Source organism: Nostoc sp. (assembly GCF_036916655.1).
Classification (GTDB): Bacteria; Cyanobacteriota; Cyanobacteriia; order Cyanobacteriales; family Nostocaceae; genus Nostoc.
The window spans coordinates 57,672-115,342 of record NZ_JBALFY010000010.1 but is presented as its reverse complement, the minus strand read 5'-3'; the positions used below and the strand labels follow the sequence as shown (position 1 = coordinate 115,342).

53 protein-coding genes and 1 pseudogene (1 of these 54 only partly in view) are annotated in these 57,671 nt (G+C 41.5%); 27 read left to right on the top strand and 27 right to left on the bottom strand.

The genetic code is table 11. The annotated features are described in order from the left end of the window. Nucleotides 1–206, bottom strand: the start of a protein-coding gene (locus V7L31_RS02345) for a prephenate/arogenate dehydrogenase (protein ID WP_334694809.1). 634 nt of this gene lie to the left of the window's left edge; the window shows 206 of its 840 coding nt (coding positions 1–206); the start codon lies at nt 204–206; its stop codon lies beyond the left edge, outside the window. A gap of 69 nt (nt 207–275) precedes the next feature. Between V7L31_RS02345 and V7L31_RS02340 the strand changes: the two genes are divergently transcribed. The 3 genes from V7L31_RS02340 (at nt 276) to V7L31_RS02330 (ending at nt 3,591) form a co-directional block, all read left to right on the top strand. After that, nucleotides 276–1,841 carry a pentapeptide repeat-containing protein gene (locus V7L31_RS02340; RefSeq protein WP_334694808.1) on the top strand — a complete coding sequence of 522 codons (1,566 nt, stop codon included), beginning with the start codon at nt 276–278 and terminating at the stop codon, nt 1,839–1,841. Nucleotides 1,842–2,042: 201 nt separating this feature from the next. Next, the gene (locus tag V7L31_RS02335) at nt 2,043–2,636 is read left to right on the top strand and encodes a DUF1517 domain-containing protein (RefSeq protein ID WP_334694762.1); all 594 of its coding nucleotides are present in this window, start codon (nt 2,043–2,045) and stop codon (nt 2,634–2,636) included. 70 nt (nt 2,637–2,706) lie between these two features. Continuing rightward, entirely contained in the window at nt 2,707–3,591 is an 885-nt protein-coding gene (locus V7L31_RS02330) for a hypothetical protein (RefSeq protein ID WP_334694761.1), read from the top strand. A gap of 1,094 nt (nt 3,592–4,685) precedes the next feature. Here V7L31_RS02330 and pyrE read toward each other — a convergent pair. From pyrE to V7L31_RS02315, 3 genes are all read right to left on the bottom strand, one after another. Then, nucleotides 4,686–5,219: an orotate phosphoribosyltransferase gene (pyrE, locus tag V7L31_RS02325; protein WP_334694760.1), complete on the bottom strand. Its 534-nt coding sequence runs from the start codon at nt 5,217–5,219 to the stop codon at nt 4,686–4,688. 82 nt (nt 5,220–5,301) lie between these two features. After that, a complete protein-coding gene (locus V7L31_RS02320; protein ID WP_334694759.1) occupies nt 5,302–6,189 on the bottom strand; it encodes a DUF3153 domain-containing protein in 888 nt (295 codons plus the stop codon). Nucleotides 6,190–6,397: 208 nt separating this feature from the next. Next, nucleotides 6,398–6,940, bottom strand: coding sequence for a tetratricopeptide repeat protein (locus tag V7L31_RS02315; protein ID WP_334694758.1), 543 nt, complete (start codon nt 6,938–6,940; stop codon nt 6,398–6,400). A gap of 171 nt (nt 6,941–7,111) precedes the next feature. Between V7L31_RS02315 and V7L31_RS02310 the strand changes: the two genes are divergently transcribed. Further along, entirely contained in the window at nt 7,112–7,522 is a 411-nt protein-coding gene (locus V7L31_RS02310; RefSeq protein ID WP_334694757.1) for a hypothetical protein, read from the top strand. A gap of 137 nt (nt 7,523–7,659) precedes the next feature. On the opposite strand, the gene argB is transcribed toward V7L31_RS02310, so the two are convergent. Further along, the gene (gene argB / locus V7L31_RS02305; RefSeq protein WP_334694756.1) at nt 7,660–8,556 is read right to left on the bottom strand and encodes an acetylglutamate kinase; all 897 of its coding nucleotides are present in this window, start codon (nt 8,554–8,556) and stop codon (nt 7,660–7,662) included. 254 nt (nt 8,557–8,810) lie between these two features. Between argB and V7L31_RS02300 the strand changes: the two genes are divergently transcribed. Then, nucleotides 8,811–9,425 (top strand): hypothetical protein, encoded by a 615-nt coding sequence (locus V7L31_RS02300; RefSeq protein ID WP_334694755.1) that lies wholly within the window; start codon nt 8,811–8,813, stop codon nt 9,423–9,425. Between the two features lie 65 nt (nt 9,426–9,490). After that, the gene (locus V7L31_RS02295; protein ID WP_334694754.1) at nt 9,491–10,093 is read left to right on the top strand and encodes a Uma2 family endonuclease; all 603 of its coding nucleotides are present in this window, start codon (nt 9,491–9,493) and stop codon (nt 10,091–10,093) included. Between the two features lie 124 nt (nt 10,094–10,217). On the opposite strand, the gene V7L31_RS02290 is transcribed toward V7L31_RS02295, so the two are convergent. From V7L31_RS02290 to V7L31_RS02280, 3 genes are read right to left on the bottom strand one after another with little or no spacing between them, the layout of a single operon-like run. Further along, on the bottom strand, nt 10,218–10,553 hold the full coding sequence (locus V7L31_RS02290; RefSeq protein ID WP_334694753.1) for a XisI protein: 336 nt from the start codon (nt 10,551–10,553) through the stop codon (nt 10,218–10,220). After that, on the bottom strand, nt 10,541–10,957 hold the full coding sequence (locus V7L31_RS02285; RefSeq protein WP_334694752.1) for a XisH family protein: 417 nt from the start codon (nt 10,955–10,957) through the stop codon (nt 10,541–10,543). The genes V7L31_RS02290 and V7L31_RS02285 overlap by 13 nt, the downstream gene beginning before the upstream one ends. Nucleotides 10,958–10,977: 20 nt before the next feature. Next, nucleotides 10,978–11,523, bottom strand: coding sequence for a shikimate kinase (locus tag V7L31_RS02280; protein ID WP_334694751.1), 546 nt, complete (start codon nt 11,521–11,523; stop codon nt 10,978–10,980). 172 nt (nt 11,524–11,695) lie between these two features. Here V7L31_RS02280 and V7L31_RS02275 point away from each other — a divergent pair, with 172 nt between their 5' ends. The 3 genes from V7L31_RS02275 (at nt 11,696) to V7L31_RS02265 (ending at nt 13,374) form a co-directional block, all read left to right on the top strand. After that, entirely contained in the window at nt 11,696–12,037 is a 342-nt protein-coding gene (locus V7L31_RS02275; protein ID WP_334694750.1) for a DUF433 domain-containing protein, read from the top strand. Beyond that, nucleotides 12,006–12,344: a DUF5615 family PIN-like protein gene (locus V7L31_RS02270; RefSeq protein ID WP_334694749.1), complete on the top strand. Its 339-nt coding sequence runs from the start codon at nt 12,006–12,008 to the stop codon at nt 12,342–12,344. The genes V7L31_RS02275 and V7L31_RS02270 overlap by 32 nt, the downstream gene beginning before the upstream one ends. 835 nt (nt 12,345–13,179) lie before the next feature. Then, nucleotides 13,180–13,374: a hypothetical protein gene (locus V7L31_RS02265; protein ID WP_289797223.1), complete on the top strand. Its 195-nt coding sequence runs from the start codon at nt 13,180–13,182 to the stop codon at nt 13,372–13,374. A gap of 19 nt (nt 13,375–13,393) precedes the next feature. On the opposite strand, the gene V7L31_RS02260 is transcribed toward V7L31_RS02265, so the two are convergent. The 3 genes from V7L31_RS02260 to V7L31_RS02250 form a co-directional block, all read right to left on the bottom strand. After that, nucleotides 13,394–14,092 (bottom strand): LapA family protein, encoded by a 699-nt coding sequence (locus V7L31_RS02260; protein ID WP_334694748.1) that lies wholly within the window; start codon nt 14,090–14,092, stop codon nt 13,394–13,396. Between the two features lie 173 nt (nt 14,093–14,265). After that, nucleotides 14,266–14,886, bottom strand: coding sequence for a flavin prenyltransferase UbiX (locus tag V7L31_RS02255; RefSeq protein ID WP_334694747.1), 621 nt, complete (start codon nt 14,884–14,886; stop codon nt 14,266–14,268). 17 nt (nt 14,887–14,903) lie between these two features. Then, complete coding sequence (locus V7L31_RS02250; protein WP_334694746.1) at nt 14,904–17,261, bottom strand: ribonuclease R family protein; 2,358 nt, start codon at nt 17,259–17,261, stop codon at nt 14,904–14,906. Between the two features lie 1,115 nt (nt 17,262–18,376). Here V7L31_RS02250 and V7L31_RS02245 point away from each other — a divergent pair. From V7L31_RS02245 to V7L31_RS32520, 3 genes and pseudogenes are all read left to right on the top strand, one after another. Then, nucleotides 18,377–19,264: a hypothetical protein gene (locus tag V7L31_RS02245; protein ID WP_334694745.1), complete on the top strand. Its 888-nt coding sequence runs from the start codon at nt 18,377–18,379 to the stop codon at nt 19,262–19,264. Between the two features lie 80 nt (nt 19,265–19,344). Continuing rightward, nucleotides 19,345–19,473, top strand: a complete 129-nt coding sequence (locus tag V7L31_RS02240) for a hypothetical protein (RefSeq protein ID WP_334694744.1) — start codon at nt 19,345–19,347, stop codon at nt 19,471–19,473. 59 nt (nt 19,474–19,532) lie between these two features. Then, nucleotides 19,533–19,892 (top strand): annotated as a pseudogene (locus tag V7L31_RS32520) (hypothetical protein); the annotation flags it as partial. Nucleotides 19,893–20,226: 334 nt separating this feature from the next. Here V7L31_RS32520 and clpP read toward each other — a convergent pair. Beyond that, nucleotides 20,227–20,838 carry an ATP-dependent Clp endopeptidase proteolytic subunit ClpP gene (clpP, locus tag V7L31_RS02230; RefSeq protein ID WP_179065021.1) on the bottom strand — a complete coding sequence of 204 codons (612 nt, stop codon included), beginning with the start codon at nt 20,836–20,838 and terminating at the stop codon, nt 20,227–20,229. Between the two features lie 611 nt (nt 20,839–21,449). Here clpP and V7L31_RS02225 point away from each other — a divergent pair. From V7L31_RS02225 to V7L31_RS02210, 4 genes are all read left to right on the top strand, one after another. After that, entirely contained in the window at nt 21,450–21,605 is a 156-nt protein-coding gene (locus V7L31_RS02225) for a hypothetical protein (RefSeq protein WP_292843019.1), read from the top strand. 257 nt (nt 21,606–21,862) lie between these two features. Next, nucleotides 21,863–23,926: a thioredoxin domain-containing protein gene (locus V7L31_RS02220; RefSeq protein ID WP_334694743.1), complete on the top strand. Its 2,064-nt coding sequence runs from the start codon at nt 21,863–21,865 to the stop codon at nt 23,924–23,926. A 92-nt stretch (nt 23,927–24,018) separates the two neighbouring features. Beyond that, nucleotides 24,019–24,615 carry a molybdenum cofactor guanylyltransferase gene (locus V7L31_RS02215; protein ID WP_334694742.1) on the top strand — a complete coding sequence of 199 codons (597 nt, stop codon included), beginning with the start codon at nt 24,019–24,021 and terminating at the stop codon, nt 24,613–24,615. A gap of 68 nt (nt 24,616–24,683) precedes the next feature. Then, complete coding sequence (locus V7L31_RS02210) at nt 24,684–25,304, top strand: chloramphenicol phosphotransferase CPT family protein (protein WP_334694741.1); 621 nt, start codon at nt 24,684–24,686, stop codon at nt 25,302–25,304. Between the two features lie 143 nt (nt 25,305–25,447). Here V7L31_RS02210 and V7L31_RS02205 read toward each other — a convergent pair whose 3' ends face one another. The 3 genes from V7L31_RS02205 to V7L31_RS02195 all read right to left on the bottom strand — a co-directional run bounded on the left by V7L31_RS02205 (nt 25,448) and on the right by V7L31_RS02195 (nt 28,983). Next, complete coding sequence (locus V7L31_RS02205; protein ID WP_334694740.1) at nt 25,448–26,947, bottom strand: family 10 glycosylhydrolase; 1,500 nt, start codon at nt 26,945–26,947, stop codon at nt 25,448–25,450. A 700-nt stretch (nt 26,948–27,647) separates the two neighbouring features. Beyond that, on the bottom strand, nt 27,648–28,052 hold the full coding sequence (gene psb27, locus V7L31_RS02200; protein ID WP_334694739.1) for a photosystem II protein Psb27: 405 nt from the start codon (nt 28,050–28,052) through the stop codon (nt 27,648–27,650). A gap of 250 nt (nt 28,053–28,302) precedes the next feature. Beyond that, nucleotides 28,303–28,983: a phosphatase PAP2 family protein gene (locus V7L31_RS02195; protein WP_334694738.1), complete on the bottom strand. Its 681-nt coding sequence runs from the start codon at nt 28,981–28,983 to the stop codon at nt 28,303–28,305. A gap of 216 nt (nt 28,984–29,199) precedes the next feature. On the opposite strand from V7L31_RS02195, the gene V7L31_RS02190 reads away from it, so the two are divergent. After that, nucleotides 29,200–29,511: a hypothetical protein gene (locus tag V7L31_RS02190; RefSeq protein WP_334694737.1), complete on the top strand. Its 312-nt coding sequence runs from the start codon at nt 29,200–29,202 to the stop codon at nt 29,509–29,511. Here V7L31_RS02190 and cofH read toward each other — a convergent pair. The 4 genes from cofH to V7L31_RS02170 form a co-directional block, all read right to left on the bottom strand. Continuing rightward, on the bottom strand, nt 29,499–30,635 hold the full coding sequence (gene cofH, locus V7L31_RS02185) for a 7,8-didemethyl-8-hydroxy-5-deazariboflavin synthase subunit CofH (RefSeq protein WP_334694736.1): 1,137 nt from the start codon (nt 30,633–30,635) through the stop codon (nt 29,499–29,501). The two genes, V7L31_RS02190 and cofH, sit on opposite strands and share 13 nt — an antisense overlap. A gap of 55 nt (nt 30,636–30,690) precedes the next feature. Beyond that, nucleotides 30,691–32,292, bottom strand: coding sequence for a glycosyltransferase family 39 protein (locus V7L31_RS02180; protein ID WP_334694735.1), 1,602 nt, complete (start codon nt 32,290–32,292; stop codon nt 30,691–30,693). A 147-nt stretch (nt 32,293–32,439) separates the two neighbouring features. Next, complete coding sequence (locus tag V7L31_RS02175) at nt 32,440–33,609, bottom strand: hypothetical protein (protein WP_334694734.1); 1,170 nt, start codon at nt 33,607–33,609, stop codon at nt 32,440–32,442. A gap of 283 nt (nt 33,610–33,892) precedes the next feature. Further along, a complete protein-coding gene (locus V7L31_RS02170; protein ID WP_179064069.1) occupies nt 33,893–34,084 on the bottom strand; it encodes a CbtB domain-containing protein in 192 nt (63 codons plus the stop codon). A gap of 711 nt (nt 34,085–34,795) precedes the next feature. On the opposite strand from V7L31_RS02170, the gene V7L31_RS02165 reads away from it, so the two are divergent. The 6 genes from V7L31_RS02165 (at nt 34,796) to V7L31_RS02140 (ending at nt 40,438) form a co-directional block, all read left to right on the top strand. After that, nucleotides 34,796–35,821 (top strand): multicopper oxidase domain-containing protein, encoded by a 1,026-nt coding sequence (locus tag V7L31_RS02165; protein WP_334694733.1) that lies wholly within the window; start codon nt 34,796–34,798, stop codon nt 35,819–35,821. A gap of 172 nt (nt 35,822–35,993) precedes the next feature. Then, nucleotides 35,994–37,034, top strand: coding sequence for a helix-hairpin-helix domain-containing protein (locus V7L31_RS02160; RefSeq protein WP_334694732.1), 1,041 nt, complete (start codon nt 35,994–35,996; stop codon nt 37,032–37,034). A gap of 339 nt (nt 37,035–37,373) precedes the next feature. Beyond that, complete coding sequence (locus V7L31_RS02155) at nt 37,374–37,808, top strand: ferritin-like domain-containing protein (protein WP_179064066.1); 435 nt, start codon at nt 37,374–37,376, stop codon at nt 37,806–37,808. Nucleotides 37,809–37,894: 86 nt separating this feature from the next. Further along, on the top strand, nt 37,895–38,863 hold the full coding sequence (locus V7L31_RS02150) for an FTR1 family iron permease (protein ID WP_334694731.1): 969 nt from the start codon (nt 37,895–37,897) through the stop codon (nt 38,861–38,863). A 165-nt stretch (nt 38,864–39,028) separates the two neighbouring features. After that, nucleotides 39,029–39,811 carry an amidase family protein gene (locus V7L31_RS02145; RefSeq protein WP_334694730.1) on the top strand — a complete coding sequence of 261 codons (783 nt, stop codon included), beginning with the start codon at nt 39,029–39,031 and terminating at the stop codon, nt 39,809–39,811. Between the two features lie 189 nt (nt 39,812–40,000). Further along, nucleotides 40,001–40,438, top strand: coding sequence for a hypothetical protein (locus tag V7L31_RS02140; protein ID WP_334694729.1), 438 nt, complete (start codon nt 40,001–40,003; stop codon nt 40,436–40,438). Nucleotides 40,439–40,609: 171 nt separating this feature from the next. On the opposite strand, the gene V7L31_RS02135 is transcribed toward V7L31_RS02140, so the two are convergent. Further along, nucleotides 40,610–41,533, bottom strand: a complete 924-nt coding sequence (locus V7L31_RS02135) for an ABC transporter substrate-binding protein (RefSeq protein WP_334694728.1) — start codon at nt 41,531–41,533, stop codon at nt 40,610–40,612. A 367-nt stretch (nt 41,534–41,900) separates the two neighbouring features. Further along, on the bottom strand, nt 41,901–44,843 hold the full coding sequence (gene polA, locus V7L31_RS02130; RefSeq protein WP_334694727.1) for a DNA polymerase I: 2,943 nt from the start codon (nt 44,841–44,843) through the stop codon (nt 41,901–41,903). Between the two features lie 539 nt (nt 44,844–45,382). Between polA and V7L31_RS02125 the strand changes: the two genes are divergently transcribed. Both V7L31_RS02125 and V7L31_RS02120 read left to right on the top strand, forming a co-directional pair. After that, nucleotides 45,383–46,081, top strand: coding sequence for a PEP-CTERM sorting domain-containing protein (locus V7L31_RS02125; protein ID WP_334694726.1), 699 nt, complete (start codon nt 45,383–45,385; stop codon nt 46,079–46,081). A 266-nt stretch (nt 46,082–46,347) separates the two neighbouring features. After that, complete coding sequence (locus V7L31_RS02120; RefSeq protein WP_334694725.1) at nt 46,348–47,217, top strand: Cof-type HAD-IIB family hydrolase; 870 nt, start codon at nt 46,348–46,350, stop codon at nt 47,215–47,217. 179 nt (nt 47,218–47,396) lie between these two features. Here V7L31_RS02120 and V7L31_RS02115 read toward each other — a convergent pair whose 3' ends face one another. Then, nucleotides 47,397–48,089 (bottom strand): DALR anticodon-binding domain-containing protein, encoded by a 693-nt coding sequence (locus V7L31_RS02115; protein ID WP_334694724.1) that lies wholly within the window; start codon nt 48,087–48,089, stop codon nt 47,397–47,399. 525 nt (nt 48,090–48,614) lie between these two features. Between V7L31_RS02115 and V7L31_RS02110 the strand changes: the two genes are divergently transcribed. Next, the gene (locus V7L31_RS02110; RefSeq protein ID WP_069068606.1) at nt 48,615–49,334 is read left to right on the top strand and encodes a Crp/Fnr family transcriptional regulator; all 720 of its coding nucleotides are present in this window, start codon (nt 48,615–48,617) and stop codon (nt 49,332–49,334) included. 78 nt (nt 49,335–49,412) lie between these two features. Here V7L31_RS02110 and V7L31_RS02105 read toward each other — a convergent pair whose 3' ends face one another. The 5 genes from V7L31_RS02105 to V7L31_RS02085 form a co-directional block, all read right to left on the bottom strand. Further along, nucleotides 49,413–50,459 carry a PstS family phosphate ABC transporter substrate-binding protein gene (locus tag V7L31_RS02105; protein WP_334694723.1) on the bottom strand — a complete coding sequence of 349 codons (1,047 nt, stop codon included), beginning with the start codon at nt 50,457–50,459 and terminating at the stop codon, nt 49,413–49,415. Between the two features lie 395 nt (nt 50,460–50,854). After that, a complete protein-coding gene (locus V7L31_RS02100; protein ID WP_334694722.1) occupies nt 50,855–52,252 on the bottom strand; it encodes an ABC transporter substrate-binding protein in 1,398 nt (465 codons plus the stop codon). Nucleotides 52,253–52,580: 328 nt separating this feature from the next. Further along, a complete protein-coding gene (locus V7L31_RS02095) occupies nt 52,581–53,630 on the bottom strand; it encodes a substrate-binding domain-containing protein (protein ID WP_334694721.1) in 1,050 nt (349 codons plus the stop codon). Between the two features lie 27 nt (nt 53,631–53,657). After that, nucleotides 53,658–55,049 (bottom strand): protein kinase domain-containing protein, encoded by a 1,392-nt coding sequence (locus V7L31_RS02090; protein WP_334694720.1) that lies wholly within the window; start codon nt 55,047–55,049, stop codon nt 53,658–53,660. Nucleotides 55,050–55,386: 337 nt separating this feature from the next. After that, on the bottom strand, nt 55,387–56,400 hold the full coding sequence (locus V7L31_RS02085) for a LysR family transcriptional regulator (RefSeq protein WP_334694719.1): 1,014 nt from the start codon (nt 56,398–56,400) through the stop codon (nt 55,387–55,389). Between the two features lie 212 nt (nt 56,401–56,612). On the opposite strand from V7L31_RS02085, the gene V7L31_RS02080 reads away from it, so the two are divergent. Next, nucleotides 56,613–57,329, top strand: coding sequence for an NnrU family protein (locus tag V7L31_RS02080; RefSeq protein ID WP_334694718.1), 717 nt, complete (start codon nt 56,613–56,615; stop codon nt 57,327–57,329). Nucleotides 57,330–57,671: the final 342 nt, after the last annotated feature.

Sequence of the window (57,671 nt, the reverse complement as noted above, 5' to 3'; positions counted from 1 at the left end):
AGGGCTAGGGGTGTACAAATAAATACAACTTCTGCGGCTGCTAAAAGACTCAGATCAACAGATGCTTCATCAACACTGCCGAGACTAACTGCCTTTTCACAGGTGGCTTCACGGCGACTGACTCCTAAGATATGATGTCCTTGCGATCGCAAATCAAAACCCAAAGATCCGCCAATCAGTCCCAATCCTAAAATTCCAATATTCATTTTTGATTTTGACATTCTGTTTTTATGACTTTACCAACTATTAAAGTTGGCATCCAAGGGGTAGCATCAATGACTGTAGAGGAATTACTGGAAAAATATGCAGCAGGAGTCTTAAACTTTAGTGGTGTTGACCTCCCAGAAGCTAACTTGAGTGGGGTCAAACTCAGTGGTGTGAATCTTAGGGATGCTAATTTGAGTATAGTTAACCTGAGTGGCGCGAATCTGAGTGAAGCTAACTTGAGCAATGCCAAGCTAAATGTAGCAAGACTAAGTGGCGCGAATCTATGCAGCGCTATTTTGAACAATGCTAGTCTCAATGTCGCTAATTTGATTCGAGCGGATCTCAGTCGCGCTCAACTAAGAGGAGCCTCATTAATCCGCGCCGAGTTAATTCGTGCCGATCTCAGTCGTGCCGATCTATTGGAAGCTGATCTCACCAGTGCCGATTTGCGAGAGGCGACACTCCGCCAAGCGAATCTCCGTCACGCTAACTTGAATGAGACTGTCTTGAAAGGTGCTTCCTTGACGGGAGCTAATTTGGAGATGGCTAATTTAAACTCCAGTGACCTCAGTCGTTCCGATCTAAGCGGTGCAAATTTGCGAGAAGCCGAACTCAGACAAGCCAATCTCAGCCATGCTAACTTGAGTGGGGCAGACTTGAGCGGTGCAAATCTCCGTTGGGCAGACTTGAGCGGTGCAAATCTCCGGTGGGCAGATTTGAGCGGGGCAAAATTGAGCGGTGCTGATTTAATTGGCGCAGATTTAAGCAATGCGAACTTAACGAATACGAGTTTAGTCCACGCCAATTTAACTCAGGCAAAATTAATTAGAGCAGAATGGGTCGGTGCTGACTTAACAGGAGCAACTTTAACTGGAGCCAAGCTTTATGCTACCTCCAGATTTGGTTTAAAAACTGAAGGGATGATTTGTGAATGGGTTGATCTGAGTCCAAATGGCGATCGCTCCATTGTCCAAAACTTCCATTCTGAAGAGTCACGAGATTTTTTTAACGAAACACCGCCAACAATCAGGATTATAGTTGATGCAGCCCTAGAACACGAAGCCAATTTTGCGATCGCAGGCGCTTACTACCAAATTGCTCAAGAATATCGGCTGCTAAAACAACCCCCAAGCATCGAAAGCGGTCGTCGTCGAACTATTTTCACCTTTCATGTAGATAGCGACGAAGCATTATTTTCCACTGCTTACATTGTGATTCTTCCCTTTTTAGATGCCGCATCTACTCAAAATAATATTTCCAGCATGGTGGAAATGATTAATAGTCAAGTTGTTGGGAACCAAGATTTAAAATCACCCGATATGGTGAAACAATTAAATATTCTTTTAGAACAAGCCATAAGTCAGGCTACAACAATTAAACAGGTGAAAAAAAATATTGAAGTCGCCGCCAAGTTAAATTTTTGTAAAGCCCCAACTCAAATAATTTTAACGAATTCCAGCGCCCACCTTTTGATAGTCCATGACCATCCCAACTTTGGAAAAAGATTTATTAATCGTTCTGCTCTCAAAGCTTCAGCTTATGATGATATATCTAGTGAACCAACAAAATATATATTACCTTCCTTAGACATGGTGATAGATTTCATTAAAGGATTTCACTATATTAGTCATTAGTTATCAGAAAAATGGGTTTAAAACCCCGTGCTTCCAGCACGGCTTTAAAGTAAGGAGTAAGGAGTAATGAGTGGATGAAAAATGGGTATTTACTCATTACTTATTACTTATTACTCCTTCTTCCCCGTTCACGACGGTGAGGATGTCAAGGGGTATTGGACTAATGCCTCATGACTAATGAAAAAAACATGGAGGAAGAAAATGAGCAACATTTTTAATAAAATGATCGGTCGAACCCGCTATGTAGTATTCCGCCTATTTCTGCACTTAGGAGGAGGCGAAGTAGCGCCAATTTTGGGAGTATTAAATAGTGTTGGGCGAGATGCGATCGATGTCGATGGTGACTTAGAAGTTTTGGGAGAAGGATTAGTAGAAATTAGCCAAACCCTGCTGCAATATGATGAATATTGGCTTTCTGCTGCTAACGAAGGTGATGTATTTTGGAGTGAAGGCGAGGCGGGAGATTATGTCAATGAATTATTTACTGACTCTGCCCAAAGATATCTCAGTGAACCAGATTACAATTCTGACTCTGGATTGAATGAACCTTTATCAATACCTGTAACCCGTAATGTCATTGTGATGCTTACAGTAGCTTACGAAGGAGAAGTACCAGAGTTGGAAACTGACCTTTCTAACGTTCAGGCACTTAAGGAAGCTTTGAAAGCCTTAATCAACCTACACTATAAACATAAGCTCCAGGCAATCCAGGTACATTTCTCGCCAGCACAGTTAGGCGATGAACTCACTAGCGATCAACTGTTGCAATATTATCCCGAATTGATTCCTTTGTAATCTGTTGGGTAGTCCGTACTTACTACTCACATCGAGAAATTGTTAAGCTCAGAGGTAGGACAATAATCCAATGATCATGACCATAGTACGTAAATTTACAGCCATTTTTTTAGCTCTGAGTTTGTGTATCACAACTGTAGCCTGTGGTGGCGAAAATCAAACCAAGTCTCCAGCTAAGAACGTTAACCAAACCTCTAATACCACCAGGCTGAGTGACGGGCAGTATCAAATACAACAAGCTACTTATGACGATGCAAGCGGTGAGTACAGCTTGTTTTTACTTAACAATAAGCCACCGACATTTTCAACCGAAAATTTACAAATGGCACGGTTAACTGATGATGAAATCAAGCAAGGTAAGAAAACCTATCTGAAGGTAGAAAAAGGACAGCCGATTTTATATCTAACAGAAGACTTTAAACTTGAGTACGTCCACAACGTTACCGAAAATAAAACCAATCCCCAAACAGGACAACAAGAGACGACTGTAGTCCGTCGAGAAAATAGCTTCTGGGCACCCTTTGCGGGGTCTGTGGCTGGTAGCTTGGCGGGTCAGGCAATTGGTAGTCTGTTGTTTAGACCCCAGTATTATGTACCCCCTGTCTATCAACCAGGACAAGGATTAAGTGGCTTCGGTGGATATGGCGGAAGCTATGGCCAAGCAGTTCAAAGTTATCAAACTCGCTACAACGCTCCACCCGCAGCCGTGACAAACCGTACTGCGTTCCGTAATACAGGGACAATCAGAAGGTCATATCCTGGAAATTCAAATGTACGCAATACACCGCGTAGCACTACAGGTAATAACCGTCCTTCTGGTTCTGGTTTTGGCGGCAGTAACTTAAGACCCTCTGGTAACTCCAGCACTACCAAACGCAATTCTGGTAGCGGCTTTGGTAGTGGGCGTAGTACAGCCCCCCGTCGTTCAACTGGTTTTGGCAGCAGACGCCGTTAGGAAATTCTAAGCGACTAGAAGTCGCGGCTACACAAGCAAAGTCCACCTCCGTGGATTAATGCAAAATCAAGGGTTTTTAACCTGTGTAGCTGTGATTTCTAATCGTCAAAATATATGAAAATAAATGTTTAAAATATCTTCTTGAATCTATGCAGTTGGTGACGAAGAATGATGAATTATTCGGTCAAATAATATGAAATACTAAATACAAATATTGCTAAGAGAACAGGAATTATTTTACTAAATTCTATTCGCTTTTTTTGAGCTATTTCTAAACAAGATATAGGAATCATCAGAGGCCAGAAGATAGTTGTCATCAAAAACATCACAAAGGATAAAAATTTATCTTCGGAAGTGGAAGTGGGATGACGTAGGGAAAATATTAACCAATTGCTTAAAAAATAGCATGACATTAACAAATAACTAATAGTTAAAGTCAGTTGTATCTGATTCACCGTAAGTACTCCTGAAGTTATGTGAGCTTCACCAAACATCAACCGTACAAAGTTATAACATATACAGTGGTCACTTCACCCCGTATTTGCTGATTCAAACACTCCTCATCCTTGTCAAGGTGAGGTTTAAAAGTTTAATTATACTAGGACTTACGCACTGTACAAATGCGTCGTAATGTGGATTACCTAAAATAGGAAGTTTTCAGGCTTTTCTTAATTATCCTGCGATGCCTACGGCGGTAAACTACGTAAATAGACCATGCTGTAGGGGCACAGCAATGCTCATTAGTGTCAACTTCAGCTGGAAATAGCTTATCTGTTAGCTTCCATGCCCGCCCGGAAATAAATAAATGAGTAATGAGTAATGAGTAATGAGTAATAAGTAATAAGTAATAAGTAATAAGTAACACCCATTACTCATTAGTTATTACTTGTTACTTCAAAAATAAATTTTCGGGCTAATAGTTAAAGTCTACTGGAGTAGACTGGAGATTTATGGCGATATTTAGTCATCTTCAGATGACTTTAGCTATGAGACGGGAATTTCAATTCCCGGCGGACAAGCGGTTTCGCGTTAAGTTGACACCAATGGCGAGACGCCCACCCCACAATATTGGATAATTTATTTCTTGGAGTTCGCTAAGACAGTTCCATCCACACCGAAAGATCCTCCATATCAAATAGAGGAAGCTTTTGAATACCAGCTTTTTCGAGAGTATTGTCTTGTGTACTTCCGCGCCAGATTACGCAAATTACGAAGTCCACGATCGCACCCTCATTACGCAACGCTTCGGTACTTTTTACAACCTGACCACCTGTTGTAATCACGTCTTCAATGATACACAATTTTTTGCCTTGGATATCAATTCCTTCTGCTAGCTTCTCAGTACCATATTCTTTTTTTGTCTTCCGAACAAAGACAACTGGTAATTCAACTTCTAATGAAATTGCAGTCGCTAAAGGAACTCCCCCTAATTCCAATCCTGCTAGAATTTCTGTGTCTGGTGGAATCTTTTTTACCATTTCTTTAGCTAGCTGCTTCAGTAAAAAAGGATTAGATTCAAACTGGTATTTATCAAAGTAATGGTCAGATACCTGACCAGAACGTAACTGAAACTCGCCTTTCAGATAGGAAATACGAACAATTTCTTTGGCTAATTCGCTATGACTCATTTTTACAAAAAGCTGGATAAAGTGTAAAAAAGCCGATGGAGAACGCATCGGCTTAACTGATAATATTCAACAGATGAATAGTCTACTGTTCTTGAATTGCTGCTGCTTTGGGAGGAAACTGAATTCTAGGATCTGGCATAAAATTGTATCTCAAGTACAATCCTCCCGATACAAACAGGATAATTAATAACCCACCAATACCAAGGGGACTAGGAAGCCAGAAAATAGCTTCTATATGGTTTAACTCACCGGGCTGGAGTTTCCACACTAATTGATTGCCATTTTTTTCTGGCTCAATCGCAGTTTCAGTTAGTTGAATATTCTTGGCTCCCCAAGGAGTCTTCAAGCTAAATTCTAAGTCGAGAATTGAACCAGCATTAGCTAGAACGTTACCTTTACTGGCAATTAGAGAGAGCGATCGCAAATCTAAATCATAAATTAACCGATTTCTAACTAAAAGTAAAAAATTGTTTTCCTCCAAGAGGACGTTTGATTCAATTTTGGGCAGTTCTGAGTCAGATTCGCTCTGCACAGACTCAGAGGGTTGATTTGCACGGGCATTAAAAAATTCGTTGAACTTCTCTTGCAATTCCCTACCACTACTAAAAGGAATTGTGACAATGATTTCTTCTTGGGAAACTCGCTGGGTTTTTCCTTCTAGTTGACGGGCGCGGCGCTCTATGCTGTTCAACCATTCATATACAGAATCGCCGCTAAAACTGGTTAGCCGTTCTCCCAACTTAATATGCTGTACTAGTTCACCACTATTGGAATTATCAAAGTTAAGCCCCACATCGTACTTAACACAACCAGTCAGTAACAGTGATGTTAACAGCACTAGCCATAGAATAGGATTTCGCATGGGAAAGACGCGGTTCATCCGATTTCGACCATTCGGTGTAAATATAAAACGGAATGGTCTAATTAACCACAAGAAAATCTTTCCAAAAATTGAAGAATTTGAAACCATAAATCTCCCCAAAAGTCAACATATTTTGGATTTTAGGTCGCACCTTTGGTGCGCTTCCAGCGCAATTTGGATTTTGGATTGACCCCACCGATAAACGGATAAAGCTCAAAGATTTTAAATTTTGGATTTTGGTTTATCCCTTACCCCTTGTGGGTGAGACATGAACCAAAAGAATCTAAAATCTCAAATCCAAAATCTAAAATTGTTATCAGCCAGGGGTTCCTGAAAAATTCAACCAAAGCAAGTACGAGATGGTTAAACCGATAGCAATCAGCGCCACCCAGATAAAGCGATTATCTCTGGTATTGACCTGACTAAGGTCAACAAATTCTGGCTCCGTAGGTTTAGGCTTTTGCTGCACAGAAGATTTTGGAGACTTAGCAGGTATAGAAATTTTGAGTTCATTATCTGGTAATGCACCCAAATCGGGAATTTCGGTCATCCATTCGCTGGGTCTTTTCAGCTTTGGTGCTTTTAAGATGTAAAGCATCTGCCGCGCTTGTTTGCCGATTTCAAAATGGGGATGGCGTTTGAGTCTTTCGCAAAGAGCGATCGCATCATCTGTGCGTCCAGCCGCTTCATAAGCTGTCACTAGATGAATTTCTACTTCGCCCCCAAGGCGAGAATTACGAGCTAACAGGGCGCTGGCCTTTTCTAAATTTTCTATGGCTTCGCGGTATTGCCCATTTTCAAAGGCAAATTTCCCAGTCTGGTAGCGGCTTTGAGCAATTTCTAAACTTTCTGTACTCACGTTTTCTATAAAAAATCAGCACTATTTTAATTTTGCCAATGTCAGCAATCTTTTTGGAATCTTTTCAAAAGCTGGCAATCTGAAAGTGGATAAACTTCTAAAATTTTAACTAAGTAGCTGCGACTATTTTCTGATTAAAAATTCCGGTATCTTATGCAGGTGAGCAAAATTATGTTGAAAATCAAGCATTCGCAACTGAATTGGCTCTTAGCAAGTATGACTTTAGCAGTGATGGGTGTAACTATTACTCCGGCTTCCGCCCAGCGTGCGATCGTGATTGATGGTGGTTATGGAGTCAGGCAGTCACCTGCTGTGGGTTCCTTTATTTATGGTAGTCCGATTCCTACACCTATGCCTGTAGACCCAGCAACAGGATTAATCCCACAACGCAATCATTTTCGCGATTATTCCTATCCCCAATTCAGGCAAAATGTGAGAAATTCCACCCTGATTAATCCAACTCTGGTTAATCCGTCAATTCGAGACTCAACCATAGTTAATCCGGTGATTATCAATAATTCATGGCGTCGTACACCATTTAGTGGCGGGCGATCGCGGGTTATTATTACCTATCCGCGTTAGGAGGCAGGGGGCAGGGGAAATGATTTTTAACTGTAATTTGGTCTAAATTAAAATTCGTTTTTTACTCGTGGACGAGTCTTTAATATTCACCTCCCTCTGCTCCCCCTACTCTCTCTGTCTCCTCTGCACCTCTTCCTCTAGGAAGCAAACTGCGAACCGAGAATCATTGTCCCAATCCCAACATCGGTAAAGATTTCTAGTAATAGGGCGTGAGGAATGCGACCATCAATGATGTGTGCAGCACGGACTCCTTGAGCAAGCGATCGCACACAACAACTCACTTTAGGAATCATCCCACCGCTGACTATACCACTAGCAATCAACTCGCGGGCTTCGCGAATATCTACTTTTGGAATCAAAGTAGATTGGTCTTTGTAATCTTTTAAAATTCCACTGGTGTCGGTCAGTAAAATTAACTTTTCTGCACCTAATGCTGCGGCAATTTCTCCAGCTACAGTATCAGCATTAATGTTATAAGCTTGCCCCGTCTCATCTGCGGCGACGCTGGACACCACCGGAATATAGCCATTGCTAGCAAGGGTGTCCAAAATCTTGATATTCACATTGCTGACTTCCCCCACAAAACCGATGCCTTCTTGACCTTGGGGACGGGCTGTAAATAGATTACCGTCTTTACCGCAAAGTCCCACAGCCAATCCACCAGCTTGGTTAATTAGCGCGACAATTTCTTTGTTAACTCGACCAACTAAAACCATTTCCACCACATCCATTGTGGCGGCATCAGTGACTCGCAGACCATTTTTAAATTGTGGTTCGATGCCCAGCTTATCTAACCAACTGTTAATTTCTGGGCCACCGCCGTGTACTACTATTGGACGCAAGCCAACGCAGGATAAGAATACAATGTCGCGGATAACTTTGTCTTTGAGTGTGCTATCTTTCATTGCTGCACCGCCATATTTGACAACAACAGTGCGACCGGCGAATTGTTGAATATAAGGTAGTGCTTCGCTTAGTACACGTACACGAGTGGCTTCAGTTTGCCTGATGTATTCAGAATCGTTGTCCGTCATGAGGAGCCTAACAGAGAGAGTTAAAACATATTTCAGTCAGTGTAGAAGACTTTGTAACTCCTCACAATCTCTGATGCCAAAGTCGAGTATGTTTGTACTATAATGACTCTAATAATTTTCTTGACTTGCCAATGTTAACCAACTGATAACCTCTGGTTTTGAAATCCTTAGAATATTAACTAAGCAGGCTGGCGAAAAAAGCGATCGCTTGTCAAAATGACCCAGATGTATCTAAGCATAAAAATAAGGAAGCTATGTGGCCAACCTGTATCAAAAACCTTTCACCTATTAAATATGCTTTAGAAACAGGAGAGCTACCTCAATGGATAAAGCAGGCTTTTAATAAAGAAGCGATCTTTAATGAAGATGAAATGGTCATCCCTATTCGTCCAGTTTCATTTTTAGGTAACTTTAGCACGGCTGCATATATTGATTGTCCTAATACCCCTGAACACCACATAGAAAATGCTCGATACAGCAGCAGCTATCTTCGTCACATCGAAAAGTATTACTGGTTTGACTTTGATATTTTTAGTTCAGATACTAAGTTAATATCATTGCGTATGGTAGTCAACGAGGGTGATGCTGACTGCAATGATGGTCGTTGGGGAGCAGTTTGGGAACGTAATACAAAAGAGCTTGTTGCGGATATCTTGAGTACTGGTGATATGGAAACGACTATAAAGGCTGTTTCAGAGAAATACATTCAAATGTATAAGCCTCATAATACTTGGATTCCTCGCCTTTGGAACATGGCGCAGTATGCTAAAGGACTCGAACTAGAAAAGCTCATACAGTTAGCAATGCAAATTTGTTTCTATCCACAGGCTGAAATTACTGAGACAGGAATTAGCAGAGATCCAGGATAAGTATGTAAGTGGAATTAAATATAAAACGGGCTAGAAAAGTACAGCTTTGAAGCTAGGGAACGAAAATGACCACGCTGCTAATCCAAACTGAAAGCACACCTTTGAGAGTCAATTTTCCTTCACTTGTGCAGATGACAAATGAGCAGTTCTACGAATTTTGTCAAGCCAATGGAGATTTGCGAATTGAGCGTACTGCCAATGGGGAAGTTATCATTATGCCACCAGCTTTTTCAGATACGGGCAACCGTAACTTTAACATTGCTGCACAGCTTGGGTATTGGACTGAACAAGATGGCACTGGCATAGGCTTTGACTCCAGTACAGGTTTTACACTACCCAATGGAGCAATGCGTTCCCCTGATGCTTCTTGGATTGAACTAGAGCGCTGGAAAGCCTTAACAGATGCCCAAAAAGCCTCATTTGCACCAATTTGTCCCAGCTTTGTGATTGAGTTACGCTCCTTGAGCGATCGCCTGATAAAATTACAAGAGAAAATGCAGGAGTACATCGATAACGGTGCATCATTAGGCTGGTTAATTGATCGGCAGAATCGAAAAGTCTACATTTACCGTCCGAATCGAGAAGTTGAAATTTTGGATAATCCCGAAGCAGTTACGGGTAATCCAGAATTATCAGGGTTTATCCTACGAATGACCAAAATTTGGTAATTAATGACCAAAATTTGGTAATTTGAGTCTTCTTAATAAGAAACTTGTGTTTTGAGAACGTTAAGAATTGCCTCAAGTATTCGCTGAGAGTAAAGCGATGTTCGTTGTTCGAGGAGCGATCGCACTACGCTACGCCATAATCTGTATACTGACGCTTGTATGGAGCTTGCAAACCCAAGACAATATCTTCTCGTGCTACTCCCATCATCACTAATTCCTCTGCTGGATTGCGATCGGTTAAATTCTGTTGCAGCCAGATTTTGCCATCTTTAATATCAAAATGCATTACGCATCGATAAATACGATTAAATCCTTGCCAACCGACATTCATCCATTGATAATGATTACGTTCTATGTCTAAAATGAGTTGGACTTCGACATCGTTATCTGAGACATCATCACTGGCATAGTTCGTCAACAATGTTTTGACATACTCTTGATATTTTGCTAGTTTATCCACTCTACAATCACCTCATCTACTGGATTGTAAACAATTAATAGCATTTGATACTGTTTGATCGCAGTTTGAGTAAACTCTAGTTGAAAAAATGTTTTGTACGTATCCAATGGGACTGCTAAGTATAAAACTCGCTCTGGTTCATATCCTGCTAATGCTAGACGGTAACTAAGAAATTGTCCCAAGGCAGAATAAAAATCTGTAATTGCCGAGGGGTTTAAAAAACTTTTGATTTCAATTGCTATTTTTTCATTTCCTTTTTCTGCGGCAATTATTTTCTCTGCACCTAAATCAATTTGGAAGTTGACTTCCCCAAATTTGAATTTTAATGGATCGCTTGTAATTATCCATTGTTCTTTTTGCAAAGCTTTTTTAACTGATTCATGAAAAATATCTTTTGCAGACACAGTTAGATCAATATTCCCCATTAATGAGAAACAGCTTTTTTCAGGATGCTAGGAATTCCCTCAAGTATTCGCTTGGCAACATCTTCAGGTGTATCCCCTTCTCGCTCAATGATGTGCAAATCGGCTTGAGAGTAAAGTGGTGTTCGTTGTTCGAGGAGCGATCGCAATTTACCTTGAGGATCAGCGTCTTGTAGCAGTGGTCTTGTGGTATCCTCAGCTAAACGGTTGTAAATTATCTCCACTGGTGCATCTAGCCATACTATCAAACCGTGGTGCAAGTAACCCCAATTTTCTCGCCGCAGAACAATTCCCCCACCAGTTGCTATAGTCAACTTTGTAAAAGCACAAACTTTTGAAAGTACGTCGCTTTCTAACTGACGAAACCCTACTTCACCTTCTTGGGTAAATAACTGATTAATAGATTTACCTGTCGCTTGGGCAATGACATCATCGGTATCCACAAATCCATAACCCAATTCCTTTGCTAGTAAGCGCCCTACCGTCGTCTTACCAACGCCCATAATCCCAATTAAGTACAGGTTGACTCCTTGTAATAAACTGCTCACCAGTTGCTTCGCTCCAATTATGAGTTTTGAGTCACAGTTTCAAATTATAAACTTAACGACTCATACATGCGTATTCAAGCAATGCCTGACTTAAGCTGCAACTGGAAAAGCGATCGCTAATAAGCTGATAATTAGAATATAATTTGTTCTCATAGGAGTGTTTCTCGATAAGATGTCTAAGATACCAGTAATCTCAGAACACATAGAAATCACTCCAGGTGTGTGCGGGGGTAAACCGCGCATTGCTGGACACCGAATTAGAGTGCAAGATATTGTGATTTGGCATGAAGGAACGGGACTTTCCCCTGACGAAATCGTTGATCATTATCCGAGTATCACTTTAGCTGATGTCTATGCTGCTCTAGCTTATTACCACGATCATCAAGATGAGATCAGGCAAGAAATTGCACAAGGAGAAGCCTTCGTCAGAGAAGTACAGGCTCAAACTCCTTCAATTCTGCAAGAAAAACTGAAGAATCGAAATGACACAAAAAATTCGATTCCACCTAGATGAAAATGTCAGTGATGCTATAGCCAAAGGCTTACGTCGTCGTGGTATTGATGTAACGACTACATCAGAAACAGGACTGATAGCTGCATCAGATGGAGAACAGCTTTATTTTGCAATGTCTCAGAATCGGGTAATTTTCACCCATGATGATGACTTTGTAATACTTCATCAAGGTGGCCTTTTTATGCATACAGGAATTATTTACTGCGCTCAGAACCGCCGCTCAATTGGGGAAATATTGAGGAGTTTAATTTTAATCTGGGAAGTGCTTGAGCCAGAAGAGATGAGATATCAACTTGAATTTCTCTGAAAGCTTTTATTATTGTTTTACTCAAATGCAAAAAAACTAGATGCCATGCGTAGCTTGCTTCCATGTTCGCGTAGTTTCCTGTAAGAAAGAAATACAGTAAGCTTTTTTGAGGAATACCTACGCGTATTATATAATTCATTCAAAAGATAACTCTACACAAGATTGCTACTACGATTTTGAACGGCGACATTAGCAATTTCCGCAGGAATACAACTATAAACTAAACCTCTGAGAAATTTATTTTCAACGGATGTCAAGGCTTTTTCCTTTGCGGATATCTAACTTACGTATAACTTTTATAACTTTCAAATCTTTTTAAATAATACAAATTCATCTTTTATTTGATCGGAATTAACTGCTGTTATTACTTGCTAATAATGTGTTTAAAGTAACTTAAGCAATAACTTAACCATTATTCTGTGAAATTCTCATAAGTAATAAATAATGATTTTGTAAAGAATATAGTAAATTTCCTGAGGTAACTTGGTAATTGCTGGATAGCGATCGCGGTACTTAACAAAAAAATTAACGTAGCTTGTTTGAAACTTTATCCAAACAATATCTGTCTATCTGAATAATCAGGGTTTTTACTCTGGTGGATAATTTTAAGTATACACAATACTGTGTTTCTAAAAGGACAGTATGGTTTTTCTAAAAGTTCAGTTATAACAAGCCTTGCTCAATTAAATGTTTTTGATAAAGGTGTCAATAATGACTTATTTGCTGCGATCGCTCAAAAAAACCTTACAAAATTGAAGTTTCGACACAAAGACTACTGCATATTTCACCCCAATAAGCCTGAATGAATAAATATAGTATGAATGAGGTGTCAACCATGACTCGAATTCGTGACGTTGTAGAAAGAGCTTTAGCAACTGGCTATTTGACAGTGGAAGCTGAAGATCAACTACGGCAACTGTTGACTACCCGATATGATCTGGAAGATTTTAATGCTTTCATGACTTTGCAGGAAGCTGCCATGACTGGTAAGGTCAAGCAGGAGTCTAGAGAGCGGTGTGGCATTAAGTAGAGATGTAGCCTGCTACATCTCACCGACGGGGGCGTTTACCATCATCTTTAAAATCATCATCATCTTCAAAAAATTCCCAATCATCATCATCCGCTTGATTGGTAGCCGGCGGCTGATAAGGGGGGATAATTACTCGGTAATCAGCATCGTAAATTGATTCAGTTTTTCCCGCAGCCGTATTTTTTGGCTCGCGGTAGCTGTAGGAGTAAACTGAACCAGACCGAGAACTACTTTTGGCTTCTGATTGACGTTCGTAAGTTGTTGAATCTCTTGGCTGTTGAGCTTGAGGGTTAGGGGTAGGTGCTTCCTCGGAATTTTCATCAAAGTTCCAATCATCTCCACTGCTATTTGTCTCCCAATCATCAAATACCTCACTGCTAGGCTCTTCTTTTTTACTAGCCGGTGGCGGAGGACTGGCAGGACGGGATGTCGGTTCTTCTCTCCGGGTTGCCTTGGCACGAGTTGAAGCGGCGGTTGCTCTGTTAGGAGTTTGGCGTTGTCCTCCCGGAAAATAATTGGATAATTTAAACAAGGTAGCAATCAATATCGATGTGAAAGCACCAGTGGTAGTACTGAACAAAATCCATATCGCTAGTGGTAATGGTTGAGTTCGCGCGCCCAAAAATACTAGCGATAGGGCAGGTGAGAAATTTTGGACTAACAACAGCGTTAGTCCTCCCAGTACTGCCACCAATAGAATTAAGCGAATTACAGCCATAGCAATTTTGTCAGTTGTCAGTTATCAGTGGTTAGTTGTCAGTTGTCAGTTGTCAGTTATCAGTCTGATTATTCTTCGCTAATTACTGTTCACTGACTACTGACACTATCAGCCATCTCTATCATTACCCTTTTAGGACTATTGTGAAATTTCCGATGAGTCCACTGAGGGCGTTAGCGACGACCTTGCCACCGCTGAATTGGGATACAGTCAATATCTAGTTGATCTAAAGCACGGGCAACTACAAAATCAACTAAATCTTCGATGGTTTGGGGATTGTGATACCAGGCGGGAATAGCGGGGACAACTCTAACTCCAACTTCTGCTAAAGAAGTTAAGTTACGTAGGTGGATGAGGCTAAAAGGCGTTTCCCGCGGGACAATGACCAGCTTTCGCCCTTCTTTGAGTTGGACATCCGCTGCCCGTTCTAGTAAATCGGAACTCAAGCCAACTGCTAGCTTTGCCACTGTACTCATGCTGCATGGAATAATCATCATCCCCAGAGTGGCAAAGGAACCACTAGCAATCCCGGCTCCAACATCGCTCCAAGGATGACAGCGTAGTTTACCCGCAAGTGCAACACCAGCTTGCTCTCGCCAGAATAATTCTTGCCCGGTTGGTTCTGGTGGCATCCGAATTTCCTGTTCTGACTGCCAAACCATGTAAGTTGATTTAGAGGCGACCAATTCAATACTATACTCAGCTTCTAGCAAAAATTTGATCGCGCGAACAGCGTAAATCAGACCAGATGCGCCCGATACGCCTAAAATTAAAGGACTAGTGTTATTTGACACGTTAAACGTAGTTAATTTTACTCATCATCCGAGTAAGGATCTAGGTCATCAGGCTCAATATCATTTGGTAAATAGAGGTCTGAAAGCTCGTCATTGGAATCATTGGCAGTTAGATTTTTGGCTACGCCATCGCTGCCGACTGTTACCAAATCGATTTGCTGGCGGTAGTAATCGACACTTTTAACTTGGACGGCGACGCGATCGCCTAATCGATAAGAAGCGCGATTTTTGCGACCAAAAAGTGCTTGTTGTCTGGCGCGATATTCATACCAATCATCTTTAAGGGAACTGACGTGTACCAATCCTTCTACCCGCAAAGGCACACCAGGATTACTGCTGGATTCTACCTCGGCGGCTGGTACTTCAATTTCCACAAAGAAACCGTAGGATTGCACCCCGGTAATTACGCCTTGAAATACCTGACCGATGCGTTGCTTCATCAGTTGGGCTTTTTGCAGTCCGGCTAAATCAGCTTCAGCTTCTTGGACTTCCTTTTCTCGGTCGTTAATTTGGACAATTACCCTAGTCAAATCGCTTTGCAGTTCTTGTTGCAATTCTGGGGGTAAAACGTTCCAGTTAATTTCCTCGTGGCTGGAGGAGTGGCGCAGGTTAACGCGTTCTCTGACACGGGTATTGCGGCGATCGCGCCCGTTTTCGAGTAGGGTGTAATACACTCTTTGCATCAGCAAATCTGGATAACGCCGCAAGGGAGCGCTAAAGTGGACATATTGCGGTAGTGCCAGACCAAAGTGAGATCCTTTGGTGGTGCTGTATGCAGACGGCTTCAGGGTATCTTGTAATAAGTAAGTAAGAACTTGCTCAGAGGGAGATTCGGCAAAAGCTGTGGTCAAATGTTGATAATCTAAGGGTTGGATATCGACTTCTGGATCTAGTGTGAGGTCAACGCCTAAATTGACTGCCAATTTCAGCATTTCCTGGACATCTTCAACATCGGGTGTACCTTGGACTCGCCAGATAGCCGGAACACCAAGAGCATTTAAGTGAGTTGCAAATAGTTGGTTAACTAACAGTACCAACTCCGTGAGTAGCGATCGCACTGGTAAATCATTCACCACCACAGCGCCTAAAATCCCCTCATCATAATAGGCGTTTTGGCTAGGCGGCAGATTCAACTGGAGACTACCACGAGTTAACCGCACTTGTTTCACGGCTGTTTGCAAGGCTTGGAGGTCTTGCAGTATTTGGGAAACCTGGGGAGATTTATCTTGAGATTCACCTGTAAGAATTGCTTGAGCTTGTTCTGTACTTAGTGCAGTCTCTACATTGATGACACTGGGTTGAATTTCCCACTCCAACACTTCTCCCGATTTGGGATCAATGGTAATTAAAAAAGAGATGGTTAAGCGATCGCTCCCAGGTACTAAAGAACAGCGTTCTGCCACCGTTGGGGGCAAGATTGGCAACACCAATTCTCCTAGATACACTGATTTACCCCGTTTGAGTGCTTCTCTATCTAGGGGTTCATCAGGTTGGACATAGTGAGAAACATCAGTGATATGAACGCCTAAAAGCCAATTTCCGGCTAAGTTTTTTTCTAAACTAAAAGCGTTTTCGATAAATTTGGTGTCGCCGCCATTTACTCCTTCAATGGTGAGAGTAAACAAATTACGTAAATCTAGCCGATTTTTCAGGTCTGCTTTCAGCAGCTTTTTGGGCAACCTAGCGGCTGCTTCAACAACATTATCTGGAAAAGTCCGGGAAAGGTCGTGTTTGCACGTAACTAAATCTATATCAGCAGCAGCTTCGGCATCGCTACCGAGGATTTGCACGACTCTACCGAGGGGAGGATATTGTGCCAACGGATAACGCAAAACTTCCACATGAACCAGGTGATCGATCGCTTCTTCTAACTTTGCCTCGTTAGGTTGAATCTTGAGTTCAAATAGCAATCGATCGTCTAAAGGCACAGCCCGGAAACCTGTTTCCACCTGCTTAATTCGTGCCAGTAACGTGTGGTTAGAACGTTCCAGAATCAGCTTGACTTCCCCTTCAGGAGAGCGGCGGCGACTGCCTTCTTTGAGAACTCTCACCAAAACGCGATCGCCATTCCAAGCATTACTCAGATGACTTTCGCGGATGTAAATATCCTCAGCGCCTTCCACATCTTGAATAGCAAAGCAAAAGCCTTTACTAGAACAACGGAGTTTCGCCTCAATTATTCCCTCTTCTGAGATACGGCGGTACTTGCCCCGTTCCTTCACTAAAATACCGATTTTTTCGAGAACATCTAAGGCAATGTGAAGTTTTTGTAAACTTTTTTCATCTTCACAGCCAAGCTTCTTTTCTAAAACCTTCCGAGCTACCAATTTATCATCGGTGAAATTGGCAAGGAGTGTAGCGATTGAAAATTCCATGCAGTGAACCGACCTTTGGTCAAAACATCATTTGTTGTTTAATCTGGTTCTTTCCTGTATACCCTCACGGCTTACAGAAACAAGTTGGAAACTAATTGCCCTGAAGCAAGACTTCCTAAGTTCTCAGGAAAGGAAGCCCAACCCAGCAAAAGCGGGAAAATACGCCCACAGTTCCGAGCAAAGGAAGCCGACCCACGGACAACTCTGGGTGTCTACGAACTTCTCACTGCAAGATGCTCTCAGAATTTGCCTGCATTCAAGTCCCTTCACCTAAACCAAACTTAAGATTGCACGCCTGATTAGAATTTAGCCCCGCTAGGTAATTACGCGACGGGTTTTTGAGAAGCTGGGTTTAGAGAATCCATACTGCCCAAAAGCCCTATGCAGGGGAGCCACTGCGGTCTTCTGCCTTTGAGAGAAGGGGAGACACTAAAAGCCTTAGCGAGTCTGCGAGCGTCTGGGGTCTCCCCAAGTGGAGCAACTACCGTCAAGTGGCGTGGAAACTACAAGTGTTTGATTGTCTAGAGTGAAGGTAATTTTACGCCATTAGACTCTGATGTTTAACTAGGAGGAACTGCCGGTGAACCCAATTTTCCCACATGTAGAATCGGTAACAATTAGGTGAGCAGCTTAATAAGCAGCGAGGGTGAACCTTATCTCCATTATTGTAGATTTAGAGCGCACTTCCAGAAAATAGTTCTAGATATGAGTCGGGTAATCAGTATAGCATTGCAAGCAAGACTACCCAGACAAGTTAGCACTAGCCAAAAGTTTCGTCAAAAAACACCTACTGCTACAATTAGGACACAAGGCAAAGCAAAAATATAACTTTAAAACGGACTGGGCATTGGGCATTGGAAAAGGGAGCAACGCGAAAAAGTGAGATCATCGTGAAAAGAGCAGGGGAGGTAGGGGAGCAGGGGAAGTGAAGAGAAAATTTTAGTATTTTTTACGACCGGAATAATCCTAAATACACTTATTTCTTTCTCTCCCCCTGCCTCCCCTGCCTCCCCTGCTTCCCAACCTCACTGTTAGAGCATTGCTCCCTTGGAAAACTCGTAGTCCCTAGTCCCCAGTCCCTAGTCCCCATTCCCCTTTAGATTGGTAGCAGTATTATGTTGGCTCAATTCCAGAGCTTGTATCCCAAAGGTAGTCTGATTTCTGAATTAGTGCAAATTTTTCAAGGAAAATATATTGTTCGGGCAAGCGTGCAAATTGAAGGCGTAACCCGTGCTACGGGTATGGCAGCAGCCGAAACAGTAGAAGCAGCAGAAGACCAAGCCAGAACCAGGGCGTTGATAGTTTTGGGTATTACAAATGCGCCACAGGAATCAGTGGCATTTACCTCAAATCCAGTTTCCTCAGCGCCGCAAAACTCTTCCTTGAATACCAAAGTAGGATTAAATGAGCCTGCTGCCTATTCCTCCGTAAAGGATGAGGAGTTTGTTAGTAATCAGTGGTCAGCAGTCAGCGACAAAGAAATATCTACATCGCCCTCCAAAGGACTGAACATCAAACCAGAAGTAGTAACAAGCAGTAACGAACAGTATGGGTACAGCAATGCTGCGCCCCTAAATGACGATACCTATAGCCAGAATTTAAGTCAAAACTTTCCTGTGACTCCCAACCGAGAGTTAGAATTTGATCCTCCAGTTGAAAGCTTGGAAATAACCTTTGATAACCAGTTAGAAAATCAAACCTTTCCGGCAATTTCTGCCAATAATGTCACACCATTTACACCCCGGAATTACAGCCCTCAAGAAAATGTCGCCACCTCGTCAGGGAAAGGAAAGAGAAACAAGAAAGCTGAACCTGTGGATTTATCGGATGTAATTGCGAAAACAGATGTCGAACTTCAGCGTTTAGGCTGGACACCAGAACAGGGACGGGAGCATCTGATTGAAACCTACGGTAAGCGAGGGCGTACTTTGCTCACTGAAGAAGAATTACACGGATTCCTCAAATACTTACAATCGCAGCCAGACCCAATAGCGGGATTTTGATTAGTCATTTGTCATTGGTCATTAGTCATTTGTAAGGACTAATGACTAATAACATAGGCTCTTGAAACAGTAACGAAGCTATGGAAACTGTGAATTTTTCTGAAGTAATTTTTCAAACAGATGTTGAAATGCAGCGTTTAGGCTGGACACCAGAACATGGACGGGAACATCTCAAAAAAACTATGGGAAGCGCGGGCGTACTTTGCTGACAGAAGCAGAATTACTAGACTTCCTCCAATACCTTGCATCCCTTGCATCTCAACCAACACCAGCAGATTTATCGGATGTAATTGCGAAAACAGATATCGAAATCCAGCGCTTAGGCTGGACAACAGAACAGGGACGAGAACATCTGATTAAAGTCTACGATAAGCGATCGCGTACTTTACTGACAGAAGTAGAATTACTAGACTTCCTCCAATACCTTGCATCCCTTGCATCTCAACCAACACCAGCAGATTTGTCGGATGTAATTGCTAAAACAGATGTCCAAATGCAGCGCTTAGGCTGGACACCAGAACAGGGACGAGAACATCTGATTAAAGTCTACGATAAGCGATCGCGTACTTTGCTGACAGAAGTAGAATTATTAGACTTTCTCCAATACCTTGTATTTCAACCAACACCAGCATTAGACGAAATTTTTATAAAAACTTCTAGCAAGCAAAGTAGAAATTTGCTTACCCAAGAAAAACTACTAGGATTTCTCAAATACATAGAATCTCAACCTACAGTAGAATATCCCAGTAGAAATTTGCTTATCCAAGAAAAACTACTAGGATTCCTCAAATACGTAGAATCTCAACCTCCGGTAGAATATCCCACGGATATTGACGCGGAATATTAAGTACTTGAGCAGACCATCCATTCACAAAATAACCCCTCTTCATAAGTAAAGAGGGGTTATTTTTGTGGTTTAAGAGAATTTAAAGTGGTAAATCACCATTTGCCAATCGTGACTATTAATTAACAACTGCAACGGCTGGACGGCTACCGGCGGCGTGACGGTCAATCACTTGGTCAATCAAACCGTATTCCCTAGCTTCCTCTGGCGACATGAAAAAGTCACGTTCAGTATCTTCAGCAATCCGCTCAATTGGTTGACCTGTATGGTCAGCTAAATAGTCGTTTAGCCGCTTCTTGTGGTACAAAATTTCCCGCGCCTGAATTTCAATATCAGTCGCCTGTCCTTGAGCGCCGCCTAAAGGTTGATGAATCATAATCCGAGAATGGGGTAGACTCATCCGCTTACCCTTAGCACCCGCGCTGAGGAGAAAAGCACCCATACTCGCCGCCAATCCGGTACAAATTGTACAGACATCAGGGCGAATATGTTTCATAGTGTCAAAAATGCCCATACCAGCCGTCACCGAACCACCGGGAGAATTGATGTACATATAAATGTCTTTCTCCGGGTCTTCAGCATCCAAATACAGCAGTTGGGCAACAATCAAGTTAGCAATGTTGTTATCAACTTGTTGTCCCAAAAAGATGATGCGCTCACGTAATAGCCGTGAGTAGATGTCAAAGGCGCGTTCACCTCGACCCGATTGTTCAATAACGATAGGAATCATGGAAGCGTGTTTGTGGCTACTTTAAATACATTTTATCGGTGGCAGCACGAAACTGGGGCTGATCTCTACTGTTCCCAGGTAGATAAAAGTAAATCTTTCCCATTCTGCCTTATCCAACAAGAGACTAAAAGCACATTTTGCAATGGATTCAACTTTTAAGGGCACTTTTTAGCGGCAAAAGCTGTCTAAGAGAATATCCCGATTTAGGGAAGAACAAATCAAAAAACTCCAACTATCGCCAATCTCATGTTTCGGCCTTTGCTGCACAACCTTGGCGATGTGGTGATTAAGGGAAATCCAAGAAATAAATTATCCAATATTGTGCGGTGGGCGACACGATAGCCCAGTCCATAATATGGCGGGCAAGATGCCCACCCCACAAGAGTTAATTAGATGGATATTTTTTATTTGGAAGTCCCTAAACCGATAACCGAAATCCGACTTGCTTAGGGAATTATGTTAATTTTCGGTAACATTTTAAACATTTTTTTAGGATTTCCCTCGGCAATTATCAAGTTATTTTTGTTAGATTCGGTAAGTCGATAGTACGAGGTGTATTTAGAATAACTAGTCCTAATTGAAAATGCTATCCACTCAGAGAGAGACGTGCCATGCTGGAAAAACTTATACAAGCCGCCCTCATCACCTTCTTGCTCCATCTGATAGCAGGACTTAGCCCAAATACTTTAATTCAGACAAAGACAGCATCACCTATGCAAGAAACGCCACCAAATATTGTTAGCTTGCTGTTGCGATCTTTTCAATAAGAATGTTTCATAAGTTGCACAGGTTGTAAGTAAGTGGGCGCAAATAAACCCAGTTATCTAAATGATTATTGCCTTGTAGTCAGTGCTGGCTGACTACAAACCTGTAATTTTTTGCATAAACTTACTTAGGCGATATCAAAACCATTATAGTGCTACCTTCTAACTCAGGGTTTCTTGCTTATGTACATAGCCGTCTAGGCTAACACTCTTGGGAACAGGGTAGACTGAGCAAAGAAGGCAACTATTTGCGTTTGATCATGACTAATCGCCTTGCTGAAGCTAAGAGCCTCTATCTCCGTAAACACGCCGAAAACCCCATTGATTGGTGGCCTTGGTGTGACGAAGCACTTGCAACTGCAAGGGCGCAAAATAAACCGATTTTCCTTTCCATTGGCTATTCTAGTTGCCACTGGTGTACTGTCATGGAAGGCGAGGCTTTTTCTGATATTGCGATCGCTGACTACATGAACGCCAATTATCTTCCCATCAAAGTAGACAGGGAAGAAAGACCTGACCTTGATAGCATCTATATGCAGGCTTTGCAGATGATGAGTGGTCAAGGTGGTTGGCCTTTAAATATTTTTCTTTCTCCAGAAGATTTAGTGCCATTTTACGCGGGTACTTATTTCCCTATAGACCCACGCTATGGTCGTCCGGGATTTTTGCAGGTGTTGCAAGCGCTTCGCCGTTATTACGATACAGAAAAAGCAGATTTACAGCAACGCAAAGCCTTGATTGTTGAGTCTCTGCTCACGTCTGCGGTGTTGCAAGACGGTACAACAGATGAGCTTGAAGACCATGAATTACTCCGCCAAGGTTGGGAAACCAGTACAGGCATAATTACTCCTAGTCAATCTGGCAATAGCTTTCCAATGATTCCCTACACAGAATTAGCACTGCGGGGAACTCGATTTAATTTTGAATCTCGCTATGATGGCAAGCAAGTTTGTACCCAGCGAGGATTAGACTTAGCGCTGGGAGGTATTTATGACCATGTAGGCGGTGGTTTTCATCGCTATACTGTTGACCCGACTTGGACAGTACCGCATTTTGAAAAGATGCTCTACGACAATGGACAGATTGTCGAGTATCTGGCTTCTTTATGGAGTGCCGGAGTTCAAAAGCCAGCCTTTGAAAGGGCGATCGCTGGTACTGTACAATGGCTAAAGCGGGAAATGACCGCGCCTGAAGGTTACTTCTATGCTTCTCAAGATGCCGATAGCTTCACCCAAGCCACGGCAGTAGAACCAGAAGAAGGAGCTTTTTATGTTTGGAGTTACAGCGAATTACAACAACTGTTAACACCTGAAGAATTAACGGAATTACAACAGCAATTTACTGTTACCCCTAACGGCAACTTTGAAGGACGTAATGTTTTACAAAGAAGGAATTCTGGCAAACTGAGTGCAACGCTCGAAACTTCGCTGAGTAAGCTGTTTACCGTTCGTTATGGCGTTAGTTCTGAGTCGCTAGAAACTTTTCCCCCGGCTCGTAACAACCAGGAAGCAAAAACCACTAATTGGTCGGGTCGCATTCCTTCAGTGACAGATACAAAGATGATTGTCGCTTGGAATAGCTTGATGATCTCCGGTCTGGCTAAGGCTGCTGGGGTTTTCCAACAACCGTTATATCTGGAATTAGCAGCACAAGCAGCGAATTTTATCTTGGAAAATCAATTTGTAGATGGGCGTTTTCAGCGACTCAACTATCAAGGAGAACCAAGTGTTTTAGCTCAGTCTGAAGATTACGCTTTGTTTATTAAAGCTCTGCTTGATTTACAAGCTTCCAACCCTGAGCAGGAGCAATGGTTAGAAAATGCGAGCGCTATCCAAGATCAATTCAACGAATTTCTCTGGAGTGTAGAGTTAGGTGGGTATAATAACACATCACGCGACTCTAGTCAAGATTTAATTGTCAGAGAACGTAGTTACGCAGATAATGCGACACCCTCAGCTAATGGAATTGCGATCGCTAACCTTGTCCGTCTCGCCCTACTCACCGATAATCTAGATTATTTAGATTTAGCGGAACTTGGTTTAAAAGCTTTTAAGAGTGTAATGCATCGCGCTCCCCAAGCTTGCCCCAACTTGTTTACAGCTTTAGATTGGTATCGTAATTCTACCTTGATTCGCAGTACAACTGAGCAAATAAACTCGCTGATCCCCAAGTTTCTGCCGGCGGTTGTGTTTGCCATCACATCTGATTTACCAGAGGGAAGCGTTGGATTAGTTTGCCAAGGTTTGAAGTGCCTTGCACCAGCAGAAAGTTTAGAGCATTTATTGCAGCAGGTGGAGAAAAGTCAGAATAGAGCTTTGGATTAATTCATAGCGGTTTTTAAACGCAAAGGGACGCTGAGGAAAGCGCAGAGGTACGCAGAGTTTTTTAAGATAATTTGCTACGAACTTACGAAATTATGACGAACCGAAGCGAATTAACCGCAATTGTGTTAGCTGGGGGTAAGAGTTCTCGCATGGGTCACGATAAAGCGTTGATTCCTATTGAAGGAGTGCCGTTGTTGCAGCGAGCTTGTGCGATCGCTCAAAGCTGTGCAAATACTATTTATATAGTCACTTCCTGGCCAGAACGCTATCAAGACTTGCTTTTACCTGGTTGCCAATTTATTCGAGAAGTACCTTTATCTGGCGAATCCCTCGCCCACGGGCCTTTAGTTGGATTTGCTCAAGGATTAGCGCAAGTAGAGACAGAATGGGTGCTGTTGCTAGCTTGCGATTTACCAAGATTGCGGGTTGAGGTGTTGCAAGAATGGGTAACTAGACTTGATGATGTAGGAGATAATGCGATCGCAGCTTTAACTCATAATCCTAAAGGTTGGGAACCTCTGTGTGGTTTTTATCGCCGCCACTGTTTGCCACAACTTTTAGAGTTTATCAACCAAGGGGGGCGATCGTTTCAGCAGTGGTTGCGGCAATATCCGGTAGAAGTTTTGCCCTTGGCAGAACCCGAAATGCTGTTTAACTGTAATACACCAGAGGACTTGGCTTTAAGTTGAGTTTGCGACTGGGGATTGAATCGTGCTAACTATATGAACTGGAATTATCAAGAACGCGAGGAGCGATCATGGGGCAGACACAGGAACTAGGACAGATTATTATCCTGAATGGTGTCCCGCGATCGGGTAAATCAAGCATTGTCGCAGTTATCCAGGAGACATTTGATGGTCTATGGATGAACTTGGGTGTCGATAGGTTTATGCAAATGACTCCCGCACGATACCTGCCTGGGATCGGTCTGCGTCCAGGGGGAGAACGCCAGGATATTGAACCCGTGGTTCCCATTTTGTACAGCGCTATGTATGAGTCCATCGCCGCCCATAGCCGTTTGGGTCTGAATGTCGTGGTTGATGTCGGACACCATGATGCCTACGCAATAGAACGGGGCATTCTGGCTGATAGTGCCCGACGTTTGAACGGATTGCCGGTTTTGTTTGTAGGTGTTCGCTGTCCCATCGAGATTATTATGGAACGACGACAAAAAACGGGGTGGAATGTGGGAAGTACAGCCGACTCCCCGATACCACATCCGGTTCAGTTATGGCAACGTGAAGTCCACATCCCTGGCATCTATGATCTGGAAGTTGATACCTCGTTGTTAAGCCCAGGTGCGTGTGCTGAGGTGATCCGCCAGCACCTCGCAGATAATCCAGCACCATCGGCATTCCAACGACTCGCGGCACACTAAGTAAGTCGGCGTAATTGTTGGGATAAGGCAGGGGGCAGGGGGCAGGGAGCAGGGAGCAGGAGTGATTTCTCCTTCATCTCTTTCATCTCCATAACTCATTACTCATTACTCATTACTCATTACTCATTACTACTGCAATAAGTCTACTTAACTCGGCAGAATTTGCGATCGCTATCACTCTCAGGATATTGCCAAGAATAAGCAAAATGGCTCACTCCCTTAAGTTGGGGGGCAAATTTTCGGAGTGCCTGCATTTGTACTTCTAGGGATGGACGATTACTGACGGATTCTCCCCATTTACCAGCTAAAGCCGGGATAATCTGTGTACCTGGTTTTGCCATACTCAGAACCCGTTGCACTTGCGACACAATACAACTAACATCACCGCAATTTCCATAAGCCATCGGATGCCACTCTAATGTAGTGGGAAACCGATCCCAAGGTTGCAAGCGGGAATCATACCCTTGTCCTACAGTTTGGTTGCCATCTGGGAAAAACACCACTCCTGTGGAAATACCTTGCTGCTTTGCTGGGTAACTAGCAATGGTGACAAAATCTAGAATTCCTTGCATGGCGTGGGCAACGGCAAGCTGCCACAACTCCCATTGTAAAAGCGGCTGTCTATCGGTTGCAGGCAGAATTGATTTTTCAGATGGTGGGAGAGGGCGTCCTTGCCAGAGGGGTTCTCCTTCTTGGGGATAAAGTTTATCGACTTCGGTTATATCTCCACCAGTGACAAATCCCTTACTCAAAAAGCGGCGAATCAACTCCAGCCCTTTATAATTTTGTGCCCGTTTAAATAAAGCTTCTTGGGTTGCGGGGGTAAATAGCCATAAATCTGAAACTTTAGTGGCGATGGAATCACTTCCAGCTTGTCGGGGATAACGCACATAGTCTAATAACAAGCCATCTGGACGACGACGCAAAATTTCTTGTACCAATTGATAGTAGTCGCGTTTTGCTTGCAAGTTGTAGGGGTCGATAAATACTTGAGAGCCGTTATCCACCACATATAAACTCGTTTGACCTTTGCCATTACGAGCGATCGCACTTTCTCTATCTGGACGCTGGGCGTAAGTATAGCCGAAATTTGTGGTAAACATCCAGGCGTAGACTTTCAAACCACGTTGCCGACCTTTATTAATTGCTGTGGCGAGTATATCAGTGTTTTCTGCCCCAGGGGTGCGAATTACGGCAGGCCAAACCGTTGGGTTAGCTTTTGCTGGTAATAAAACCTGCCCGTCGTAAAATACTTCTACATAAACTTGGTTATAGCCACGATTAACAATCCGATCCATAATCTGATCGATTGTTCCTGGCTGAATGTCACAAGGATACAAGCGCAACCAAATAGCTTGAACTTGCGGCCAAGTCCGAGTCCGGCACTCCTGTAATTCCTGTGCCTGCTCTTTTAGCATATTTTGGTAACGCGTTTGAGCATTTTCATTGCCTTTAAGGGCTGACAAACGCAAGCTTTCTTTTTCTTGCGCCACCGCTGATGATAACTGACAATACTCACTCACTTGCGCCCTTGCTGGTTCGCTCCCAAAGTTGGGGAGCAACGAACTACTAGTGAAAACGACAGCGAATAAGCGCCGCCAAAATAATCTCGATCTGATAAAGTTCAAGGGACGGTTAGACATACCTAGTAGTAGATGAACAAATTCAAACTTCAAATCAATCCCAAATCAGAAAACTATTGAAAATGTGTATATAATTACACACTTAATTAGCAAGATTCTAAAACCTACTTTTTTAAGACTCCCAAGAACATATTTCTGTTGCCGTATTATTTTATAAACACATAAACGTATAAGTGGCAGTATAGAATACCTGAATACAAGGCAAGTTTAGTCTACTATTGGGTAGATTCTGCTTATACCTTAGTTAGATAAAATCTGACAAAAATAGTAATATTTTTTAGATAGATACAATATTTCATTAATTCGTAGTGAATTAAATATGGCAGTATACTTTGATACCAAGGCATCGGCTTATATTAAAGTGCATTGGTTTCAACTTAAGCTGAAACTTCTTTAAAACCTCGTTTCTAACCTCCGGCTGGAAATGCAACTCAAAAGCGGCTCTGCCGCGAGTTCGAGAGGCGGAGCCTCAACGACGAGCATTCCCAGTCGGAGACTGGGAACGAGGCAATCTAAAAGCTAGTTATAGACTTGCTTTCATCTTAAGTTGACACCAATGATTAAGGTGCGCCTCCAACAGAGACTCACGTTAACATAGTTAAAAATTAAAAGCTCAGGTTTATATAAATTCGACAAAATAGCCAAGAGTCAAAAATTTTGACTCCTGACTATTGATGATGGAATAAGCAATAGTTAATAGCTAACCACCACGCTTCAGCGCCGTCTCTACCTGCTGTAACTCCTTCTCTAGACGATTTTTGAGTTTTTCGGGTACAGGACGATTTGGGTAAGAACTGTAGTGTCCAGCTAGGGAATTGAGGGCTGTTCGTATGGTTGTAAAAGAACCAAGACCAGAAACAGAGTTAACCCGCTGGTAGCGAGCGGAAAAGTCATTAATTTTTTGACGCGCTTCTGCTTGAACTGCTGTTTTGTCTGGCGAATCTTGTGAAAGATCCAAAGCTTGTCTCATAATATTGACCACAGCCAAGGTGTCTTGACGATAATCCCCAGTCAAACTATCTGGACTACCAGAACAACCCATTAAGCCGATAGATACAACCAAAACCAGCGCAAGCAAACGCGACCAATAGCGTTTCATATGCATTAAGTAAAAGAATACGTAAATCAACGTCCATCCTATCTTGGATTGGTAACTTGGGGATCAATTAAGTGAGGAGTGCGGAGTATGGGAGTAAGCAAAAGGCTGTTGAATTGCATAAAAGGCGCTCATTTACAAGCATCTTGGGCAAAAAAATCAGGTTATTAAAAAATCTAATTGGACAATTATCATTGCGATATCTTCTCTGCGAAGTTATAGAATTAGAGGCTGATCGGATTTAAGCAAGTAGCTTTTTCTACCTCAATCTTTGCAATTTAAGTATCGTAATACATATCATCAGCCACAAAAAACCTACTCCATAACCTGCAATTATGTCTGTGGGCCAATGAACTCCTAAATATAAGCGGCTGATACCAATAGCAGCAATTAAAATAACTGTCAAACTATAAATAATTTTGGCAAAATGAGGATAGTGATTTGCCAATTCGTGAGCAATAAAACCATAAAGCACCATAGAACCTAGTGCATGACCACTAGGAAAACTAAAAGATTTTTCAGTAATCAACTGATGCCATAGTTCTGGGCGAGGTTTAGAAAAAAACAACTTTAGCCCTGTATTTAAAATTAACCCCCCTAAACAAGCAAGCACAAAAACTTTTGCTTCTTCTTGATAACGTCGCCACCAAAGTAACAAGACATTAATGCCTGCGACTAGAACCACTGTACTAGGATTACCAAGATTTGTAATAAACAGCATTAAATTATCTAAATTTGGATTGACGAACTGATGTAGCCATAATAGAAAAGTAGTATCAAATGCAAAAGCTTCTCGCTCCAAAACCTCTTCAGCCAGTTTTGCTAAAACAAAAAGGATGAGGAGACAACTAGCAAGTCCAACAATACCAATTGTGGCAATTAAAGAAGCCAAACGAGGATGTATATGACGCAACCAGAAATTAGAAATTTGTTGTAGCATATTTAAATTTGATTCATCACTATAAATCCTAGCCACTATTAGTTTTTTCTGCTTGAGAGTTATGAAGATAATACAAACTTTCGGTATTGATACAATAACTATAGATGAGCCAATAGTACCAAAATCGAGGCTACATTTGACGTGTGGTTTTGTCAGAATATCCCCCAGTGTTGCACCAAATTGTCGGGTTAGGACATGAAAACAAGGTAGAAGGATATGGGAACTAATTTATACGTTGCAATTGGGCATAGTCTGCACACAACCCAGATTTCTAATTTACCAACATCCTTAAACCTGTACTTTGCAGATCATATTGACAAAATTCAGATGCGGATAAGTCATGGTTATTCTGGCTATCTGTTGAGTGGGGAAAACAATGATTGGATTTGGCAAGTGGTGGATGAGTTAGACTGGGATGCTTCTCATGAATTAGAAGGTGAAAATCTTTGGACTTGGATCGACAAGCCAAAACCTACTGAATCATTTGAGCAATATTTGCAGGAAAATGGATATCTCTATATTTTCTGATAAAGGGTATCTCGTTGTTGGTAAGGTCGTCCTAAAGAAGCGATCGCAGTTTCTAAAGTTTCCACTTCCATACACGTACCGCCTAAAGCACCTGCCATTGTGGTAATATGCTCCTCCATCAAAGTGCCACCGATATCGTTGCAACCCCAAACTAAGGCTTCTGTCGCACCTGCAAGCCCCAGTTTTACCCAACTCTGCTGATGGTTGGGAATCCAATTACCTAAGTAAATCCGCGCTACAGCCCCTAATAGTAATGCATCGGTTAAAACTGGTTGATCGCGTCCGACACGGCGACGTAAGGATTTGGGGGCTTCTTGACCAACGAAGGGTAATAGAATAAACTCTGTGATCCTTGCTGGATATCCCTGATTTATGGCGGTTTTTTGGAGCGATCGCAATTTTTCTAAATGTCCGATTTGCTGTTCGTGGGTTTCAATATGCCCCGATAACATGGTGCTAGTGGTATGCAAACCTAATTTGTGAGCGGTGCTGACAATCTCTAGCCATGTGGCTGTATCAATCTTCTCTGGACACAGTATCCGCCTTACTTCATCGTCTAACACTTCTGCTGCTGTTCCTGGCATTGAATTAACTCCGGCATCGCGCAAAGCGGTAATCACATCAGCATATTCGAGTCCGTCTAGTCTGGCGATAAATTGCACTTCTTGGGGAGAGAAAGCATGCAGATGTATCTGGGGAAATTCCTGTTTGATGGTTTCTACTACCTTGAGATAGTAAGGCAAAGATTTACCATTTATTTTCGCTTGTGGATTTAACCCACCCTGCATACAGATTTCCGTCGCACCCCGGCGCACTGCATCTGTCGCTTTTTCCAAAATTTGTGCCGAATCTAACCAGTATGCACCGACATCACCATCATCTCGACGGAAAGCACAAAAACTACAGTGCTGCTCACAAATATTAGTAAAGTTGATATTACGATTAATTATGTAGGTGACAGTATCGCCTGCTTGAGTATAGCGGAGTGTGTCGGATGTAGTACGTATTGCTGCGATCGCCTCCGGTTCAGTTTGTTGTAGCAACACCACTCCCTCTTCGAGAGATAAATCGTACCCCATCAAGGCACGTTCCAGAATTTTTTCAACAGCAATTTTTGTCAGCATTATTTTCTTAATTTCTCGGTAAATTTTAATTTTATAATCTGGTAAATAATAAAATTTAGCTGTTTTTATGTTCTAGCCGCCACAGCCTACTATACTGGAAAACATCGACCAATTTGTATTTCTTCTCAAGTTCATATCTAAATATTCTAGAAGGATTATACAAAAATACATCACTGAAACTATCAGGAATATTTGGTATAGTTGGTTCAATTACCAATTGCATCTGCACTTTGTCATCTAGCATATTAATTAGAGACATCAGATCGCCAATATTGAAAGAATAATTACTACTAATTAATAGTGGGTGATTAGCTTGATTGATGATGCGAACTATTATAGGGTTGAAATGGCTGCCTTTATTCCACCATGTCTCGGCTTGAGAACTGACAGCACATGATATAACTCCACTAGAAATTACTACTATTATTACTAATTGCCAAAATATTCGGGCTATTAACTTAGAAGAAATAATTTGAGTCGCCAGTAAGTAAGCAACAGATAGTTGAATGCCTACATAACATGGAATGACATATCTAGGTCGCAGACTTAGCTTACCTCCAATAATTAAATCAGACAACATGATAGCTAAAGCAGGTAATCCACTTAAAATAAAAATAAATAACCAAACTCGTTTTCCCTCTTGAAGATAAAGAAATAAGAAGGAATATACTACCAAGATTAGTATTAAGGGAATTAAAAATCGACCCCAGCGCAAAACTGGCAAATTCAAATCTGGAAAAAATGGTTCGTAGCGCCAAAAATCACAAAATAGATAGCTAATATTACTAATCCAACCAGAAACCAAAACTGACACAGATTGTCTGCTTTGAGCAGTAGTTGTTGTGCTTTCAATTTCAGATAAGCTATGAATAACAGTTAAAATCCAAGGAACGAAAGCTAAAAAACCGACACTAGTTGCTATTAGATAAGCTTTAACGCTTTTGGTAAATCGAAAGCGTTCAATTGTAAATACATAAATCCCGTAGGCGATCGCTAGAAATCCAGAAAACAAAAAGGTGTATATTGATAAAGTCACTGTTAATGCATAAACCCCCCAAAGCTGCTTGCTACCCAGCCTTATAGCCCGCAGCAGTGCAGCACTAGCTAGCAAAATAGTCACCATCCACAAACCAAACTCCCTTGCCTCTTGAGCGTACAGCACATAGAAGGGTGAAATACTTAGAAGAGCTACGCCTATCCATGCTGTTATGGACGACTCAAATAATTCTAAGCACAGCCAATAAATGCCAGGAAAGGCTAGGAGGCTAATTATGGCTGATAAGCTTCTCGTAGTCGCTACTGAATTGCCAAACACTTGCATCCATAATCTAACTATTACGTAATAAAGTGGAGGATGTTGAGCATCCTCCACCGCCAAAGAATTGATTGTATCGATTAAACCTTTTTCAGAATTAGGCTGTTGATATTTTTGTATATGTCTAGCAGCAACCACGCGCCCATTAAACACTTTTTGAACAAATTCTGTCTTAGTGTAACCAGAAATTCGTAATGAGGTATAAGCTTCATCGTGAGAGTAGAGTTTTCGATCCAGATAGGCGAAGCGAAAAAAGATCCCTAATATTAACAAAATAATGATTAAAAATCGTAGCCAAATAGGAGGAAAATATTTTGCAAGCACTGATTGTCTATTGATCATAAATATCGAACTATATAGCGGTTCCCGATCTGCTGAGGTAGTTTTCAAAGCTACTAACTAACCCTTCATAACAAAGATTTGGGTGTACCTCAGCTGTTTAGGAAACGCTATATATTAGCTGGAATTCTTACCAAAGCACTGATATTACTAATTTGTCCTTGTTTGTGGTTTTCGTCGATTTTGTATTAGCAATCCAATCGCCATACCAATGCCGACAAAGGCTGTAAAGTAGAATAAACCAATCAATCGGATATAAATTGGTGGTGCGATCGCTTTAACTTCGACTTCTTGCGCTACTTTTACTGGTGTAAATTGACGGTTAGATCCTGCTATAGGAGTTGCTTCTACCTCGATTGTGTGGGGTGAACCATCAAAAAATTGTTCTTGCCATATTAGCTTACCTTGATCGTCGGGAATACCTTTGTAATCAAAGACTGTTAAATTATGTTCTGTGGCGATCGCTTTCACCTGTAATGCTACATCTATGATTGGTTGTCCGCTGGCGGTATCTTTCACCTGTAACGCTAAATTTGCAAGTTTTCCGACAGTTGCATTTTTATCTCCCTCAAGGTTAATTTCTAATCCCTGAGATTTTTGAGATGATGGTGCGATTACTTCGGTACTACCTGGGTGATGTTCACTACCATGAGCTTCGGCAACTTCTGCACTAATGTTGATAACTAATAGGGTCACTATAGCCACTACAGTCAATGCACTTAATAAAAGCCGGACTGACTGGGGTGCGATTTCTCCTTGTTGTAGTTCTTCTTGTCCACCAATAACCCAACCACCCAATAATCCAAGTGACAGTAATATAGCTGCGATCGCAACAAAATATTTATATTTGACTGGATTTTCTCGGACATGCAGATTTAAAGTTTGTTCATAAGCAGCAAAAGTATTTGCTACCAAAGGTGACACTTTAACTAATAGTTGATAATTACCACGTATGGGTAACATCTGCTGAATTTCTAGCTTACCATCAAGTGCATTAGCATTCATCTGTAACAATTTTGTTCCCTCGACAATGGGAAAATCCGTTGTTAACCAAGGATTACGCGGCGGTGTCAGAATTTGTAAACTAATATTGGCATTTGTTAAAGATTTACCCGCAGCATCAACAGCTTGTAGCGTCAGCTTAACAGGAGATTGTGGTTTTTCTGCCTCTGCCTCAAAGGGCAGAATACGTTCTAAAGGTGGGTTGGTGGAGAGTAGCACTCTGGATGTAGGAGTTTGGGAATTTCCCACAAAAGAATAAAGTATTGATAAAGTAACGCAAACAGCACTGATAACTCCGAAAAGTCGATATTTTTTCATAATAGCTTCTGGTAAATGTTAAGTTTACGTCCTTTCTGCGACTGAAACCTTAATAACAGTAGATGAAAGTTATTCTAGATTATTATTACTAAGTAAAATAATTTAAGTGCAATTTAAATTAAGTTAAAGTGATGTAGAGATGAAAAAAGCATCTCTACAAAACCTAAAAGCTAATTTCCAATCAAAAACAATGGCGCAAAATCCGCGCTATTTGAGCGTTGTAACTTTGTTATGTTACCTAGCAAAGCTTCATGCACCTAAAAAATATTGGGATTATAATAATTTAGTGACATGCAACGCCTAATGTATGGTGACGTGTTGAGTGTGCTGTGTTATGAACCGCAGGATAAGTGGAGAACAACACAGTCCAGATCACTAAAGAAGATAGCAGCATATAGAGCGTTACCTGCACAGGCTTGGATAAGGTAATACCTGCGGTCTTCTGCAATATTGAAATATGAGAAAAAGTAGTCATTTTTGACATCCTATAATAAATTTGGGTAATCCATCAATCAAAGGGTATGACACCCCTTGATTGGAAAAAGATATACGATCAACTTTGTATTTGACAAGTGTGTATCAAATGTATTGTGTAATTCGGCTTTAGTGAATACTATACTATTCTTTGAACATCGGCTCATCACGATGCAGAATTATACACACAAAGTCCATACAAATCACAAAAGAATGACACATGGTTGAGAGTAACGGTATTTTCAATGCTAACAACACGAAGGTAACAGATAAAAATTAAAAATGCTCATGTTGCCAAGCATCGAAAATAACTTGAAGAAACGCAATTTATGTTATCTCTAAGCTAATTAAATAGGCTAGAGATTAGCGACAGTTTCTTGCTTGCATCCATATCTTCTAAGGTGCTACTATACACATTGTTTGTATTCTAAGTACTGCTCAGACAATAAGCATATCAGGAATCGGCATGAAACAGTTAGTTTATTTTCAGTATTATTTATACATAAATAAGCGTATAAATACTGTTAACTTTAAGAAAATTTCGCTAGAGTTTCTAGGGACTAATTCTCGCTTGCTCTAAATTTAATAACTTACAGTAGCAATTGGGAAGCACTCTAAAATTATTGACAATAATTATTAATTCCTCTAATATTTAAAAGCAATTGCAAATCTTTTGCAATTCTTTTATAGCGCTAACTGTAACTACAATGTCATGCCCAACAACTTCGCTCTGGGTAACAGCAAACCTTGGAGCCGCCGTCAATTATTGCAGCTGGGTCTAGCGGGTGCTGGAGTGACTGGTGCAGCTGGACTTTGGCAGATGCTAAATCTACAAAGTAAGTCAACCGTCAAAGTGCCACCACTCAATATAGAAGCACCAGACGACGCTACTAATCCAATGAAGATGTTAAGGGATTTTGATTATGGGACGGTGAAGCAAGAAAATGGGCGGACTATCCGAGAATTTCAGTTAACTGCTGGTTCTTCCATCATAAAACTCAATAGTGCTGTCTCTTACAACATCTGGGATTTAAACGGTCGCATACCAGGGCCAACGCTACGGGCAAAACAGGGCGATCGCATCCGAATACTATTTCTCAACAATGCTGGACATTCCCACTCTTTACATTTTCATGGCGTTCATCCAGCAGAAATGGATGGTGTTCGCCCAATCAGCAATGGTAGTGCCACAATCTACGAATTTGATGCTGAACCTTATGGGGTTCACTTATACCACTGCCATATTGAACCAGTCACCCGTCACATTGCTAAGGGACTGTACGGAATGTTTATCATCGATCCACCGACTCCCCGTCCCCCGGCTGATGAGATTGTATTAGTGATGGGTGGGTATGACGTGAATGATGATAGCCATAACGATTATTACGCCTTCAACGGTCTGCCTCACTATTACATGCATAACCCGATTCAGATTTACAAAGATCAGTTGATTCGGCTGTATGTCCTCAACATCATTGAATACGATCCGGCTGTTACCTTTCATCTCCACGCCAACTTCTTTGATGTCTATCGCTATGGCATGACTATGACTCCTAGCGAGAAAGCAGATGTGATTACGATGGGTGTCGCAGAAAGGCACATCTTAGAATTTGCTTTTCGTTATCCAGGTAAGTATATGTTCCATCCCCATCAGGATGCGATCGCCGAAAACGGTTGCATGGGTCAATTTGAAGTACTTGCTGAAAATAACTCTCAAAATCCTGTTAAACATTCTTGACAAGATTATTTAGTAATTTGTAATTAATTCATAAAAATTTTAGGTAACTAGTTGATAAAAAATATCATGATATGCAACAGTAAAATCTATGACAATCTGTCAAACAAACTACTTTTTAGTATAGTTTGAAATGTTTCAATTAATACCTTTTTTAGTTGTGCGAGGAGCAAAGATGATCAAACTTCGTTATATCTGTTTAGCAGTAGCAGCCACCTTAATAGTTACCTTGAGTTCCTGTAGTAGTACGCCAACCGCAGAAAATCCATCAGCACCCGTTACTAGTAGCCCTGCGGCTACAGAGGCAGTAAGTAATAACAGTCATAGTGGTCACAGTAGCAAAGAAAAAATTAACATTAACACTGCTATATTGTCAGAATTGGATAAGTTTGAAGGCAAACTAGGTATTCCAGCTTTATCAAACAAAATCCAGGCAAATCGTCCTTATGGTAGCCCAGAAGATTTAGTTACTAAAAAAGTAATTACTCAAGAACAGTTCGACCAAATTAAAGACCAGGTTGGTGTTCAAGAAGTAGTACTCACAGGTGAGGCCAAAGATGTTGACTATATGTCGAAATTAGGCTTAATGAAAGGGCATCTTTTAGTAGCACGAGAATTGCTAGATCAAAATCAGCCGAAACAGGCAGAACCTCATATAGGACATCCAGTTGAGGAAATTTATGTTGACGTAGAAGATCAACTTAATGAGCGCAAAGTCAAAGAATTTAAGACAACTTTGGTAAGTTTGCAAGATTTAGTGAAATCTAGCCCCAAAGATAGCAAAGTTAAAACTAATTTTACTTCTTCAGTGCAAGCAGTTGACGGAGCGATCGCAGCTTTGCCAGAAGCTCAACGCTCAAAACCAGGATTTACGCTACAGGTAATTAACGAACTACTAGATTCAGCCAACTCAGAATATCGCGCGGCGATCGCAGATGGTAAAATAACCGCACCAATCGAGTATCAAGACTCCCGTGGTTTTGTCTTTTACGCCAATGAATTATACAAAGGAATTTCTACTCAAGTAGCTCAAGCAGATCCCGAAGCACACAAAGCGATCGATACTAGTTTTGCTGAATTAATAAAAGTTTGGCCAGCCGCTATCCCACCAACAAAAGCAGTTAAAACTCCTAATGATGTTACCAAGCTAGTGAAAACCATTGAGGAAAACTCTCAAAAAGTGGTTGATAAATCCAATACCCAAGCACAGCGATAACACTTTAATTGCAAGAATTCAGCACCCAGGAGTCAGGAGCCAGAATTTATCAGTAATCTAGAATAATTGGTATATTTATTCATCAAATGTTCTCCTGATTCTTTAACTATTCTGAATTCTGTTAGCGCCGCCCATTCTGACTCCTGAATTCTTACCTTTAATTTAATGGTAAGTATAGGTTCAGGAGTTTAAAATAGTTAGGAGTTAGGAGTTAAGAGTTATGAGTTAAGAGTTATAAATTATGAGTTATGAATCCCAAACTACTAACTTCTAACTCCTAACTCCTCACTTCTAACTCCTAACTAATTACACTCCATTCGTTACTTGAACTAACAACTGATGCAAGAACTTGACTACAAAAAGACCATTGACCTGCTGAACGCCATCATGGAATTTGAACTAGCAGGGGTAGTGCGCTATACACATTATTCTTTGATGGTAACAGGCCCTAACCGTATTCCAATCGTGGCTTTTTTCAAAGCACAGGCAAGTGAGTCTTTACTTCATGCCGAACAAGTGGGAGAAATTCTCACCGGTTTAGATGGGCATCCCTCCCTGAAAATCGCTCCAATGGAAGAAACCTATCAGCATAAAGTCAAGGATATCTTGGAAGAAAGCTTATCCCATGAAAAAAAGGCATTGGAACTGTATAAAAAATTGCTCGAAACTGTCACCAATGCCAGCATTTACCTTGAAGAATTCGCTCGCGGTATGATTGGACAAGAAGAGATGCATAATCTCGAACTGAAAAAGATGCTACGTGATTTTAGTTAATAGTCATTAGTCATTAGTCATTAGTCAAAAACAAAGGACAAAGGACAACTGACTAATGACAAAGGACAAAAGACAAAGGACAAAAGATGAATTTTAGTACTGCTCTACCTACTTTTGTAATAACACTCCGAGAAGGGGTGGAAGCTGCCCTTGTTGTTGGCATTGTGCTAGCTTTGCTGAAAAAAGCGAAACAATCCCGACTCAACTCTTGGGTATATGCTGGTGTCGGCGTTGGCATTGTCGTCAGTGCCTTAATAGGTGTGCTATTCAGTTGGTTAATTCAAATACTGGGAGCCGCGAATCCTCAATACACCACTGTAGTTGAGCCAGCACTAGAAGGTGTGTTTAGTGTATTAGCGATCGCAATGCTCAGTTGGATGCTAATCTGGATGACTAAACAAGCCAGATTCATGAAAGCGACAGTTGAGGGAGCAGTAACAGAAGCGCTGACACAAAATTCAAATGCTGGCTGGGGTGTTTTTACCTTAATTTTAATTGCCGTTGTTCGCGAAGGCTTTGAAACTGTTCTATTTGTTGCTGCTAATTTTCAACAGGGATTAATGCCAGCCTTGGGCGCTATTGCTGGTTTGGTAACGGCATCTGGTATTGGAGTGCTGCTATTTAAATGGGGTGTCAAAATTAACATCCGCCAGTTTTTCCAGGTAATGGGCGTTTTATTAGTGTTGATTGTCGCTGGGTTGGTAGTTTCAGCCTTGAAACACTTTGACGAAGCCGTAGCGAACCTTGCCCTGAGCAGTCGTGCCACAGAAAACCTTTGTTTTTATTACGAACGTTTTACAAAAGTCCACTCCTGTATTTTGGGGCCAATGGTTTCCAACACTTCTACAATCTTGCCTGACGAACAGTTTCCTGGGATTATTCTCAAATCTTTATTTGGCTATAGAGACAATCTCTATCTTGTGCAAGCAGTGGGATATGTGACATTTTTACTTACCATTGGAGGACTGTATTTCCGCAGCCTTGGAGGTGCTTCTCCTGAAGTTAAAAAGAATATCCCCTTTGGTCAAAAACCAATTAGTTCTGCAAAAGATTAAGATTTTTGCCTCATTCCCAGTCTTCAGACTGGGAATCGCTTTAGCGATCAATTACCATCCACCACTGGTTTGAAGATTGAGTTGTGAGACAAACTACGGTAAGTTGATATCTATACCGGATTTTTAACCAAAAATTGCTCACAAATCATTTTTTCAAACCTAAATATGTCAGAGATTGCTGATTTCTCGGCTTCTAAGCTTTTGTCGCTATATCGCGATCGCCAGTTGTCACCAACAGAAGCAACCAAAGCTGCCCTAGAGCGGATTAATACTTACAATAGCCAAGTTAATGCATTTGCGATCGTTGATGAAAAAACCGCTCTTGCTGAAGCAGAGGCTTCCGAGGTGCGTTGGCTAAATGGAAATCCCCTTGGCTTGGTGGATGGTATACCCTTTACCGTCAAAGATTTACTCTTAACCAAGGGTTTGCCAACTCGACGAGGCAGTAAAGCGATTACTTCCAATCAACCTTGGCCAGAAGATGCCCCGGCGGTGGCTCGTTTGCGCGAACAAGGAGCAGTACTACTAGGAAAAACCACAACCTCAGAGTTTGGTTGGAAGGGTGTAACCGACAGCCCTCTAACAGGAATCACCCGCAATCCTTGGAATACAGATTTGACTCCTGGAGGTAGTAGTGGTGGGGCAGCTGTTGCTGCTGCATTGGGAATGGGAACACCTACAGTTGCTTTTCCAGTTGGACAAAACAGACCCCAATCATCTATTAACAATCCGCAACGCGATTGGGCACCTTTTACCTATCCTTTTAATCTCACACAACAACCTGCTGCGTCTGTACCTTGTGGCTTCACTACAAATGGTTTACCTGTAGGGATACAAATTGTTGCTGCAAAATATAGAGATTTACTAGTACTGCAAGCAGCTAAAGCTTACGAAAGCATTTCTCCTTTCATCATGCCATTAGAATTGAATAGAAATGTTTTGAAGTAATAAAACAGGAGTCAGAATTCAGAATTAAAAATACTCTACCCATAAAAGGATAGAGTTTTAATGTGAAAATATTTTAATTTTTTTAGCTTGACTTCGGGCGATATTTTAAGCAATATTCGTCACCCACTCGTACAGAATTCATGCTGAATGCTGATTCCTGAGTTCTGAATTCTTCTTTTAAAAAAGGCAGTGAGCAAAATTTTTATATTAAATTCCTTACTACTACTTTCTCAAACACCCAATCTAGAGTCAAAATTTGTAGATTTAAAAAATCAGTTAGAAAAGAGAGGGTTTCAGGTAATCATTGCACTGCCACCAAAGCGAGGAGCTTATGGGTTACTAAGAGAAGCTGACAAAAAAATCTGGATTAATCCCGTAGTCTTTGAGTTACATATTGGGACTCAAACACTAATCCATGAAACTGTTCATGCAGCACAGGTATGTGCCGGAAAAGGAAAAATACAAACTTTAGGTTTAAAAATTCAACCAAGCAATTACGCCCGACCATTTTTTAGACGCTATACCGATGTTAAACGGCAAGATTTAGAAAGAGAAGCCTATGCAGTACAAACTCAACCGAATAGTTTTGAATTAGCTATATCCCTTCTTCAACAACACTGTAAATAGCTACTACAACATTTCATTAATTCATAGCGAATTAACTTTGGCAAAACTCTGCGTACCTACCCTGCGGGAAGGCGTTCGCGTAGTGTCTCGTAGAGAAGCGCCTATGCGTTTACCTCTGTGTTCCTCTGCGTTTAAAAAAGTTACGAACTTATAGCTGTACTAAGTGCCTTGTTATGCAAACAACGCTTGCTTAAGCTGCTGACAAGCCTTTTCAATTGCATCTATACTACCTGGATTCACCAGACCAAAATAATCAAACACATAAACTCGGTTATTTTTAGTTGCTTGTAATTGCTGCCAAAAAGCTTCCTTTTTCAAAGAATCTAAAAGTGCTGCTTCCGAATTTCCTTGCGGAGAATTAACTAAAATTATCACCTCTGGATTTGCTTCTAAAACTTTCTCAGCCGAAAGCGTCACATAGCCGCCAACTGGGCTTTTTCCTTGTAAATCTGCGGCTATATTTTTCGCCTGAAACTTCGCCAGCAAATCCCCCGCCCAACTGTTTTTGTTCGGCGCTAAAATTGGTTGACGACTAACCAGCGCTAGAGTAGAAGGACTCTGAGTTGGCTTATCTGGCAAAAAAGTTTTATAACGATTTAACAAAGGCTGAGGATCGGCATTAATTAACCCAGCCAGTTTTTTAGTAAGTTCTTCTAGAGATTCCCAGCTATTCACCTTAGTAAGCAAAGTTTGAATACCTAGCTGCTGAAGTTTTTGAATTGGGATGTTAGAAAAACCTTCAACACCAATAACTAAATCTGGTTTGAGTGCTACCACTTTCTCTAAATTTGGCGGACTTTGACCTTCACTAACGCGGGGAATATCCTTGAATCTTGAGTCATTCTTAAATAATCTACTCCCAGTAATTCCAACAATTTTTGTTGGTTCGAGTCGAGAGATGATATCAGCAGAAAGAGAAGAAAGAGCAACAACTCTTTTTGCCGATCCTTTTGATAATTTTTGAGAGTTCGTGTTAGTCACCTCAGTGCTATTTTCCACTTTGGTTTGTGGTTGCTGAGTATTTGCAGTGGTGCAAGCAACTAAAACTATACTCAACAAAATTGCTAAAGCAGATAAGAGCCAACGACGATGCATATTAAAATTCCTTATATGACTAAGAATGGTATAACAGAATGTTTGTAAAGTCGCGGCTACACAGACAAAACCTGCCTCCGCAGGTTATAAAAACTTAATTTTTTCTTAGGGACTTCCAAATAAAAAAATATTCAATTAACTATTGTGGGGTGGGCGTCTCGCCCGCCCCACAATATTGCATAATTTATTTCTTGGAGTTTCCTTAGTCCACGGAGGTGGACTTTGTTTGTGTAGCCGCGATTTCCAATCGCCCAATACTTATTAAAGCATCCTTTAAAATTGATATCGATTAGGCCTGTTGTAACTGCTAAAACAAATGTACGCCCATCTCAATGTAATTGTTCCAGTCCCCAATCCCCAGTTAAACTTACTTCGTCTCCATCCAATTTTCACCGACACGCGCCTCTACCAGCAATGGCACACTCAACTGTACTGCGTTTTCCATCACCGATTTAATTTGCACTTGTAATTCTTCCCACTCATTAGGAGGAATTTCAAACACTAATTCATCGTGAACTTGCAACAACAAGCGCGCCTGATAGTTCTTCAAAACCTCATGCAACCTCACCATTGCAATTTTGATAATATCAGCGTTAGAACCTTGAATTGGTGCATTAGCCGCAGAGCGTAATAAACCCGCATCAAAAGGGCCTAAATTCTTCAACTTGCTCAGATCGATATCTTCAGGATTACTGCCTTTTAATTTACGTAAACTGTTATTAGTAAAGTCAAAATAACGACGACGACCGAAAATAGTTTCTACATAACCAAGAGCGATCGCTTCTTTTTTCACTCGCTCCAAATATCCAAAAACTTTCGGATATCGTTCATTAAACCGCTTAATGAACTCGTTGGCAATGTTTTTATCTATCCCAGTTGAGCGCGAAAACCTGAGAGAACCCATTCCATAAATCACGCCAAAATTGATAGTTTTTGCTATTCCTCGTTCTTCTGAGGTGATATTTTCTTTTTCAAACACTAACCGCGCGGTAACAGTATGAACATCTTCATTTTGCTGATATGCTTGCACCAATATTGGCTCTTGACTCAAATGAGCCAATATCCGCAATTCAATTTGTGAGTAATCAGCAGCCACCATTAACCAACCAGCTTCAGGCAAAAACGCCTTCCGAATTTGGCGACTAAAAGCTGTACGAATGGGGATATTTTGTAAATTTGGATTAGAAGAAGATAACCTACCCGTTGATGTTGCTGCTTGATTAAAATCAGTATGCACTCGCTGGGTATCTGGACGCACCAATGCAGGTAATGCATCAACATAAGTAGACTTTAATTTAGATAGGGTGCGATACTCAATAATCGCCTCAACAAACCCAGTGTTATCATCTTCTTGAAGTCTTTCCAGAGTTGCTGCGTCTGTAGAAAATCCTGTTTGAATTTTACGAGAATGTCTAGTACTTAACCCCAATTTTTCAAACAAGATTTGGCTCAATTGCTTAGGAGAACCCAAGTTAAAATTTTCCCCAGCTATTTCAGTTGCTTCCTCTTTTAACCTGGCTAACTCTGTTTCTAAATGCTGCGAAAGTTCTTGTAAATAAGCTGAATTAATGCGAACACCTGTATATTCCATTTCGGCTAAAACTGCTTCTAATGGCTGTTCCACTTCTGCTAATAGCTTAGACAAAGACGGAATTTTCTCCAGATCCTCACGCAATTTTGACACTAAACCAAAAGTAGAATAAGCATCCATCCCGCAGTAGTCAGCTACGGCGGAAATATCTATATCAGCGATAGTTTTGCCTTTAGGAACTAAATCTAAATAACTTTTAGCTATCAATCCCAAATATCGCTGCGACAAATCCATCAAATTATGACTTGAATCGGGATTTAGAATGTAACTTGCCAGCATGGGATCAAATACCACTCCCGCCAAGTTAATTCCTTGACACCTGAGAACTAAACGGTCAAATTTGGCATTTTGTAAAGCTTTGGGATAATCGGTACTTTCAAGAATTGGGCGTAATGCTTCTAACACCAAGTCTTTATTTAAATTTTCTCCAGTTTTGTGCCCCACAGGAATATAGGCTACTTCATCTGCTTGGGTTCCCCAACAGCAGCCAATTCCTACTAACTCAGCATCTCTTGGTTCTAAAGCGGTGGTTTCAGTATCCCAAGCAACGGGTGTTTCTGGATTAGTGAATTTTTGCAAAAGTTTCACTAACTCAGTTAGTTTGGTTTCGGTGTTAATAATGCGTGGTGTAATTGGGGAAGTAGATTGTTGTGGAACTGCGGCTGTATCACTAGCACTAAAAAACCACAAATCATTATCTTCATCAGCGCTGAATTCTGAGTTAGCATTAGTATCACTTGCGTCTTTTTTGGCTTCTTGCTTCTCTTCAACTTTGCCGCCGAACCGTTGTTGAAGGTCGTTTATCCTGCCTAAAAAAGACTTGAATTCTAATTTTTCTAAAATTGGTGATAAGACGCTTGTATCAAACCCTTTTAATTGGCAATCTTCTAAATTAAATTCTATAGGAACATCTAAAACTATAGTTGCCAAATAGCGAGATTTCTCGGCATCTTCTTTACCTGCTGCCAGTTTTTTCTGAGTTGCACCTTTAATTTCATCTAAGGCAGCATAAACATTCTCAAGTGAACCATAAGTATTTAGCAGTTGTACTGCTGTTTTTTCTCCAATTCCCTTGACTCCAGGAATATTATCTGATTTATCACCACAAAGAGCTTTGAAATCAATAATTTGTGAAGGCAAAACGCCCATCTTCTCTTTGACTTGTTCTGCTTCAAATTCCGTGATGCTATTTGTAGAGCGCTTTAGGGCATCTGGACTAAAATTTAGAACAGTGATTTCTTTGTCAGAATCGATCAGTTGAAATAAATCGCGATCGCCAGTCAGAATCTTCACCCTATACCCAGCCGCAGTTACTCTTTGTGCTAAGGTTCCCAAAACATCATCAGCCTCAAAACCAGGGGCAGTGAAAAAGGGTAGATTGAAGCCATTCAGCAACTCATGGAGATTTTCCAAGTCAGGAATAAAGTCTTCTGGCGTTTCCGGGCGATCGGCTTTATAAGTCTCGTCCGCTTCGTGGCGAAAGGTTGCCTCAGCCAAATCAAAAGCGATCGCCATTGCTTGAGGCTGTTGTGTTGCCATTACCTCCAGCAGGCACTTCACAAAACCAAAACATATACTGGTGGGAATGCCTGCTTTGGTACGCAGTCCTCCATCCCGCCCTTTAGCGAAAGCAAAGTATGAACGATAGGCCAACGAGTGTCCATCTACGAGGATGAACGTGGGGCGTGTTGCGGTTACAGAAGTGAAAGTTTCAGACATAGCCCTATTTTAGCCAGAAGCTTTGTCACATAGTTAGCAATTTCAGATGCTCGTTCAGCTTGGCTTTGGCGATAATAGCGTACTTTATTCAGTGCAACCTATTATGTATGATTTTATACATTAAAAAGTCTGAGTATTTACAGTTCTAGTACGGAAGCCCAGTAGAACCAACTTTTACCAGGGATACTACCCTAATTAAGTACGTTAGTATCAACATAGTAAATAAATCCCCAACTTTTCAGCAGAAATCTGGGATCTATACTCCTGAGGTTTTATGTTTAATTAGATAGACCTAGCTTACTTCTCAGGAACCACAAACACTAACTTAGTATTTCGATATAAGACTACCACTATACAAAGTCTCTCTTCTTTAAGAAAACTTTATATGTATCGATCATGAACCATACTTTCCGAAGGGACTTGAATATAAAAGCTTTACATAAAGTTACGTGTATTTATCAAGCCTACAAGTAAAGTTTCAGAGTTAGAAAGTAAGTTGGTAATCCCGTAATGATTCGTTTTAGAAAAAATCTTTCATCATGAAAACAAAACTATTGAACACTCTGGCGGCTGCCACAACGTTGGCAGGAATAGTTGCAACATCTAGCGCAGCTAATGCAGCTTCTCTCTCGTACACCAGTTCCATTGATTACGATTTGACAGATATCACTGATGCACCTTTGAGCGTCCAACAATTTGACTCATCTCTAGGCACACTTACGGGTGTGACAATAGGATTTACTGGCGACATCCTGGGAAATGCAGGTTTTGAAAATACGGGTAAAAGCTCGACCAATATAACAGTAAATCTTGCCAGTCAACTCCGTTTAGAACTAAATAATCAGCCTCTATTTGCGCTAAATCCAAAAAATAGCTTCAGTTACGAAGTTGGTAAATTTGACAACATCATTGATTTTAGTGGTACATCAGGAAAGACTCTTTCTGGACTAACTGCCACACAATCTGGTACTCAGTCTTTCACTAATACTCAATTCTTGCAGTCTTTCATTGGTAATAGCAACATAGACTTTTTGTTCTCAGCTACAGCCAATTCAGTAGTTTCAGGTTCGGGCAATATAGCATCTTATGTTCAAACCCTTGCCAAAGCAAATATCAAAGTAACTTATGACTACGATAATGTTAAATCGATACCTGAACCCTCCACCACCCTTGGAGTTGGGTTAATTGCTGGGCTTTGTCTGTTGTCACAACGCAAAAAAAGCTGGATCAAAGGGTAAAATTCATAGACTTTCTTGAATAAGTAGTTTTTTCCATTCTATAAATTAAAAACCCCGATTTTTTCGATAATTGGGGTTTTTTGTTATGATTATTATCCAGAATTATGAGCAATATTTAAAAAATACTATAGCAATCTAAAATATTGTGATTCAGCATCTTTATGTTATAAAAATTAGGTTGAGTAGAGAACCCAATTTTTGTTATTACTCCCCACTGGTCGTTAGACCCTGTTAACCTCTAACTGGAACTTAAAATCTAGGAAATTATGCAGAAAGCATCTGCCACTCATTTGGCATCTACCGATCGCCAGGCTGCTGCAAAAGACATTAAACTATTAGTTTTGGATATAGATGGCACGATCGCAGGGCACTCCAATACCATCAGTGCATGTGTAAAGCAAGCTATTGTGGCAGCGCAAGCACGAGGAATTCAAGTGGCGATCGCCACAGGTAGAATGTATCGTTCAGCCTTGCGTTTTCACCAAGACATCGGCTCTACCTTACCATTAATGGCCTATCAAGGAGCCTGGATTCAAGACCCAATCACCCAAAAAATTCATCGCCATTGGGTTATTTCCAGGGAAATCGCCCACCAACTAATCGACTATTTTGAACAACCTGAGTTGCGATCGCTCCTATCTGTCCACTTTTACATTGACGATCAGCTATACGTCCGTGAATTAACGAAAGAAACCAAAATTTATGCAGAACGTTCTGGTGTTATTGCAATTCCCGTAGGTGATTTGCACCAAATCTTAACGAATGAACCAACAAAAATTCTTGCTTTGTCTGATGACACTGACGTAATCGACAAGCTATTAGAAAATTTACGCCGCCAGTACACACCCGCTGAACTTTACTTGACAACATCTGTTGCTACCTTTTTTGAAGCAACTAACGCTTCTGTAAACAAAGGAACTGCTGTACGTTATCTAGCCGAAGAGTTGTTGGGATTAGAGTTAGCCAATGTGATGGCCATTGGCGATAACTTCAATGATGTGGAAATGCTGGAATATGTTGGCCTCGGTGTCGCTATGGGCAACGCACCAGCAAGAGTACAAGCGATCGCACAATGGGTAGCTCCTAGCGTAGAAGAAGATGGGGCAGCAGTAGCAATTGAAAAGTTTTTGCTGTAGTGAAGGTATTTTTTCTAACCTAACCCATATAAATCAGAAAGGACACCGACGACTGGCCGTGTTTCGTCTCGGTGCCCTAGCTGGTTCGCTCCTCACACTCCTGCTAATGTAGCCGAGGTGGTGCATTGAGTCAATAGCTATATTAAAGTTTTTATTTTTACCTAAGCAACATTACCGATTTATAACTCCAAGGGCGCAAAAACCCCCAGGTTTTCCTCTAGAACATATCTTAATACTGACTGAGTAGCCATGAGCAATCCAAGTCTGGCTTGAGCTAGCTCTGGCGACGTAATTTTCACCTCACCCCAAATCCGGCAATTAGACCAGAACTTTTCAAAAGCTTGGCTCAAATTCAGCGCTACTTTTTCCCATTTCACAGAACCGCTAACATCAGGGCACTCTATGTTGTCTACTACTTGTATTAATTCGTCAATTAGACGATGCTCGTCTGGGTGATTTAGCTGTAGTGTTCCGTCACAATTAAGCCAAGGTATAGGGTTAGGAGAGATTACATCCCAAAAATCTGGGCTAGTACTTGGAACCGGTTCTCTAAATTTAATCAATCCCTCTCGATGAGCCAGAAGCACTAACGAACAGCAGCGTGCATGGGCATATTGAACAGCGAATTGGGCATTGGGGATTGGTTTTAGTAGTCCCCCTTGTCCCCTTGTCCCCTCATCACCCCCAGTCCCCAGTCCCCAGTCCCCAGCCCCCAATCTCCCCAAACTTCCAACTACGAGACTTTGTAACCAAGTCGCTAAGGTTGAGTGAGTTAATTCAAAATGTATCCAACCAGGAGGAACTGCTTGGATGCTAAAAACGTCTTCACAAATCCCTGATAAATCTGAGGCGATCGCACTAGCAAGCTCCATCGCTTTTCGATTCTGAGATTTTGATAGTCGCAAGGATACACTTGAAGTGTATAAAACTCTCTTATCATCTCTACCTTTATGTAGAGGAATTTTTTCATCTTTTATGCATTCATTTTCTGCTTTGTAAGTATCAATGCTTATTGATTTTATTAAATAACTATACAATAGCTGCTTGATTGACGTATATTTGCTAACTGGTAATCTATGATGCACGTAATATTATTTAAATAGTCATGTAAGATAAATTTGTTACATTTCTGTCATCTATCTTGCGGTATAAATTTAATTTAGATGAAGAAAAATGAGAAGAGGATAAAATTTGATGAATAATCGATGAATAGTAAGTAAACTTTACTACCATCATTGTACAGTAGGAAGTATAACAAAAGAGTAGAGAGTAATTTGCTTTCTATTCTTTGGATTGGCTGGCGCTGTTAGGCGTTAAGCCTGCCTCGTCAACACAAAGACACTCCTTGCACCCTTTTATTTACGTCTTTGTCTTCAGCCGAACGCTCTTTGTTACCTATGCAATCTCCATCCTCCTTTTCTGAGGCATCACGGCCTTTTCTGACTTGGCAACGCATTCTTGACTGGGCTCAAGAACACTACCGCTGCCGCACCTTTAGCAAAGATGAGCGCATTCCAGCCCGGCCTGGATTGCTGTATTTGGTGCAAAGGGGTGCGATCCGCATGGTAGGAACCGCACAAGTTAGTGCGACTGCTAGTCAGCTAACGTCTCGACGAATCAACAGAACTCCAGAAGAAGCGTTCTTGGGTTTTGTGGGAGCGGGACAGCCATTTGAAATTGTTGCTCAATCACCATTCACACTCCAGGCTTACGCCCATGTTGATCAAACTGCGGTGCTGTGGATGTACTGGCACGATTTAGACAATTGGCCTCACTTCCGTCGCGAAGTTATGGATGCCTTTAGGTATCAGCACCAGCGTAAGCTGCTGTGGCTGAGTGCCTTGGGACAACGCCGCACAATTGACCGACTCTTAGGATTTCTCACATTGTTAATTGAGGAATATGGAGAACCAGCCATGAGCGACACTGATCCTGATGTGATTCGCGGCTATGCTCTGCCCTTCCCCCTCACCCATGCCCAAATTGGTAGCGCGATTGGTTCCACTCGTGTTACTGTCACCCGCTTGATGGGTAAGCTGCGTCAACGTGGCTTAATCCTGACTCAAGGCGATAACCTCATTTGCTTGCCAGCAGAATCGATTAATAGAGCTGGTTAAAGCACAGTTCAGAGCGGCGATTTCCGCCACTCTGTCTGAGTGCGATGGGCTACGCCCCGCCGGAGACGATCGCAAGAGTCAGCGAATTTTGACAAACCCAGCTTGGCTAATCAATTCCTGTCCCTGCTCAGTCAGCAGTAAGTTGGCGTAAGCGACACCTGCTTGCTGCTCAGTCTGATTATTCTGTTTGACCACCACAAACAGATTGCGGGTAATCGGGTATTTTCCTGATTGGAAAGCATCAATGTTCAATTTGTTCCGTTTCCCAGGACATTCAGACGGGAGGACAGAAGGTTCTTGGTATGGAGCAATATATTGTCCTTGTGTCCGCCCCAACGGCAAGGCTTTGATTGAACATTGAGGAATCACCTCTGGGGCAGAAGCGTAGTAGATACTGGCAGGACTACTAGCCAATTTTTGCAAGGCTTGGGTGGTTGTGGAAATAAATTCCACATTCGGGCTGAAAGCTTGACCACCCAAGATGTCTTGGACAAAAAGCTCAACCGTACCGCCATCAGCAATGCGGCGAGAATAGGGCTTAATTGGGATATTGGGGCCGCCCACCTGGCTCCAATTATTGATTTTGCCTGTGTAAATTGACTTTAACTGGTCTACCGTTAGTCCTGGGATATTCAAGTTGGGATTAACTGCGATCGCTAAACCATCAATTGCCACAGGAATTTGTTTTAAACTGAATCCACGCTGCTGGGCACGGCTTAATTCCTGATCTAGAACTGGTCGGGAGGACTGGGCAAAGGCTAGTTGACCGTCTATTAGGGACTGAATGCCAGTACCAGAACCAGGAGAAGCATTGCTAGGTTCGACATAGCGCAGCCGTAACTCTGGCCGCGCGGCTTGAATTGCTGGGTCAACTACTAGTCGAATTGGTGCCCAAGATGTACTACCTCCGTAATTGAATAATCCTGTAGGAACATCTTTTACTAAAGAGAAAGTCCCGCCACTAGGTTTTCCTGATGTGGCTTGGGGCGTATTTGTGCTACCAGAATTAACTGTATTTAGCTCTAGACCAGACTTTCTGCTAAACCACCAAAAACCTCCAGCAACTAGCCCAACTGTAATCAGAATTGATAATACAAGAATAGGTATTTCATTTTTTTGGGACATAGTAAATTACTCCCGCGTCCATTCAATATAAGTGCTTGATAAGTACTTGCTACTTGAGATTGTATTTGGAGGACGGGTATTTTGTTAGCAAATTCTGATAAATCCTAACTTCTGACTACTTACTTGCGAGACTTTCAATAAATAAATGATCTATTTTGTGGGATGTGTGTCCCCACCTTTCTCAGATTTAGGTACGACAAGATCCGCACCCCATAATAAAATTTGGGATGTTTTTTTATTTGGAAGTCCTTTAGAAGCCAAGGTACGATAAGTTTCACCTAGATTATTCGTCTCTTCTCTCAAGGACACTAAAATTTTTCCCATAAATTTCAATTTCCCATGTAGAGAGTTTCTCTAGGTTAAGTATTGGTTAATTTTTAATTTTTTATTGCTGATTAACGCACTGGCTCAAAGTCATAACCAGTGCGAGAGCGAGAACCAGGAACAATTTTTACAAGTTGGACTGGCGCATTGCGATCGCCTGATGGTAAAAATCGAATTGTACCAGAAGCACCGCTGGCAGAAAAATCAGAGGACGCCAATGCTTCTTGGACTCCAGATCGTGTAGGATTACGTTCTAATGACTTAATTAAAGAGACAGTGGCATCATAACTAAGGGCGCTTCGCCAACTCACATCAGCACCCCATAGCTGCCGCGATTTCTGAGGAAAATCTGACTTAGGATCGCCATCAATATGCCAGGGAACTGCTACTATCATTCCCGCCGCTTGCTCTCTGCCAATTTCTAAAGTTTTAGCGGTGTAAACATCATCTCCCGCCAGCAGAGTTAACTTTTTCTGGTTAATCTGAATTACTTGCAGCGCTTTATCGAGAGTTTCAGTGTTAGCAGCTAACATCAACACTTCTGTACCTTGTTTAGTTGCTTGTTCTACACTTTTAGCCGCACTAAAATCAGCCTTGGATAAGTCAAATTCGCTGGCTACTTGTCCACCCTCTAGAGAAACAGATGAGACAAACTCTGACTTTAAAGACTGGCTATAATTACTCTGAGAATTAAAGAAAACCACTGCATTTTTTTTCTGCAAAGTTTTCACCATATAGTTAGCTAAACTTCTCGCAGCCATAAAATCACTGGGAACTGTGCGAAAAACGTAGCGGCTAAAGTTAGAAATTTTGACAGATGTGCTAGTAGGAGAAATTGCTACAAGTTGTCCAGAATTATATATACTACCTGCGGCTAAGGTGGAATCGCTAGTATTCGGCCCAACTACACCTAATACTTCGGAATTGCTGACTAGGTTGGAAGCGATTTGCTTGGCTATTTCTGGATTATCGTCGTCGTTAGCTATTCCTACTCTCAACCGTACTCCCTTGATTCCCCCAGAGGTATTAACTTGATTTTGGGCTTGGGCGATGCCACGTAAAATTTCTAAAGCAGCATTGGGGTCAGTGCCTAATGGTACAGAAGCCACAATGGTATAGCTCTTAGAAGAACCGATGCGGGCATTGTTGAGAAAAATTAATGCTTCTGGATCGTTACGATTGAGTTTTAGGGCAGCTGTGAAATTGGCGATCGCCTTATCATAACTTTTAGCAGCGATCGCCTGTAATCCTTCTTTTTTTACTGGAGAAATCTCACCTGGAGTCAAGGATTTTTCCCCAAAACTAATACGGTCTTGTAAGGATGTATTGTTACCTGCATCCTGATTTTGAATGGCAGTATTACCAATTTTGACCCCATTTTTAGTAAACAACCAAAAACCACCACCAACTATGGCAACTGTTAGCAGCAAGGCCAAGGCTAAAATTTTGGTTTCATTCTTTTGTGACATGAACAAGTTTGAATAAAGTAAAAATGTTTACTATTTGTAGAACCTACGGATTAAGATAAAAAACTAACTACTCCAGACACAAAGAACACGGAGTCAATAAGAGTTTTGGGAGCATCTCACTTTTGTAAAAAGCCCTAGCGAATGGAATTCGCGGCTACACAGACAAAACCCGCGTAAGCGGGTTTCCAATTTCTTAAGTCCGCGTAGGCGGACTTAGTTTGTATAGCCGCGATTTCTAATCGCCAGGTATATTTACAAAATTGAGATGCTACCAAGAGTTTTTGCATAAGTCCTAATTTAATTATTTGGCTAAATCTAACCATTTTGATCATTTAATTCTGACAAATCCAGCTTTTTCGATCAGTTCTTGACCTTGAGATGTCAAAAGCCAATTTGCATAAGCTTCTCCAGCTTGCTGATCTGTTTGACCATTCTGTTTAACAATTACAAATAAATTGCGGGTAATTGCGTATTCTCCACTCCGAAATACTTTATTATTCAACTGATTCCGCTTACTTGGGCATTCAGATTGAGGTATAAATGGTTCCTGGTAGGGAGGCACAAATTGACCGCTTATCCGCCCTAATGGTAGAGACTTAATCGTACACTGGGGTACAATCTCTGAGGCAGAAGCATAGTAAATTGCGCTAGTATTCATTGCTACTTTTCGCACGGCTTCTGTGGTCGTACCAATGTAACTAATGTTGGTAGCAAAATTCTCTTTATTTAAAACATTTTCCACAAAAAACTCTACTGTACCCCCAGCTTCTTTACCGCGAGAGTAGACTGTAATTGGTAAATTTGGGCCACCCACTTGTTGCCAATTAGTAATTTTGCCCGTGTAGATGTCTTTGAGTTGGGCGACAGTTAAACCTGGAATATTGAGATTGTGGTTAACTGCGATCGCAATACCATCAATGGCCACCGGAATTTCTTTCAAACTAAATTCTTTTTGTTTAGCTTCGGTATTTTCTTCGGCTTTCACTGAGCGAGAAGATTGAGAAAAAGCTAGTTGATTATCTATCAACATCCGAATCCCAGTTCCAGAGCCGGCTTGGACTGAAGGAGGTTGAGTATAGCGTAAAGTAAACTGAGGGCACAGGCTTTCTAATACTGAGTCTACATCTTTACGGATGGGGGCCCAGGTTGTACTACCACCATAGTTGAATGTTCCCTCTGGGAGATTTGGCACATTACATTTATTGTTGTTGACAAACTGGTTTATGGGATTACCTGTGTTGCTATTCCCTGAAGCTTTAGAAACAGTTCCGTTTAATTGCGCCCAGCGTTCCATAAGAAACCATAGACCACCAAAGATTAAACCAATGGTGATGATAATGGCTAAAAAAAGACTAAGTGTTTCGTTTTTCTGAGACATTATGTAGCTGTTAGCACCAGGAGTTTTTTAAAGTAAGAGAGATAATAATTTATAAATAAGTCGAAATATGGCTGTCAGTGAAATAGCTACTAAGCCAGCTGCAACGGCTAAAGTAACCACTATCAGAATGTCAAGACCACCCCGTAAAAATGGGAGAAAAAAAATAATCGCAAAAGTAATTGTGGGAATAATTAATAAATCGAACTTTTCAATCCACCGCCTAGTTTGAGCAAAAATTAGTATACCTAAAATCAGGGCGGAAGTAGTAAAAACAATTATTGGTGATTTTACTAGACTGAAGAGGGCGATCGCGATTAATGCCCCCTCAAATCCACTAAATGCCGCCCCACCCAATAATTCCAATGTAGAAAACGCTGGTTGAGTTGATGAACGGCGGGCGAAAATACTGGAACCTTTGGATGCTTGTGGTGGGAGTGTTGCAGAGGATGAATTAAGTTGTGTAGGGGCTAAAGCCTGTGAACTAAGGGCACGTAAAACTTCCTGCGCTGACTGAAAACGCTGATTAGCAGCAGGTAGCAGCATCTTATCGAAAATGTCAGCAAGGCGGGGGTTGATATTTACTTGCGATCGCCATTTCCACTGGTTGCTATAGGCATCAAATAGTTGAATTGCTTCCTGATGTGTTAACAAGGTAATCAGAGTGACAGCTAAAGCGTATAAGTCCGTAGATGGAAATACTTGACCTCCAGTCATCTGTTCAGGCGGTGCAAATCCCATAGAATAAATTCCTGTGGAAGAAGCCGCAGAAGGAGCGTTTGTTACTTGCTTGACTGCACCAAAATCTAGTAAAAAAAGTTTTCCATCACGACGACGCATGATGTTTGAAGGTTTGATATCTCTGTGGATAATGCCTCTATCATGGACAAACTCTAATACTTTCAGGATTTCTTGCAATACCTGTAACACTTGCTGTTCAGAGAATTTGCCTTGTTGAACTAATTCTTCCTCTAGGTTTTTCCCGTCAATGTATTCTTGTACCAAGTAAAAAAATTGGTCTTCTTGTCCTGATTGCAAGCTATTAACTATTACTGGAAAGAAGGCAAATAAATCAGGAATTTGCTCGTGGTCGTTACCAAGCTGTGCTAAAACTTCTGCTTCTCTCTCAAACATTAACTGCGCTTGTTGCAGTTGAGTTGAGGTTAAATTTCCCGCTGGTTGAAACTGCTTAACCACGCATTGACGCATTCCTGGTATTCGGCGATCGCGTGCCAAAAAGGCTGCTCCAAAACCGCCCCTTCCCAATAGCTTTATTGGCACATATCGACCATCTAGCATCAGTGGCATACCACAGGTAGTGCAATACTTCTGCTGGGTTGTTTTCAGTGTCGTAATATCGTCTAAATCGGCAAAATAGTTTTGTGGGCGTGGACAACGTGGACGAGTGCAGTAAACTTCCATTTTCGTGATTAGTCAAAATAATTCGTAATTGATAATATTCACCTTCTCTACGAGATGTTACGCCAATAGCGAGAAGCAGGCTACGTAATTCGTAATTAGTTCAGGTTACAGAACAGCTAAATTTATTAATTGGAGAACAGGAACCTTTTTTCCTAATATCAAACCCTTGGCTTGTCTACGGCATCCTGTACAAACATCGATGAGTTAATCATTACGAATTACGTTAGCGTAGCGTAAAGCCTTTGGCATGGCTTCGCTTAGAGCGACAGAGGAGCGTCATTACGAATTATTTGGTCATTTACAAAAAAACAAAGGACAAATGACTAATAACCTGATTTTAGTCTTCGCCGGATAAGCTGGGTGTTGCTACCTCCAATGTAGTTAATACTATGTTTTTTTGTGCTAATTTTAACACATCTTGATTCCATCCTGGGTTAGCGAACTGGGGCAAAATTTCTTGACTAAAGGCTTCTGCGGCCTTGGATCTATAGCGATTGGGATTAAAAATCAACCACAATGTCCGTTTGACGACTACACCTTCAATGGGAGTACGATGCAAAACGCCCATTTGTAGCTCTTTAGCGATCGCACTAGTTGAAACAAAAGCAGCCCCTAAACCAGATTGCACAGCATTTTTAATCGCTTCAATGGAATTTAATTCCATTTCAACTTTAAAACGTCTGGTATCAATTTCACAGCGTCCTAGCACTTGGTCAATTACTTTGCGGATAGTCGATTGGGAATCTAGGGCAATGAATTGTAATTTATATAGGTCTTCTTTTTGGATTTTTTCAAGTTTGGCGAAGGGATGAAAGACAGGTAAAATCAGGGCTAGTTCGTCTTCAGCGTAAGGAATAACTTCTAAAGATTCTGAGAGTTCACCAGGAATTTCCCCGCCGATAATCGCCAGATCAACTTGTCCATTTGCGACACTCCAAGCAGTTCGCCGGGTAGAGTGGACGTGTAATTGCACTGCCACATCGGCATATTTTTGTCGGAACATACCGATCATTCTCGGTAAGAGATAAGTGCCGGTGGTTTGAGAAGCACCGACAATTAAAGTCCCACCTTGGAGATTTTGTAAATCCTCAATGGCGCGGCAGGTTTCCTGACACAGACTGAGGATTTTTTCACCGTAGCTTAAGAGTAGATGCCCGGCTTCGGTTAATTGGGCGCGTCGTCCTCCGCGATCGAATAAGGGGACATCGAGTTGCCGTTCGAGATTTTGGACTTGCAAACTGACGGCGGGCTGGGAGACGTAAAGACTATCAGCGGCACGCTTGAAGCTTCCTTCTTGGGCGATCGCTTTTAAAATACGTAACTGATCTAAAGTGAAAGGAAGGTCAGACATAAGGCTCAACCCACAAACTTTGAAAGGAGCGGATGCACACAACAAATCAGGTTTAGCAGCAATCAGCTAGGTATGATTTGTTGCATATTGAACTTGAAGGCTTGACTCGAAAAAGACAGTGGCACAACATCTTGACTAAAGTCCCCTTTTGAATACTTTGTGGTATTGGTTGTACTGAATTCAATTTTCTTTAAATTACTTCACTCGTTTATATGCCGTTGATTTCTTGGTTGACACCCAGTCATTTTGTCATACTGGGGTTACAAATAGTTTTTGCGATCGCTCACAGTGGAGGCGCTGCTTTGCGTCCAAGGGCCGAAAAATACATTGGCCCAAGGCTTTATCGCATTCTCTTTGCATTAGTCAGCCTACCGTTGGCTGTGATATTAATTATTTACTTTTTTGGGCACCGTTATGATGGTTTGCAACTTTGGCAGGTACAAGGAGTGCCAGGAGTGCGAGAATTTGTTTGGCTGCTGTCAGCAATCTCGTTTTTGTTTTTATATCCTGCTACCTTCAATCTACTAGAAATTGCTGCCATTCAAAAGCCCCAAGTTCATCTCTACGAAACAGGAATTATTCGGATTACCCGTCATCCCCAAATGGTAGGGCAAATAATTTGGTGTGTTGCCCATACTCTCTGGTTGGGAACTACCTTTACTCTTGTGACTTCCATTGGATTGGTATTGCATCACTTGTTTGGGGTTTGGCACGGGGATCGCCGTTTGAGCGATCGCTATGGCGAAGCTTTTGAAGTTGCCAAACAGCGGACTTCAATTATTCCCTTTAAAGCAATTATTGACGGGCGTCAATCTCTCAAATGGCAGGAATTTCTCCGCCCTGCCTATTTGGGAGTTACTATTTTTATCGCTTTGCTTTGGTGGTCTCACCCTCTGTTACAGGAAGCAACTAGTAGGATAGGATGGTAACTCTAGATGATCCCCAGTGTCAGCAAAAAATCCGAAATAGAGGAAATTTCAGCTTATCAATTGCTCCAAATCAATGTAGGATAAATTCAAACATCTATAAATGAGGGTGCATTGAGTCAGTTTGAAATTTTATATTGGTAGTCATTGGTCAGTTGCCTTTAGTTGGGAAAACGCGGCAGATTCAGTTAAATCTCCAGGCAGCCACGGCAATCAGGAGTTTAACATCCAAAAAAGCCAGCGCGATTTCCACGGTGGCTTTTTTGTCAGAGACACATTAACGCGCTCAATTTTTCTGTGTCCTGAAAGCATCTATCGGCATTCAATGACTTGCCAATCTTTCAC

Coding starts and splice junctions, on each gene's coding strand:
- V7L31_RS02110 (WP_069068606.1), top strand. CDS start 48,615: ATGCAATCTCCATCCTCCTTTTCTGAGGCATCACGGCCTTTTCTGACT.
- V7L31_RS02275 (WP_334694750.1), top strand. CDS start 11,696: ATGTCTAAGATACCAGTAATCTCAGAACACATAGAAATCACTCCAGGT.
- polA (WP_334694727.1), bottom strand. CDS start 44,843: ATGTCTGAAACTTTCACTTCTGTAACCGCAACACGCCCCACGTTCATC.
- cofH (WP_334694736.1), bottom strand. CDS start 30,635: ATGCTGACAAAAATTGCTGTTGAAAAAATTCTGGAACGTGCCTTGATG.
- V7L31_RS02160 (WP_334694732.1), top strand. CDS start 35,994: ATGATCAAACTTCGTTATATCTGTTTAGCAGTAGCAGCCACCTTAATA.
- V7L31_RS02205 (WP_334694740.1), bottom strand. CDS start 26,947: ATGTCTAACCGTCCCTTGAACTTTATCAGATCGAGATTATTTTGGCGG.
- V7L31_RS02170 (WP_179064069.1), bottom strand. CDS start 34,084: ATGACTACTTTTTCTCATATTTCAATATTGCAGAAGACCGCAGGTATT.
- V7L31_RS02095 (WP_334694721.1), bottom strand. CDS start 53,630: ATGTCTCAGAAAAACGAAACACTTAGTCTTTTTTTAGCCATTATCATC.
- V7L31_RS02190 (WP_334694737.1), top strand. CDS start 29,200: ATGGGAACTAATTTATACGTTGCAATTGGGCATAGTCTGCACACAACC.
- V7L31_RS02300 (WP_334694755.1), top strand. CDS start 8,811: ATGTGGCCAACCTGTATCAAAAACCTTTCACCTATTAAATATGCTTTA.
- V7L31_RS02335 (WP_334694762.1), top strand. CDS start 2,043: ATGAGCAACATTTTTAATAAAATGATCGGTCGAACCCGCTATGTAGTA.
- V7L31_RS02295 (WP_334694754.1), top strand. CDS start 9,491: ATGACCACGCTGCTAATCCAAACTGAAAGCACACCTTTGAGAGTCAAT.
- V7L31_RS02175 (WP_334694734.1), bottom strand. CDS start 33,609: ATGAAAAAATATCGACTTTTCGGAGTTATCAGTGCTGTTTGCGTTACT.
- V7L31_RS02330 (WP_334694761.1), top strand. CDS start 2,707: ATGATCATGACCATAGTACGTAAATTTACAGCCATTTTTTTAGCTCTG.
- V7L31_RS02120 (WP_334694725.1), top strand. CDS start 46,348: ATGCAGAAAGCATCTGCCACTCATTTGGCATCTACCGATCGCCAGGCT.
- V7L31_RS02165 (WP_334694733.1), top strand. CDS start 34,796: ATGCCCAACAACTTCGCTCTGGGTAACAGCAAACCTTGGAGCCGCCGT.
- V7L31_RS02195 (WP_334694738.1), bottom strand. CDS start 28,983: ATGCTACAACAAATTTCTAATTTCTGGTTGCGTCATATACATCCTCGT.
- V7L31_RS02210 (WP_334694741.1), top strand. CDS start 24,684: ATGGGGCAGACACAGGAACTAGGACAGATTATTATCCTGAATGGTGTC.
- V7L31_RS02155 (WP_179064066.1), top strand. CDS start 37,374: ATGCAAGAACTTGACTACAAAAAGACCATTGACCTGCTGAACGCCATC.
- V7L31_RS02245 (WP_334694745.1), top strand. CDS start 18,377: ATGTTGGCTCAATTCCAGAGCTTGTATCCCAAAGGTAGTCTGATTTCT.
- V7L31_RS02310 (WP_334694757.1), top strand. CDS start 7,112: ATGTTGAAAATCAAGCATTCGCAACTGAATTGGCTCTTAGCAAGTATG.
- pyrE (WP_334694760.1), bottom strand. CDS start 5,219: ATGAGTCATAGCGAATTAGCCAAAGAAATTGTTCGTATTTCCTATCTG.
- V7L31_RS02215 (WP_334694742.1), top strand. CDS start 24,019: ATGACGAACCGAAGCGAATTAACCGCAATTGTGTTAGCTGGGGGTAAG.
- V7L31_RS02100 (WP_334694722.1), bottom strand. CDS start 52,252: ATGTCACAAAAGAATGAAACCAAAATTTTAGCCTTGGCCTTGCTGCTA.
- V7L31_RS02090 (WP_334694720.1), bottom strand. CDS start 55,049: ATGGAAGTTTACTGCACTCGTCCACGTTGTCCACGCCCACAAAACTAT.
- V7L31_RS02105 (WP_334694723.1), bottom strand. CDS start 50,459: ATGTCCCAAAAAAATGAAATACCTATTCTTGTATTATCAATTCTGATT.
- V7L31_RS02320 (WP_334694759.1), bottom strand. CDS start 6,189: ATGGTTTCAAATTCTTCAATTTTTGGAAAGATTTTCTTGTGGTTAATT.
- psb27 (WP_334694739.1), bottom strand. CDS start 28,052: ATGCATATGAAACGCTATTGGTCGCGTTTGCTTGCGCTGGTTTTGGTT.
- V7L31_RS02220 (WP_334694743.1), top strand. CDS start 21,863: ATGACTAATCGCCTTGCTGAAGCTAAGAGCCTCTATCTCCGTAAACAC.
- clpP (WP_179065021.1), bottom strand. CDS start 20,838: ATGATTCCTATCGTTATTGAACAATCGGGTCGAGGTGAACGCGCCTTT.
- V7L31_RS02145 (WP_334694730.1), top strand. CDS start 39,029: ATGTCAGAGATTGCTGATTTCTCGGCTTCTAAGCTTTTGTCGCTATAT.
- V7L31_RS02080 (WP_334694718.1), top strand. CDS start 56,613: ATGCCGTTGATTTCTTGGTTGACACCCAGTCATTTTGTCATACTGGGG.
- V7L31_RS02265 (WP_289797223.1), top strand. CDS start 13,180: ATGACTCGAATTCGTGACGTTGTAGAAAGAGCTTTAGCAACTGGCTAT.
- V7L31_RS02135 (WP_334694728.1), bottom strand. CDS start 41,533: ATGCATCGTCGTTGGCTCTTATCTGCTTTAGCAATTTTGTTGAGTATA.
- V7L31_RS02125 (WP_334694726.1), top strand. CDS start 45,383: ATGAAAACAAAACTATTGAACACTCTGGCGGCTGCCACAACGTTGGCA.
- V7L31_RS02260 (WP_334694748.1), bottom strand. CDS start 14,092: ATGGCTGTAATTCGCTTAATTCTATTGGTGGCAGTACTGGGAGGACTA.
- V7L31_RS02225 (WP_292843019.1), top strand. CDS start 21,450: ATGCTGGAAAAACTTATACAAGCCGCCCTCATCACCTTCTTGCTCCAT.
- V7L31_RS02150 (WP_334694731.1), top strand. CDS start 37,895: ATGAATTTTAGTACTGCTCTACCTACTTTTGTAATAACACTCCGAGAA.
- V7L31_RS02240 (WP_334694744.1), top strand. CDS start 19,345: ATGGAAACTGTGAATTTTTCTGAAGTAATTTTTCAAACAGATGTTGAA.
- V7L31_RS02250 (WP_334694746.1), bottom strand. CDS start 17,261: ATGGAATTTTCAATCGCTACACTCCTTGCCAATTTCACCGATGATAAA.
- V7L31_RS02115 (WP_334694724.1), bottom strand. CDS start 48,089: ATGGAGCTTGCTAGTGCGATCGCCTCAGATTTATCAGGGATTTGTGAA.
- V7L31_RS02180 (WP_334694735.1), bottom strand. CDS start 32,292: ATGATCAATAGACAATCAGTGCTTGCAAAATATTTTCCTCCTATTTGG.
- argB (WP_334694756.1), bottom strand. CDS start 8,556: ATGACGGACAACGATTCTGAATACATCAGGCAAACTGAAGCCACTCGT.
- V7L31_RS02270 (WP_334694749.1), top strand. CDS start 12,006: ATGACACAAAAAATTCGATTCCACCTAGATGAAAATGTCAGTGATGCT.
- V7L31_RS02085 (WP_334694719.1), bottom strand. CDS start 56,400: ATGTCTGACCTTCCTTTCACTTTAGATCAGTTACGTATTTTAAAAGCG.
- V7L31_RS02340 (WP_334694808.1), top strand. CDS start 276: ATGACTGTAGAGGAATTACTGGAAAAATATGCAGCAGGAGTCTTAAAC.